Source organism: Promicromonospora soli, assembly GCF_014653785.1.
In the GTDB taxonomy this organism is placed as follows: Bacteria; Actinomycetota; Actinomycetes; order Actinomycetales; family Cellulomonadaceae; genus Promicromonospora; species Promicromonospora soli.
This window is the reverse complement of record NZ_BNAS01000001.1, coordinates 1,057,217-1,112,614: the sequence shown is the minus strand read 5'-3', so window position 1 is coordinate 1,112,614 and position 55,398 is coordinate 1,057,217. Positions and strand designations below refer to the sequence as shown.

Sequence of the window (55,398 nt, the reverse complement as noted above, 5' to 3'; positions counted from 1 at the left end):
CCGCGACGGCCACGGCCCAGATGCACGCCAGGTGGACGCGCTTGCTCAGCCGGTCCCAGCCGAAGATCCACAGGCCGAGGAAGGTGGACTCCACGAAGAACGCGGCGAGGGCCTCCATGGCGAGCGGTGCGCCGAACACGTCGCCGACGAACCGGGAGTACTCGCTCCAGTTCATCCCGAACTGGAACTCCTGCACGATGCCTGTGACCACGCCGAGCGCGAAGTTGATCAGGAAGAGCTTCCCGAAGAACTTGGTCAGCTTCAGCCACCGCTCGTTCCCCGTGCGGACCCAGGCGGTCTGCATGATGGCGACAAGTGGCGCCAGCCCGATCGTGAGCGGCACGAAGATGAAGTGATAGACGGTGGTGATGCCGAACTGCCAGCGTGCCAGGTCGAGAGCTTCCACTCCGGGCTCCTGTGATGTCTCCGAACGGCTCTGTCCCTCGGGACGCTAGGCCTGATCCAGCAGGTCCGCGCGTTGCCGCGGGGTGAATCCGTCGCTTGTGAATGTCTTCACAAGCCACTGTACACGCAGTTGGACCGCAGACGGGCGGCCCCAGACTCCTGTGCGATACTGGACGAACCCGCGCGGGCCCACATCCCTGCGTGGCCTGCAGAGTCCATCACTGCCCGCGATCCGCACGCGGTGCCGCAGTCACGACAGATCGTGGCCGCAGGCGTCCGCGAAGATCGTGGGAACAGGGCCGCAGCCGAGACTTCCGCCCGGATGTGTCGCTTCGCCGCGATGCATCGCCGGACGACCGACCGCCTGGCGGTCCGCGTGGTGTGGAGCGGACGCCGGCTACAGGAGCACCTCACGTGACGCCTTCCAGCACCACCGGTTCGACCCTCGGGTCACAGGATGATTACGACGCACCTGAGGCAAACGCCCAGGTCACCACTGGTGGGGAGGCTCCGGCGGACACCACGCCGACCAAGCGCCCGCGTCGCAGGGCCACTCGGTCCGTCGTCTCGACGGCAAACGTCGAGCCCATCGTCGTCGGCTCGTCCGGCGCCCCCACGGCCCCGGCCGAGGCCCAGCCTGTGACCACCGGCGGTACCGCCGCCGTGGCCACCTCGGGCTCCGCGCCCGGTGAGACCACCACCAAGCGCCCGCGTCGCCGGGCCACACGTGGCGTCTCTTCCCCCACGGCGCCCGAGCAGGTCATCGCCGAGCCGACGGCGGCCGAACCGTTCGCCGGCGAGCCCGTGCAGGCGGAGGCGGTCGCCTCGACTGAGACCGAAATCACTGCCGACACGGTCGAGCCCGAGGCTGACGCGGTCGAGCCCGAGGCTCCGCTCGTCGAGCCTGAAGCCGCCGCCGAGCCCGAGGCCGCCGCCGAGGAGACCGCCCAGCTCGATCTGGAGCTCCCGGAGCCCGTCGCGCCCGCTGAGGCCCCGGCCCGCGGCGTCGCAAGCCTGGACGACATCGTTCTCCCTGGCGGCCCGGAGGCAGAGCCCGCCGCGCAGGCCGAGAGCGCCGCGCCGAAGCGTCGCACCCGCAAGAAGGCCGAGCCGACGGCGGAGGCCGACACGGTCGAGCCCGCCGCCGAGCCCGCCGCCGAGCCCGCTCCCAAGCGTGCCCGGTCGCGGCGCAAGCCCGCCTCGGCCGAGCCGGTCGTGGAGGGGGCCGCCGAGCCGGCGCCGGTCGAGGAGGCCCCAGCGGCCTCCGCCGTTCAGGCGCCCACCGATGACGTCGCGGCCGAGCCCGCACCCAGGGCCCGCGCGCGTCGCGGCCGTCGTCCGGCGGCGGAGCCGACCGAGGCGCCCGCGGCCGAGACTCCCGCCGCGGCACCCGCTCAGTCCGCTTCGTCGCCCGCCGCGACGACCTCGGGTACGCGTGTCCCGCGCCTCGCCACCACGGCGCTGCTGTTCCAGGCGCCGGACGACTCAGCGGCACGCCGCGCGCGGCGTGCGCAGGCCCCCGCCGGGCCGCCGCGCGCGAAGGACCTCACGCCGCAGTTCGCGCGGCCGGTCGCTCGCCCGGTCGAGCCCGCCCCCGAGTCCCTCGTGTCCCGCGCCGCAGAGCCGGTTGCCGAGGCGCCCGCGGAGCCAAGGACCGAGGCACGCGCCGAGGCCCGCACCGATGCTCGGTCGGAGACCGCCGCAGAGCCCCGGGCCCGGAAGTCCGGGTCGCGCCGGGCCGTGCGCCGCACGGGCCCCAGCACCGAACCGGCCGCTCGGCCCACCGCCGAGGACGCGACGCCGAGCGCCACGCCGACCGACACCGCCGTCGAGCCCACGGGCGACACCGCGGCCGAGGCGCCCGCCCGCGAGGTGACCGTCCCGACCGTCCCGCAGTTCGTCGAGGCGGAGCTGAGCGAGGACGACCTGGCGGCTGTGGACGAGGTCGGTGCGATCGAGGAGGAGCTGGCCGCGGAGGGCGTCGCGCTCGAAGAGCTCGCCCCGGAGGACTTCGAGGAGTACGACGACGAGGAGGTGCGCCCGTCGCGCCGCCGTCGTCGTCGGGGCGGACGGGGTCGCCGTGGCGGCCGCGCCAACCGCTCGGACGACGCGGACGACTCGGCGGACGAGGACCAGGACGAGGACGCCGAGGAGGACGCGCAGGCGTCCGACGACGACGAGACCGCCGAGGACTCGATCCAGGAGACCGGTGAGGACGAGGGCGAGGGCGGCAGCCGCCGTCGCCGCCGTCGCCGCCGGGGGACGCGCGGCGAGCGCGCCGAAGCCGCCGCGGTCCGTTCGAGCCGTACCGACGAGGTCACCGCGCTCAAGGGTTCCACGCGCCTCGAGGCGAAGCGTCAGCGTCGCCGCGAGGGCCGGGACCACGGCCGCCGCCGCCAGATCATCACCGAGGCCGAGTTCCTGGCCCGCCGCGAGTCGGTGCAGCGGTCGATGATCGTGCGCGAGAAGGACGGCCGCACGCAGATCGCGGTGCTGGAGGACGGCGTGCTCGTGGAGCACTACGTCTCGCAGCAGTCGCAGGCGTCGATGGCCGGCAACGTGTACCTGGGCCGGGTCCAGAACGTGCTGCCTTCCATGGAGGCCGCGTTCGTCGACGTCGGCAAGGGCCGCAACGCCGTGCTGTACGCAGGCGAGGTCAACTGGGACGCGGCGGGCCTCGAGGGCCAGCCGCGCCGGATCGAGCAGGCGCTGAAGTCGGGCGACCCCGTCCTCGTGCAGGTCACCAAGGACCCGATCGGCCACAAGGGCGCCCGGCTCACCAGCCAGGTCACGCTCGCCGGCCGGTACCTGGTGTTCGTGCCGGGTGGCGGCATGACCGGCATCAGCCGCAAGCTGCCCGACACCGAGCGTTCGCGGCTCAAGAAGATCCTCCGCGAGGTCGTCCCGGAGGGGGCGGGCGTCATCGTGCGCACCGCCGCCGAGGGTGCCAGCGAGGACGAGCTGCGCGCCGACGTCGAGCGCCTGCAGGGCCAGTGGGACGCCATCCAGGCCAAGGCCAAGAAGGCGTCCGCACCTGCCCTGCTCCAGGGCGAGCCCGACATGGCCATCCGCGTGGTCCGCGACATCTTCAACGACGACTTCTCGTCGCTCGTGGTGGAGGGCGAAGGCGCGTGGGACGAGATCGCGCACTACGTCGAGGAGCTCGCTCCCGACCTGCGCGAGCGGGTGTCCAAGTGGGTCGAGAACACCGACGTGTTCTCGGTGCACCGCGTGGACGAGCAGCTCGCCAAGGGCATGGACCGCAAGGTGTGGCTGCCCTCGGGCGGCTCGCTGGTCATCGACCGCACCGAGGCCATGACCGTCGTGGACGTCAACACCGGCAAGTTCACCGGTGCGGGCGGCACGCTCGAGGAGACCGTCACACGGAACAACCTCGAGGCGGCCGAGGAGATCGTGCGGCAGCTGCGCCTGCGCGACATCGGCGGCATCATCGTCATCGACTTCATCGACATGGTGCTCGAGTCCAACCGCGACCTGGTGCTGCGTCGTCTGGTCGAGTGCCTCGGCCGGGACCGCACCAAGCACCAGGTGGCGGAGGTGACGTCGCTCGGCCTGGTCCAGATGACGCGCAAGCGTGTGGGCCAGGGCCTCGTCGAGGCGTTCTCCGAGACCTGCGAGCACTGCAAGGGCCGCGGGTTCATCGTGCACGAGGAGCCGATCGAGAAGTCGGGCAACGGCGTGGCCTCCGGCGGCGTTCCCGTGCCGTCGTCCGAGGACGGCGCGCGCTCGGCGCGTTCGCGCCGCAAGCGTGGCAAGGAGGTCAAGGACAAGGTGGCCCCCATGCTGGAGCCGGTCGTGCCGGTCGCCAGCCTGCCCGAGGAGCGGTCCGAGGCTCGCGAGGCCGTCAAGGCCACGCTCGCCACGATCGCGGCCGCTGCGCAGCACGCGCACGAGACCCACGAGACGAAGGACTCCTCGGAGGACGGTCCCGCCACCCTGGACGAGATCCAGCTGCCCACCGCAGGATCGGCCGACGCCGGCTCTTCGGGCTCCGCCGCCTCGGCGGCATCCGCAGCTTCTTCGCCCGAGTCACCCGACTCTGCCGACATGCCGGCAGACGCCGCGCCGTCGGCGAGCGATGCGCCGGAGGGGGGCTCCGGCACTGGGCAGCCGGAACCGCCCAAAGGAGCCGGCGACGAGGTCGCCTAAGCAGAAGGGATTCTGGGCGCGGCTCCTGGGCCGCTGACCTGATCCGGACGAGGGTCGCCACCGCGAGGTGGCGGCCCTCGTTTTTTGCGCCCCCGACGAGTTCTCTCACATTGCTTGCTAGTCCCGCCGGTCCTATGGTTCATTAGTCAAGTAATGAACCAACGATGGTGGGAGACCGAGATGACAACGACTGCCGCGAGGCCGACGACCACCCGACTTGGGTATGTCGACAACCTGCGGATCCTGCTGACCGTGCTGGTCCTGGCGCACCACAGCGCCCTGACCTACGGCGCACTTCCGCTCTGGTACTGGACCGAGCCGAGCACGAGCGCCTCGGGCGTCGCCCTGATGCTGCTGGTGATCGTGAACCAGTTCTATTTCATGGGCTTCTTCTTCCTGCTCTCCGGCCTCTTCGTCCTCGGGTCGGTGGACCGCAAGGGGCCGGGTGCGTTCGCCCGGGACCGGCTGCTCCGGCTGGGGGTGCCGCTGGCGGCGTACTGGCTCGTCGCGCGGCCGGTCCTGCACCTGCGCGAATGGCCGGCGCGCAGCGCGGAGGGGGAGTCGTTCCTGCGCTTCTGGTTCACCGTGGGCGACGCCGGACCGCTGTGGTTCGTCGAGGTGCTCCTGGTGATGTCGCTCGCGTACGCCGCCTTCCGCGCGCTTCGCGCCCGGTCGAGCGCCGCGTCGGGTCTGCCGGAGGCCGGGTCTGGCGTGGCCGACGCCGGGGCGCGCGCCGTCGCCGACGCCGAACCCCGCCCGGTCGGCTTCCGGGCGATCGCCGGGCTCGTGGCGCTGCTGACGGTCGTGTCGTTCCTGTGGCGGCTCGTGGTGCCGACCGGAACCTACTGGGAGCTCGGCGGGCTGCCTTCGCCGGCGTACCTGCCGCAGTACGTGATCCTCTTCGTGGTCGGCCTGCTGGCGACGCGACATGGGTGGCTCGCCCCCCTCACCGTCCGGCAGGGGCGGGTGGCGGTGGTGATGGCGATCGTCAGCGTGGGAGTCGCGCTCGGCACGACCGCCCTGGCGGCGACGCCCGGCGCGGGAGCCCTCGCGCTGCTGGGGGCCGTCCTCGCTGAGAACGTCTTCGCTGTGAGCACGATCGTGGCGCTGCTGGTGCTGTTCCGGGAGAAGTTCTCGGGGCAGCCCGCGTGGGCCAGGTTCGCAGCGCGGAACACGTTCGCGGTGTACGTCATCCACCCGCTGGTGCTGGTCGGCGTCGCGATGCTCCTTGCGCAGCTGGTCGCCCCGGCAGGCGTGAAGTTCCTGATCCTGCTCGTCCTCGCGGTGCCGCTGTGCTGGGGCTTCGCCCACCTGCTGCGCCGGATCCCTGGAGTGGCACGGGTGCTGTAGCGGCGGCCGGTCCGACCGGGCGCCAGAGGTCCGCTTCCAGAACGTGGTTGGGCATGCTCTCGGGGCCTCGAGCATGCCCAACTGTGTGCTGGAAAAGGACTCCGTCTTGGGCCGGGGCTGGGGGATGATCGGACGGTGACACCAGAGACCTATGCCCGTGGTGCGACTGCCGCCGGAACGACAGTGGTCCTCCGCGGCTGGACCGGCCCAGATCTCGACTGCTTCCGCGCCTGGCTGCGGCCGGAGCATGACTGGCACCGCTGGGACGGCCCGTACTACCCGGTTCCGACCGAAGAGCAGGCAGATGCGCACGTCGCGACGCTCGCGCAGGAGCACGGCCTTGCCTGGCCGACGTCGAGCACGCCTACGTCGAGCATGCCGACGCCAGCGCCCCCGCCGTCGGGCCCCGAAGGGCTGCCGCCGCGCCGACTGGTTGTCGACGTCGACGGCGAGCTTGTCGGAACCGTTGCCTGGTACTGGGAGTCGCGCGAGACGGAGTGGGCCCGCCTGGGCATCACTGTTTACGACCCGGCGGTGCGCGGCCGGGGGATCGGGCGCTCGGCGTTGGCCCTGTGGACGTCATTCCTGTTCGCGGGCACGCCGTGGGTCCGGCTGGACTTCGCGACGTGGTCCGGCAACCGGGCGATGCTCGGCGTGGGGAAGTCGCTGGGCTTCGTGGAGGAGGCTCGGTTCCGGCAGGCCCGGGTGGTCGACGGCGTCCGCCACGACTCTGTGGTCATGGGCGTCCTCCGTGGCGAGTGGCGTGAGCCGCCGGGCATTCAGCTGTCCGTGGACAGCCGGGCGTAGAACTCCGCGATCGTCCGCGAGAAGAGCTCCGGCTCCTGCTGGTTCCACGGGTGACCGACCCGGGGGACGATGCGCAGCTCGGCGTGCGGGATCGTCGCTGCGAGCTCTCGCGCGGGCGCGATGCTCGCGAAGTCGCGGCTGCCGCACAGGACCAGGGTCGGCGCCTGGATGCTCGCCAGCCGCTCGCGGAAGTTGAGGTCCGCGACCACCCGGAGCGCACCGAGCCACTGCGCCTTGGTCATGGACATGCCCACGGCGGTGCTCTCCGGGAGCAGCCGGATGATCTGGCGCTGGATCAGCATCAGGGCGGGATGCGGGCGTACCTGGCTGCCCGAGAGCACGAGGGAGGCGACCCGCTCGGGAAAGTCGAGCGCGAGCTGGGTGGCCGTCATCGCCCCGAGCGACAGGCCGCAGACGTGGGCCCGTTCGACGCCGTGCTCGTCGAGCAGGTCCCGCAGGGCGCGGGCCGCACCCGCGAACGTGAACGCGCCGGGCGTGGCCGCCTGGTCGAGCCCGGGAATGTCCGGGGACAGGCCCACGAATCCGTCGGGCAGCGCGCTCAGCTGCGCGTCCCAGAAGCCGACGCCGGCGCCCAGCCCGGGCAGGAACAAAACGGTCTCGACGTCGGCGGCCATGCCCACCAACATAGCCGAGTGCTTGACTGGCACCCATGAAAGACGGTCTGGGCGCCGGGCGCCTCGAAGTGATCGCCGGCCCGATGTTCGCGGGCAAGTCGGAGGAGCTGCTGCGCCGGGTGCGCCGCGCCCAGATCGCGCGGCGCGGCGTCCTGGTGGTGAGCCATGCGCTGGACGCCCGGCGGGGCGTCGGCCGGGTGAGCTCGCACTCGGGGCTGGGCGTGCCGTCGCACTCGGTGTCGGACGCTGCGGAGATCGCGGCCCTGCTCGAGACCGGCACCGGCACCGCCGACGGAGAGGCCGGCTCCGAGACCGAGCTCGTCGCCATCGACGAGGCTCAGTTCTTCGGCGTCGGCCTGGTGCCCGTGGTCTCGGACCTGGCGGGCGGCGGGCTCGTGGTGGTCGTCGCCGGACTGTCGGTCACGTTCGACGGGCAGCCCTTCGCGCCCCTGCCCGAGCTCATGGCGCTTGCCGAGTCCGTGGAGAAGCTCACCGCCGTGTGCTCCGTCTGCGGTGCGGACGCCGCGTTCCACGTCCGGGTGCCGGGAGCGCCGCCGGTGCCCGACGCCGGCTCTGCCGAGCCAGGCGGCGCGCTCGTGCCGGTCGCGGCGCACGTCGGCGGGTCGGAGTCGTACGAGGCGCGCTGCCGGAAACACACAGGTGCGTGATCGGTAGGACGTCAGGTGACCGGCAGATTGGAATGCCGATCACCTGACGTCCTACCGATCACGCGCTTCGCCAGGTCGACCGCTGCCCCGTAGGTCAGACCTTGCGGAGCTGGCGGTACTGCGGGCAGTCGAACGGGTCGCGCGCCGCGAGCCCCACCCGGTTCAGGTAGGCGACGACGATCATGTACGACTGCGCCAGGCTGGTCTCGGTGTACGGGATGCCGAGGGTCGCACAGTGCTCCCGGACGATCTCGGCGGTCCTGATGAGGTGCGGGCGCGGCATGCTCGGGAACAGGTGGTGCTCGATCTGGAAGTTGAGCCCGCCCATGAGGATGTTCATGAACCAGCCGCCGCGGATGTTTCGCGAGGTCAGGACCTGCTTGGACAGGAAGTCCATCTTGCTGTCGGCGGGGATGATCGCCATGCCCTTGTGGTTCGGCGCGAACGACGCACCCATGTAGACGCCGAACACGGCCATCTGCACGCCGAGGAACGCGAAGGCCATACCAGGCGGCAGTGCCCAGAACAGGATCGCGACGTAGGCGGCGAGGCGGGCCGAGATGGTGACGAGCTCACCGATGCGGGACCGCAGGGTCTCGGGCGGCCCCTGGAACAGCGAGCGGATCGAGGTGACGTGGAGGTTCAGGCCCTCGAGCGTCAGCAGGGGGAAGAACAGCCAGCCCTGGTACCGGTTGATCCACCGCTTGAGCCCGCGGTGCTGCCGGGCGCCGTCCTCGGTGAACGCGATCGTGTCGTTCGCGATGTCCGGGTCCTTGTCCACCCTGTTCGGGTTGGCGTGGTGCCGGGTGTGCTTGTTCATCCACCAGGAGTAGCTGATGCCGACGACGGCGTTGGCGAGCAACCGCCCCACGCGGTCGTTACGGCGCCCGGACTCGAAGACCTGGCGGTGCGACGCCTCGTGTGCCACGAAGGCGAACTGCGTCAGCACCAGGCCGAGCGCTCCCGCCATCAGGAGCTGCAGCCACGAGTCGCCCAGCAGCACGAACCCGGTGATGATCCCGCCGAGCGCAACGGTGAGCGAGGCGAGGGTCCAGGCGTAGTAGCGGTGTGCCCGGTGGAGCAGTCCGGCGTCGCGCACGGTGCGAGCCAGCGACGAGTACGTGCTGGTCACCGGCTGAGCATCGGGGTCGCGCGGTTTCGTCGGGCGGAAGCCGTCGCGGACGATGGGGGCAGCTTGGGCCATGTGGTCCTCACATGCTCGGTTTCGACTTCCCAGCCGTGGAGTTGGACGGTTTCGCCCATCATGCAGATGGCCCAGAGCCTACGGGACCGTAGGTTACTGTCGCGAGGGGCAGATGTGGATGCCTGGCGAAGGGTTTTAGACGGTGTGTTGACCTGCCCTTGTCATTTGTTTCCTTAACCGTCCATAAAGTCCCGATTTAGCCCGACTTGCGGCTCTGCTCGGAGCGCTCGACGGGCTGGTCCTGGATGAGCGGTACGAACCGATACCCGCCGTGGTCGGTCGCGCGGATGCGCCCATCGGGGAGGCGCTCGATGAGCAGCAGCGACGTCCGGATCGGGATCACCATGCGGCCGCCGATCCCGACCTGGTCCACCAGGGCGCGCGGCAGCGCCGCTGCCGACGCCGACACCAGGATCCGGTCCCAGCCGTTCGGCCGCGGATGGCCGAGCACGCCGGGCGTCGCCGGTTCGACCGTCGCCCAGTCCATCCCGGTGCGCTCGACGTTGGCGGCACCCCATTCGGCGAGCCGGCTGTCGCGTTCGACGCCGAGCACCGAGCCCGAAGGGCCGGTCAGGTAGGCGAGCAGCGCAGTGGTCCAGCCGGAGCCCGCTCCGACGTCGAGCACGCGCGCACCCAGGGGGACGCGCAGCAGGCGCAGCATGGCGGCGACAGTGGTGGGTTGCGAGGACGTCTGCCCGCGCCCGATCGGCAGCGGCGCGTCGTGGTCCGCGAACGGCCGCTGGGACCGCGGCAGGAAGTCGCGGCGGGGGACTGCACGCATCGCCCGCGTGATGTCGTCGTGCTCGGTAGCCTTCACCGTTGGCTCAAAAACCATCAGGATCACCCGAACCCAGCGTAGGCACAGCCGCGTCCCGGTCGCCAAAGGCGTCAAGGGGCCAAGGCTCATGGCGTCCGATCAGCGGCGAGGCGGCCCGGCGAGGGTGGGCAAGGCCACGTGGCCACCGGTTTGAACCCGCGGAAGGCATCGCGTAACCTGGTGCTTCGGTGTGCTGTCTGCGCACCCGTCCTGCGTGCCCATGGCGCATCGCACTCGACCGCCGCGGCGGAGCGAGTCACAGCAAAGCCGGTGGATACCGTCGTGCGCGCACGCCAAGACTAGAGAGATGAGTTGAACGTGGTTTACGCGATCGTCAAGGCCGGTGGCCGTCAGGAGAAGGTGTCCGTCGGGAGCATCGTCGTCATGGACCGTGTCCAGGCGAGCCCCGGTGAGACCCTTGAGCTCCCGGCCCTCCTGCTCGTGGACGGGGAGAAGGTGACCACCGACGCGAAGAAGCTGGCGAAGGTCAAGGTCACCGCTGAGGTCGTGCGGGACGAGAAGGGTCCCAAGATCACGATCCTCAAGTACAAGAACAAGACCGGTTACCGCAAGCGCCAGGGCCACCGTCAGTCGCTGACCCGCCTCAAGGTCACCGGCATCAAGTGACTTCCGCTGCGGGCCTCCTCTGACGAGTGAGCCCGCGCGAGATCAAACTTCTTCTTCTACTTCGTCCCGAAAGACAGGTCCTGAGATGGCACACAAGAAGGGCGCGAGCTCCTCGCGCAACGGTCGCGACTCCAATGCCCAGCGCCTCGGCGTGAAGCGCTTCGGTGGCCAGGTCGTCAAGGCCGGCGAGATCATCGTCCGCCAGCGCGGCACCCACTTCCACCCGGGCGTCAACGTGGGTCGCGGCAAGGACGACACCCTGTTCGCCCTTACTCCCGGCGCCGTGCAGTTCGGCAGCCGCCGTGGCCGCAAGGTCATCGACATCGTCACCGCCGAGGCCTGAGCTTCGGAATCCGCGTAAGGGGGCGCACCGGTGACGGTGCGCCCCCTTCGCCTTTTCCAGAGCGGCTCGGCCGAGCGGCTCTACTGAGCAGTACTTGAGAGGATCGAGACATGGCCAGCTTCGTGGACCGGGTGGTGCTTCACGCCGCCGGGGGTAACGGCGGGAACGGCTGCGCCTCGATCCGTCGCGAGAAGTTCAAGCCCCTGGCGGGACCTGACGGCGGTAACGGCGGCGACGGCGGTTCCGTCAAGCTCGTCGTCGACGCGAACACCACCACCCTGCTCGAGTACCACCACTCGCCGCACCGGCGGGCGACGTCGGGCACCCAGGGGATGGGTGACGACAAGGACGGCGCCAAGGGCGGCGACCTGATCCTGAAGGTGCCGGACGGCACCGTCGTGAAGGACCTGGACGGCAACGTCCTGGCCGACCTCGTTGGGGAGGGCGCCGAGTATGTCGTCGCCGCCGGCGGCAAGGGCGGCCTGGGCAACCGGGCGCTGTCGTCGCCGAAGCGCAAGGCACCCGGCTTCGCGCTGCTCGGCGAGGAGGGCGAGGCCGCCGACATCGAGCTCGAGGTCAAGACGATCGCCGACGTCGCGCTCGTGGGCTTCCCGAGCGCCGGCAAGTCGTCGCTGATCGCCGCCATCTCCGCCGCCCGGCCCAAGATCGCGGACTACCCGTTCACGACCCTGGTGCCGAACCTCGGCGTGGTGCAGGCCGAACAGTCGCGGTTCACCGTCGCCGACGTGCCGGGCCTGATCCCGGGCGCGAGCGAGGGCAAGGGCCTGGGCCTGGAGTTCCTGCGGCACATCGAGCGGACGGCGATGATCGTGCACGTGCTCGACTGCGCCACGCTGGAGCCCGGCCGCGACCCGATCAGCGACCTCGACGTGATCGAGGCCGAGCTCGCCAGCTACTCCGGGGACCTCGGCATCGCGGGTGGCCGCGTGCCGCTGAACGAGCGCCCCCGCCTCGTCGTGCTCAACAAGATCGACGTGCCCGAAGCCCGCGAGCTCGCGGACTTCGTGAAGGGCGACCTCGAGGCGCGCGGGCTGCGCGTCTTCGAGATCTCTACCGCGTCCCACGAGGGCCTGCGCGAGCTGAAGTTCGCCCTGGCCGAGGTCGTGGAGAAGGCCCGCGCCGCGGCACCCGCGCCGGAGCCGGCACCGATCGTGCTGCGCCCGCGCGCCGTGAACGAGGCCAGGTTCACCGTGCGCCGGCTGGGCGGCGAGACCGACTACTGGTTCGAGGTGCGCGGCACCAAGCCGGAGCGGTGGGTTCGCCAGACCGACTTCAACAACGACGAGGCCGTCGGCTTCCTCGCGGACCGGCTGGCGAAGATCGGCGTCGAGGACGGGCTGTTCAAGGCCGGCGCCGTCGCCGGGGACGAGGTGCGGATCGGCGACCCGAACAACGCCGTCGTCTTCGACTGGGAGCCCACCCTGCAGACCGGTCCGGAGCTGCTCGGCGGCCGCGGCACCGACCTGCGGCTCGACCAGAACGAGCGGCCCACCCGCGGCGACAAGCGCCGCGAGTTCACCGAGCGCATGGACGCCAAGACCGAGGCCCGCCGTGAGCTGTGGACGGAGCGCGAGGCAGGCCACTGGACGGACCCGGACGCCGACTGACCAACCCGCCCTATCTCGCTGCAGGTCTACTTCGGCAGTGCGGGTCCCGGCCCGTGAAATGACCGCGCGCCCCGGGCGGCCCTCCGGGGAGGATGAGGACGTGAACTCCCTCGAACCCTCCGGCAGACCCCAGGACGCCAAGGATCTTCAGCGCGTCCGGTCCGTGATCGCCAACGCCCGGCGCGTCGTGGTCAAGATCGGTTCGTCGTCCCTGACCGGCCCGGACGGGCACCTCGACGTCGAGGCGCTGCGCGGGGTGGTCGAGGTCCTCGCCGCGCGGCAGGCCGCCGGCGCCCAGGTCGTGCTCGTGACGTCGGGTGCCGTGTCGGCCGGCATCGGACCGCTCGGGCTCGCTGCCAGGCCGCGCGACCTCGCCACGATGCAGGCCGCCGCCTCGGTGGGCCAGGGGCAGCTCGTGGGCCGGTACCAGGAGGAGTTCGCGGCGTTCGGCATCCAGATCGGGCAGATCCTGCTCACCGCGGAGGACACCGTTCGGCGGGCCCGCTACCGCAACGCGCAGCGGGCGCTCGAGCGGCTGCTCGCCCTCGGCGTCGTGCCCGTAATCAACGAGAACGACGCCGTGACCACCGACGAGCTGAAGTTCGGCGACAACGACCGCCTCGCGGCGCTCGTGTCGCACCTGGTGCGCGCGGACGCCCTGCTGCTCCTGACCGACGTCGACGGCCTGCACGACGCGCCGCCGTCGCGCCCCGGCGCCCGCCGCATCCCGCTGGTCAACGACCTCGCCGAGGTCGCGGCCGTCGAGGTCACCGCACGCGGCAGCGCCGTCGGCACGGGCGGCATGGTCACCAAGCTGGAGTCGGTGCGGATCGCGACGGGCGCAGGCGTCCCCGCCGTCCTCACCCTCACGGCCAACGCCGCCGCCGCGCTCGCGGGCGACGACGTCGGCACCTTCTTCGCCGCGACCGGACGCCGCACGTCGGCGCGCCGGCTCTGGATCGCGCACGCTGCCCGCACGCAGGGCCGCCTCCACCTGGACGACGGCGCCGCGCGTGCCGTCCTCGGCGGCCGCGCCTCGCTGCTGCCGGCCGGGATCACCAAGGCCGAGGGCCAGTTCGACGCGGGCGACCCCGTCGAGCTCGTCGCGCCCGACGGCACCGTGGTCGCCCGGGGGCTCGTGGCCTTCGACGCGAGCGACCTCCCCGCACTGCTGGGGCGCTCCACCTACGCGCTCCGCGAAGAGCTGGGCGAGGGGTACGACCGGGAGGTCGTGCACCGGGACGACCTGGTGCTGGACCGGCCGACGAGTTCCCAGGGGCGAACGCGCCGGACTCGGTGAAGCGTCCGGGGGAGCGTCCGCAGAGCGGATTCTCGCTCGGTTTTCGCACCTGCCCGACGTACTCTCGACGCATGACGATAGTGAGCCAGGACGAGGCGACACCTGCCGGAGGCGAGACCGCCGGAGGAGCCACCCCGGCGCCGCCCGGCACAGCGGACGTCACCACCGCGGTGCACGACGTCGCCCGGCGTGCCAAGGTCGCCTCGCGCACCCTGGCCCTGGCGAACCGGATGACGAAGGACGCCGCTCTCGACGCCATCGCCGACGCCCTGGTAGCAGCCGCGGACCGGATAGTGGCCGCGAACGCCGAGGACCTGGAGCGCGGACGCGCCAACGGGATGTCCGACGGCCTGCTGGACCGGCTGGCCCTCACCCCGGAGCGGATCGCGCAGATCGCGGACGCGCTGCGCGACGTCTCCGGGCTGCCCGACCCGGTCGGCGAGGTGGTGCGCGGGCAGACCCTGCCGAACGGCCTGCGCCTGCGCCAGCTCCGCGTCCCGATGGGCGTGGTCGGCATGATCTACGAGGCGCGCCCCAACGTGACGGTCGACGCCGCCGGCCTGGCCCTGAAGTCCGGCAACGCGGTGATCCTGCGCGGGGGGAGCGCGGCGGCGTCGTCGAACGCGGTGATCGTGGCGGTGATGCAGGGTGCGCTGGAGGCGCAGGGCCTGCCCGCCGGCCTGGTCCAGTCGATCGACGCCTACGGCCGTGCGGGCGGTGTGGCGCTCATGCGTGCCCGCGGCCTCGTGGACGTCCTGGTCCCGCGCGGCGGTGCCGACCTCATCCAGACGGTCGTGCGTGAGTCCCTCGTGCCCGTCATCGAGACGGGCGTGGGCAACGTGCACGTCTACGTGGACGCGACGGCCGACGTCGACATGGCCGTGGCGATCGTGATGAACGCCAAGACCCAGCGGGTGGGCGTCTGCAACGCGGCCGAGACGCTGCTCGTGCACGAGGACGCCGCCGCGGCCTTCCTTCCGGCGGCGCTCGCCGCGCTGGCCGGCGCAGGCGTGGTGCTGCACGGGGATCCCGCCGCCATGTCCTTTGCCCCCGACGGTGCCGACATGGTTCCCGCCACGGACGAGGACTGGGCAACGGAGTACCTGGCGCTGGAGCTCGGTGTGCGGGTCGTGCCGTCGCTGGACGCCGCGATCGAGCACATCCACACGTGGTCCTCCGGGCACACGGAGGCGATCGTGACGCGGGACATCGCGGCGGCGGAGCGGTTCGTCGCGGAGGTGGACTCCGCGGCAGTGATGGTGAACGCGTCGACCCGGTTCACCGACGGCGGCGAGCTCGGCCTGGGTGCCGAGATAGGCATCTCGACGCAAAAGCTGCATGCGCGTGGCCCCATGGGCCTGACTGAGCTCACCACTACCAAATGGGTCGTTACGGGCGACGGCCACATCAGGCCGTGAGCGCCCGTCGGCGTCCTGGAGACCTCCCCAGGATCTCCTTGCGACCCAGTGTCGGCGTGTACTCGCCGCAATTCGTCCGTGAGAGACTAAAGCCCACGTGAGCACGTCCGACCGGGAGGAAGTACCCGTGCCCTATATCGCCGTTCTGGCCGCCGAGGCTGCCTCGGAGCACGCCAACGAGCCGATCGCTCCGATCGTGCTCGGTCTGATCGCCTTCGGCTCGCTCGTTGCCGGCCTGTTCGTCACGTACGCGTTCCGCAACGTCGGCAACCGGCACTGATCCGCCAGACGGGAGCCTGACGACCAGATGAGCGCACCCACCGTATGAGTGCCCCCACTGGGACCAGGCCGCGCATCGGAGTGATGGGCGGCACGTTCGATCCCATCCACCACGGCCACCTGGTGGCCGCGAGCGAGGCGGTGGCCCACCTGGGGCTGGACGAGGTTGTCTTCGTCCCCACGGGCCGGCCGGGTTTCAAGCAGCAGCAGCGGGTCACCCCGGCTGAGCACCGCTATCTGATGACGGTGATCGCCACGGCGTCGAACCCGCGGTTCAAGGTGAGCCGCGTCGACATCGACCGGGCGGGCCTCACCTACACGGTGGACACCCTCCGCGACCTGCGCGCCCAGCGCCCGGAGGCGGACCTGTACTTCATCTCCGGGGCGGACGCCATCCAGCAGATTCTTCGGTGGAAGGATGCCGAGAAGCTCTGGGACATGGCACACTTCGTCGCTGTCACACGGCCAGGGCACATGCTCACCGTGGACGGGCTTCCTCGGGACGGTGTGACGACGCTCGAGGTTCCTGCACTTGCTATCTCTTCGACCGACTGTCGTCGTCGGGCCGAGGAGGGGTTGCCGGTCTGGTATCTGGTGCCTGACGGCGTGGTCCAGTACATCGCCAAGCACGGACTGTATCGAGGTCTTCACGATGAGTGACAACAAGGGTCGTCCCATGACGCGCCGCGAGATCCGCGAACGTGAGGCTGCCGCTGCGGCCGCCGCCGGTGGTGCTTACCCACCGCCGGCCGGGCAGCAGCAGCCTCCGCACCGTGGCGCGCCCGCGCCCGAGGGCGGCTGGTCGCCGAACCCGCCGGTCGCACGGCCTCCGCAGGCGACGGGCGGCTCGCGCGGCGTGGACTCCACCGGTCGGCTCACGCCGGTGCAGCAGCCTGGCGGCAACCCGCCGCCGTACGCACCGGGTGGTCCCGGTCAGGGCCGGCCGGGCGCTCCGTCCGGCCCGGGCAGCCACGGCGGACCGCCGCCCGGTCCTGGTGGCCGCGGCGCCCCTGGGGGCCCCGGTCAGGGCGGGCAGAGCGGACCGCCCAGCCCGTTCGGCTCCCGCTCGTCCGGCGCTCCCGTTCCGCCCGGCCCCCAGCAGGGCCGGTCCGGGCGGTTCGGCCCGCCGAGCGCGCCCCAGGGTCCTGGCGGCCCCGGCAGGCCCGGCGACCCCGGTCAGACGTCGCAGTGGGGGGCACCCGTGCCCGGCCCGACCCAGCCGCCGTCGCCGTTCGGCACTCGCGGCGGTGCGCCGGGTGGTCCCGGCGCGCCCGGCGGCCTGGGTCAGCAGCGCCCGGGGAGTCCCGGCCGCCCGGCCGGCGGTCCGCCCGGTGGCTCGATGTCGGCCGCCGCACCCGCCCTCCCATGGGAGGCCGGCGCGGCGGCGGCTCCGCAGTCCATGCCGTCGGGCGGCGCGCCCGCGGCTCCTGGTTCCCCCTTCCCCGGACGCCCCGGTGCGGGAGGCCCCGCTGGCCCCGGTTCGGGTCCGGTCGGCGCCCCCGGTCAGCAGCGCCCCGGCGTCCCCGGACAGTTCGACGTCACCCCGGGTGTCCAGTCCCGTGCCTCCCGCCGCGGAGCGGAGGAGGAGTGGGACGAGGAGGAGGACGAGGGCCCGCAGTACACGTGGCTGCACTACATCATCCTGGTGGTCGTCGCCTTCGTGCTGGGCCTCCTGATCTGGAAGCTCGTGCTCGAGGGAGACAACCCCGGGTTCGGGACGGACCAGGCGGCGGCCATGCTTGGCACTCTGCCGGGTCAGCTACCCGGCCTCATGAGAGGTGGTACCGCATGACGGCGACCGAGCGGGCCACAGAGCTCGCGATCCTCGCTGCGCGGGCAGCGAGCGACATCAAGGCGCAGGAGATCATCGCGCTCGACGTGAGCGAGCAGCTGGTCCTGACCGACGTCTTCCTCATCGCGTCCGGTGCCAGCGAGCGGCAGGTGTCCGCGATCGTCGACGCCGTCGAGGAGGCGCTCTTCAAGGCGGGCGTCAAGCCGATCCGGCGCGAGGGCAAGTCCGAGGCACGCTGGGTGCTGATCGACTTCGGCGACATCGTCGTGCACGTCCAGCACGCCGAGGACCGCACGTACTACGCGCTCGAGCGCCTGTGGAAGGACTGCCCGCCCATCCCGCTGCCCGAGGACGCGCGCGGCGGCGGTGACGCGACCGAGTACAGCGATCCCGACGACGGCGGCGCGATCCACCTCGCCGGGGACGCGCGCCGGTGACGGCGGGAACCGTCGTCCTGCTGCGCCACGCGCGCACGGCATACAACGCCGGCCTGCGGCTGCAGGGCCAGATCGACATCCCCCTCGACGAGGTGGGCCGCTGGCAGGCGGAGCAGGGCGCAACGGCGCTCGCGGCGTCGCACAAGGCGTCCCTCGTGGTGTCCAGCGACCTGCTGCGTGCACGGGACACGGCCGCCGCGTACGCGCGGCACGTGGGCGTGGACGTCGTGACCGACGCCGGTCTGCGCGAGCGTTCGTTCGGTGTCTGGGAGGGTTTCACCGACGCGGAGATCGCCGAGCGCTGGCCGGAGGAGCACGCGATCTGGCGCGGCGGCGGGGAGCCGTCGGCGGCGGGCGTCGAGTCCAAGGCCGCCGTCGCCCGGCGCATGGAGGAGGCGGTGCTGCGGCACGCCGATTCCCTGGGCGCGGGGGAGACGCTCGTGGTGGTCTCGCACGGGTCGGCGATCACTCAGGCGATCACTCGCATGCTGGGTCTTGACGCCGTGGCGTGGCGCGGGCTGCACGGCCTGCACAACGTGCACTGGTCGCACCTGCGCGCTTCCGGGCCGGAGGCGACGCCGCCGTGGCGGCTGGTGGCGCACAACGTAGGCGCCGGGTACCCGCTCGACACGTGGCAGGCCGGGCCGGAGTCCAGGCCGTGACGGAACGCACGCGGGTTTTGATTTGGTCCCTGGCGTCGGTCTGCATAGACTAACGACGCTCGCCCGGCCGGATGGCTGGGGGAGACCAATTCGGGGCTGTGGCGCAGCTGGTAGCGCACCTGCATGGCATGCAGGGGGTCGGGGGTTCGAGTCCCCCCAGCTCCACCGAAATACAGACGCCCAGGTCACTCACGTGACCTGGGCGTCTGACGTTGACGGGCTCGATCAGCCGACGGCGTACGCCCGGACGACCGTCTTGGTCACCGACCCACCGGCCTCGTCCCACGCCTCGACCTTGAGCGAGACGTGCTCGGTGCCGGCCGGCGCCCTGACCGTCGCGACGTAGCCGCCGTCATCGGTCCTCGTCACCGTGGCCCGGTGCCAGGTGCCGCCGTCGTCGGACGACCACCACAGGCGGGCGCCCTCCACCAGCGACGTGTCGTACGCGCCGTCCTGGTGGCTCACGCCGACCCGCACCCGGGTGGTCGCGGGCGCGGTGCCCGAGGGGTCGAGCCCGCGCACGTCCCACGTGGTGTCGAGCAGCGGCGGCACGGCGTCGTCGCCGACGTCGGACCGCGCGTGGAACGTCCACTCGCCGGTCACGTTGGTGGCGAGCCGGTACGCGGGATCGCCGGGCGTGCTCTCCAGCAGCATCCGGTAGTCGGCCCCGCCCTCGGGCACGGTGGGGAAGGAGTAAGGCTCCGGAACGTCCTCGATCAGCTCGCCGTCCTGCCAGACGCGCAGCCGCTCCCCGACGTCCGAGCCCCACAGCACGCCGCCGTCGTCGTCGGCGCGGCTCGTCGGGGCGAGCGAGAGGTCGCCGCCCCACTGCGTGACCGGCGTGATCGACGAGACGGCCGGTGCCAGCGCACCCGCTGCGAGCCCCTGCCGGGCGCGGCCCGGCTCGCTCCAGACGTGTCGCTCGGCCTCGGTGAGCACCACGCCCACGCCGTCCTCCTGGATCTCGGACCCGAGGTACCACCTGCCCGGCAGGGCCGTCAGGTACTCGGTGCGCCGCGTTCCGACGGGAACCGGCTCGATGGCTCCGCCGGCGATGATGGTGCCCGGCTCCCAGTACAGGCGCCGCGCGAGGTGGGTGTCACCGACCGACGCGCCGTAGGTGGTGTCGACGGCGACGGTCGTGCGGCGGTCGCCCCGCAGCGCCGGGACCTCCAGGCCCTCGCTGTGGTGGGCGAGGTCGTAGCGGTAGGGCGCGGCTGCGTCACCCCTGTCGTCGCCCGAGGTGGGCGCCAGCAGCGTCGCCTGGATGATGGTGTCGTAGTCGCCGTGCGTCGCCGCAGGCACCGGGGTCAGGGCGAGGTCCGTCCCCGGCCCGTACATCACGTTGACCCCCGCGGAGGCGAACTCCGCAGAGTCCTCGGTCTCCACGGACAGACCCAGGCTCGCCAGCTCGGCCGGACGGTGCGTGGAGGTGGTGACCTCCCGCGCCGTCGTGCCATCCAGGAGGACCTCCGCGTCGGCGGTGGCGTCGACCTCACCGCTCGACAGGAACAGCGCGTCGGTCACTGCGCCGTCCTCGCCCAGCGTCTCGATAAACGCCACCGGGCTGTATACGCCCGGGATGACGCGCGCCGTGGCGACGCCGTCCTCGAAAAAGAGGTTGGTGCCGAAGATGCCGCCGTTCTCGGGATCCAGCTTGATCGCGGCACCCCAGGTGTCGGCGGTGACAGGCTCCCCCGCCCGGTCGACGGCGCGCACCGTGAGGTTCACGTACTCGCGCTCCTTGGCCCAGCCGACCGGCGTGCGCACCTTGGTGCCGTCCGTCCCGGTCGCGACGAGCGTCCCGCCGATGGCGCCGATCGCGCCCGGGCCGTCGGCCGCGGTCAGGTCGACCGTCGCGGCACCGCCCGCCGGCACGACGACGGAGTCCGCCGACAGGCTGAGCGCGGCAGCCACGTCGGTGCCCGCCGAGTCCGCGACGCCGGCCGCCAGGGCGAGCGTGACGTCGTCGGACCCCGCGTTGGTGTAGGTCACGGTGCGGGTGGCCGACTCGCCGTCGTGCGGCCAGGCGAAGGTGCCGAACGAGACCGACGGCGTGGCCGTGACCTGCTGCGCGATGGCGCCAGGGACGGTGATCCGCCCCGCACCCTCGGCCCAGACGTCCGCGCCCGTCGGCTCGGCCGAGCCCATCAGCGCGGACTTGAGCGCCGTCGTGTCGAGGTCCGGCCGGGCCTGCTTGAGCACTGCCGCGGCGCCCGCCACGTGCGGGGCGGCCATGGAGGTGCCGCTCAGCGCGACGTGCAGGTCGTCGACGACGTCGCCCGCGGTTGTGCCCGCGGCCCGTGCGGCGACGATCCCGTCACCCGGGGCGACGACGTCCGGCTTGAGCAGCCCCGCGTCGGAGCCGCCGCGGCTGGAGTAGACCGTGACGTCGTCGGCGTCGTCGACGGCGCCCACCGTGAGGGCCTTCGCCGCGATGCCGGGCGAGCCCACGCTGCCCTGGCCGAGCTCCCCGTAGTTGCCCGCGGAGATGACGAACAGCGTGCCGTACTGCTCGGTCAGCTCGTCCACCGCGACGGCGTCCGGGGACGGGACGTCGAAGAACAGGCTGCCCAGCGACAGGTTCACGACGTCGGCACCCTCGGCGGCCGCCCACTCCATGCCCTCGATGACGCCCGACAGCTCGCCGAAGCCGTCGTCGTCGAGCACCTTGCCGACCAGCAGGTCGGCGTCGGGAGCCACGCCGCGGTTCACGCCGTCGGACGCGTCGCCCGAACCGGCCACGATCGAGGCGACGTGCGTGCCGTGGCCATCGCCGTCGACCACGTTGCCCTTGCCGGTGAAGTCGCGCTCGCCGACCACCGCCTCGTCGAGGTCGGGGTGCGTCGCGTCGATGCCGGAGTCGAGCACGGCGACGGTGACACCCTCGCCCGTGAACCCGGCCTGCCATGCTTCGGGGGCGCCGATCTGCGGTGTCGAATCGGCGTCGGAGGCCCGGACGGGCTGGTCCAGCCAGACGTGGCCGATGCTGCCGGGTGCGGTCCGCTTGGTCGAGGCGCCGCCCGGTGCCTCGGCCGGTGCGAGGGCGTCGAGCAGCTTCGCTGCCCGTCCCTTCGGCAGGACGTCGGCCACCGCGCCCACCGATTCCAGCTTCCGGTCGGGCGTGATGCCCGACGCCGCCCAGCTCGGCTTGCCCTGTGCCTTGGTTCGGGCGCTGTCGTCCGGGGAACCGGCCGTATCCGGGTCGGTCGCGGCCGCCGCGGCTGCCTCGGTGGCCTCGGCCGTCTGGACAATGACCGGCAGCGAGTCGCGCGAGGCGTCGTCGTACCCGGCCTTGATGAGGCCTGTCACGTCGAAGAGCGCGCGGTCCAGGCGACTGGGCACGAGCTGCGCGACGTCGCGCGGGATGACGTAGAGATGCTCTCCCTCACGCTGCTGGAAGAAGGCCATGTGTTCGCGACCCGCGCCGGGCCGCACTGTCGCCGTGACCGAGCCGTCGGGCGCGGTCCGCACCGTGACTTCGTCGCCGGTCAGCAGTGTGACGGCCGCGGGACGACCCTGCGCCGCGGCAGTCGAAGGCTCCTGCTCGTGATGCGGTGCCGGTGTGTCCTGCGGGACGGCCGCGGTCGCCCACGTCCCCCCGCCCAGTGCGATCGCCATCGCGACCGCTGCTGCACTTGCTCTCTTACGCATCGGGTTTCTCCCGTCCGGGTCGAGCGCGCCGCCTGTGCGACGCCACGTCAACCAGACGCGCGGGACCCGGCGATGGGTTGCTTGACCTGCGGAATCAGTCCGGACTTGGAAGCGCGGGCGCGGGTGGGGGCGGCCGCCCCGGAACTGTGGTGACGATCACCGTCTGGCACTCCCGAGGTCCGTTGACCTCAACCGCGGTTGGGGTTCTAGCGTCGGAGCCATTCGACGAGAGGACGAGGAAAATGCCCGTCTACACCCTGCCGGACCTGCCCTACGACTACGCGGCGCTCGAGCCGCACATCAGCGGGCGGATCATGGAGCTGCACCACGACAAGCACCACGCCGCGTACGTGGCCGGCGCCAACGCCGCGCTCGACGCGCTGGCCCAGGCCCGGGAGAACGGCGACCTCGCCGCCGTGAACCTGCACGAGAAGAACCTCGCGTTCAACCTGGGCGGCCACACCAACCACACCGTGTTCTGGCACAACCTCTCGCCCGACGGCGGCGGTGAGCCGGACGGCGAGCTCGCGGCGGCGATCGTCGACCAGTTCGGCACGTTCGCGGCGTTCAAGGCGCACTTCGCCGCGGTGGCGACCGGGATCCAGGGCTCCGGGTGGGCGGTGCTCGGCTGGGACAGCATCGGCGAGCGGCTGCTGGTGTTCCAGCTGTTCGACCAGCAGGCGAACGTGCCGCTGGGCATCACCCCGCTGCTGATGCTCGACATGTGGGAGCACGCGTTCTACCTGGACTACCTCAACGTCAAGGCCGACTACGTCAAGGCGTTCTGGAACCTCGCGAGCTGGTCCGACGTCGCCGGCCGGCTCGACCGGGCGCGCGCTGCCACGGGGAGCCTCATCACGGCGTGATCCGGTGCGGGTTCGCCCTGGTGGGCGGCGTCGGGCGGTGGTTGCCCGCTTTGGTCCCAGCGGCCGAATCGGTCTATGCTGGCGGCGCTCGTCCTCACCAGGGCGAACACCCACGGGGCTGTGGCGCAGCTGGTAGCGCACCTGCATGGCATGCAGGGGGTCGGGGGTTCGAGTCCCCCCAGCTCCACCGAAACACCTGGTCAGAGGCCATTCCGGAATCCTGTTACAAGGAGGAAGGGATGGCCTCTCGCCATAGGATCCCGGATACGGCCTCAACCTTCGACGGTCTCGGCGCGTGGGTAGGAGCATGGAGACACTTTCGGGGAAACGGGTCGAGGTCCGCGTGGGCGGCCGGTCGCGGGACGAGGAGTTCGTCGCGTTCGTTGAGGCGGACGGTCCGTACCTGTTTCGGACGGCGTTCTTGCTGGTCGGCGAGCGTGCCCTGGCCGAGGACCTGGTCCAGAGCACCTTCGAGCGCGTCTACCGACGCTGGGACACAGCTCGGGCCGCCGGGGCACCTCGCGCGTACGCGCGGAAGGTGCTGGTCAATCTCAGGACTGATGCGTGGCGTCGGACGCGGTTGACGGATGTCCCGGGTGACGACAACGTTCCGGTCGCTCACGCGGACGATCACGCCGCACAGATCGCGCTCCGGGACGAGCTCGCCCGGGCGCTGGGGAGTCTCTCGCCGCAGCAGCGACGGGTCGTGGTGCTGCGGCACGTCCTTGATCTGCCGGAGGCACAGGTTGCCCGTGAGATCGGGCGATCGGTCGGCACCGTCAAGGCCGCGAGCTCCCGGGGTCTCGAGCGGCTTCGCTCGCTCCTGACCGGCGCTGCCCCGGAGACCACGGACGACCCGGTCTTCGACGGTCGCGAGACGTTGACCCGCAGCAAGGCCGCGGCGGCACGTCAGGTCCGCCGCAGCGCTGCGCTCAGCGTCACCGCAGTCGCGGTGAGCGCGTTCATCGCCCTGATCGTGCATGGTCCGGTCGGTGTACCGGTGCTGGACACGACCACAGGTCCGGCACACCGCTGGCTGGTGGAGACCTTCCACCTGCCCTCGGTCGACACCAGTCGTGATGACGGCCCGGTCCGGGACGAGGATGCGGTGACCAGGCAGGACGACGCCGTCGGGCTGGGCGACCTCGACATCCCCGAGATGGCGGCCCTCGCCGCCCCATGCGCTGGGAACGATCTCCCGACGCCGGACGCGACCAGGACCATCCCGGTCCCCGCGGACGCCCCGACCGGGGACTACACCATCGTCCAGGCACTCGACGCCGGAGACGCTCGCCCGGCGGTCGAGTGCGTCGACTACATCCCCGAGCACAGGGTGAGCCTTGGCAGCCCTCCGGAAGTCATGGTCGGGTCCGGGATCGGGTCCGACCCCAACGTTCCGTTCACGGTCCGTCGCGACGGGACGCTGATCGCCGCAGCGGCCCGACCCGACGTCGGACCCGGCTCCGAACCGATCACCGCACTGGCGCGGCCCACAGCCACCGGGCCGGCCGGCGAGTCCGCACTGGAGCACTGGCAGCTCTCAGCTGCCTCGCCCGACTCCGACAGCGAGCATCGCAGCTACGCCGTCAGCAGCCCGGTCCTCACCGACACGCACGTCGCCTGGACCGAGGGGTTCTCCGAGAGCGAGCCGGTCGTGGTCAAGGCGCAAGGACCGGACGGCGAGGTCCGTACCATCACGAGCTACCAGCCGGATCCCGCTCGGCATGTCTGGAAGATCGCAGCGGGAGGGCGAACCCTGGCGATCTTGCACCTCACGGACGGGAATCTCGCCGACCCGGACCGGTGCGCGGGGCGCATCGACCTGGTCGACCTGGGCGCACCCGACACCGACATCGTCCGCGACGTGGTCACGGACGTCTGCGCCATCTCCGACAGTGACGACGGTGTCGTCGTGTCACGCAATCCTGCTGAGGGTCCCAGCACGATCGGACTGCTCTCGGCAGGCTCCGGCCTGCGCGACCTCGTGCGGCTCGACCAGAGCACGGCGTGGAACCACTACGCGTACCTGAACGGAGACACGCTGTTGTTCGAGTCGGGCGGGTGGATCGTGGCGCTCGACACGGACTCGCGCGACGCCACAGTCGTCCGTCAGGATGCCTCGTGGCCGGTCAGCGCGTTCGACGACGGCATCCTCTGGGCCGACGGCGAGAGCATCTACTTCCTGCGGCTGGAACCACGGGACGGAGTCGCCGTGCCCGCCCTGACCACGCTCGGGCCCGGGCCGGACGAGGACGGGACCGCGTGGCTGGACGTCGCCGGCGCTGCGAACCGTGTCGTCTGGACCGAGCACGCCAGCGCCGAGCTGGAACGCCTCCAGAATCAGGACCGCTGGAGCTACGGCGACCTGCGACAGACGGTGGTGTACGCACGGACGTCGTGGTGATGCCGACAGCGCGCCCGTAGTCGCTGGTCAGAGGGCCATCCCGGAATCCCGTCGCAAGGAGGAAGGGATGGCCCTTCGCCATGAGCTCAGCAGATCCGTCCACTAGAGTGAAATGACGGGTCACGACGAGCGCGCTGCGGCCTGAACCACCGCCTCCAGACGACCCAGGCCGTTTCGTGCACCCGTGGCCGCCTTTCCTGGCGAACGGGAGGCGCACGATGATCTTCAACGACCGTACCGACGCCGGCCGGCAGCTGGCCGAGCGCCTGCAGCCCTTGCGCGGCGAGAACGTAGTGGTCCTCGGGCTGCCGCGCGGTGGTGTTCCGGTCGCCTTCGAGGTCGCGAGGGCACTGGATGCCCCGCTCGATGTGATCGTCGTACGCAAGCTCGGTGTGCCGTATCAGCCCGAGCTCGCCCTGGGGGCGATCGGCGAAGGCGACGTCCGGGTGCTCGATGAGCGGATCACGGGCCAGGTGCGCCTGCCGACCGAGGAGCTCGCCGAGGTCGAGCGCGCCGAGCGGGCCGAGCTGCTGCGCCGCGTCGAGAAGTTCCGCGCCGGTCAGGACCGGACAGCGCTCGTGGGCCGGACCGCGCTGATCGTCGACGACGGGCTGGCGACCGGGTCCACCGCCCGTGCGGCGTGCCAGGTCGCACGAGCGCAGGGCGCGGCCCGCGTGATCCTGGCGGTGCCTGTGGGCGCGGCCGATGCGGTCCGCTTGCTGCAGCGCGATGCCGACGACGTGGTGTGCCTGGAGACGCCGGCCCGGTTCATGGCCGTCGGCCAGTGGTACAGCAACTTCCGGCAGACCACGGATCGCGAGGTCGCAGGCCTGCTCGACCGTGCCGCACGCCGCACCGCACAGCAGTCACCGGAGCGAGCTGCCGTGGCCGCCGACGACCCGCCGCTGTGCGACGAGGACGTCGAGGTGCTCACAGACCCGGTACAGCTCTCGGGACACCTCACGATCCCCGGGAACCCGATCGGCGTCGTGGCGTTCGCCCACGGGAGCGGGAGCAGCAGGCACAGCCCGCGCAACCGGTACGTCGCCGCGGAGCTCAACCAGGCCGGGCTGGGGAGCCTCCTGTTCGACCTGCTCACTCCACAGGAAGAGCTCGACCGTACGAAGGTGTTCGACGTCGAGCTGCTCGCCCAGAGGCTCGTCGAGGTCACCCTCTGGCTGGGCGCCCGGGCGGACGCAGGCTCCCTTCCTGTCGGGTACTTCGGGGCCAGCACCGGCGCCGGTGCGGCGCTGTGGGCGGCGGCCGACCCGCGGGTCGATGTCCGGGCGGTCGTGTCACGCGGCGGCAGGCCGGACCTGGCCGGGCCGCGCCTGGCCGACGTCGACGCCCCGACGCTGCTGATCGTGGGCGGCCGCGACGAGACCGTCCTGGCGCTCAACCGGAGCGCCCAGGCAGCCGTGGGCCGCGGCTGTCAGCTCATCGTCGTGCCGGACGCGACCCACCTGTTCGAGGAGCCGGGAGCGCTGGGCCGGGTCGCCGCACTCGCGCGAGACTGGTTCGTCCAGCACCTCACGCGCGCCGCGGCGACCACGCTCTGACGGTTAGCGTGTAAGTCCCCCGGAGGCAGAGAGGTCATGGCTCGCCGGCCGAGTCCAGGTGTCCGATGTCAGACAAGACTGATTTCAAGAAGAGCCTCGACGCGTACCAGGCGAAGCTGGGCCGGCTCCGGATCGTCGACGTCCCTGACCTGCAGTACCTCATGATCGACGGTCACGGTGACCCCAACACCTCGCCGAGGTTCGCCGAAGCGGTCGAAGCGCTCTACCCGCTGGCCTACACGCTGAAGTTCGCCAGCAAGCGAGGCCTCGACCGCGACTTCGTCGTGATGCCGCTGGAGGGCCAGTGGTGGGCCGACGACATGGACTCCTTCACGGCTGCGCGGGACAAGTCGCGATGGGACTGGACCCTGATGCTCATGCAGCCGGACTGGATCGACCGGGACATGTTCGACGCGGCCGTCGAGCGGGTCCGGGCCAAGGGCCGTCCGGCTCGCCTCGACGACGTCCGACTCGAGCCGCTGTCCGAGGGGCGGTGCGTGCAGACGCTGCACGTCGGCTCGTTCGACGCGGAGGCGGACCTGCTCAAGCGGATGCACGAGGAGTTCATCCCGGACAACGGGCTCCGCATGGTCGGCAAGCACCACGAGATCTACCTCAGCGACTTTCGCAGGGTCGCACCCGAGAAGCAGAGGACGATCCTCCGCCAGCCGGTCAGCGGCTCCGGCGCCTCGGGCGGATAGCCGTACCCGGTCGCCTGCCTCAGGAGGCTGCGCCCACGGCGTCGGCCAGTGCGAGCACGGCCGCTCGTGCCGGGGCGTGGACCCGTACCTCTGTCCGGTGCACGAGCCGGGGAGCCCTGAGCGGCACGATCGCGAGGCCCGCGGGCGGCGCGTAGCCGGTAGCCGGTGCCGCGTGCAGCCCGTGGCCCGCGCGGACCAGTGACGTGACGGCGTCCGTCGAGGTCCCGGTGTAGGTGGTGCCGCGCCGCAGGCGGAGCCGGGCGGCGGAGGCGAGGTCCGACGTCGAGCAGCTCGTACCGGTCGTGTCGAGCCATCGCGCGTCGGTGAGGGTCGTCAGATCGATTGCGTCCCGTCCCGCCAGCGGGTGGCTTGCCGGGAGGAGCACCCCGATCGGCGCCTCTGTCACCACCCTGACAACGAGGTCGGGGCCGGAGCCGGGCAGCGGGTCGCCCGGCGCGGCGATGCCGTCGACGACGGCCACGTCGGCGCGCCCGGAGCTGAGCGCGGCGGCCGCCCCGGCGGCGTCGTCCACGACGACGGCGGCGAGCAGGCCGGCCACCGGGACGAGGTGCTCCGTGCCCGGCGTGACGGCCATGGACACCGGTGTGTCCTCGTCGCGCCCGGTCACCCGGGCGACCGCGGCTCGCGCGGCCTGCTCGTGCGCCAAGATCTGCCGGGCGTGCCGGAGGAACTCCCGGCCGGCCGGGGTCGGAGCGACCGTCGGACGCCGGGTGAGCAGCGGGGTACCCGCCGTCCGCTCGAGGCCGGCGACGTGCTGGGAGACCGCGGACTGGGTGAAGCCCAGGGCGCTGGCAGCGCGGGAGAACGAGCCGGTCTCGGCGACGGTGGCCAGGCTGAGCAGCGCGCGGGTGTCCACGGGAGCCAGTATCTCCCGGCGCGGACCCTGGGTATAAGCAATCCCGATCAAGGCATCGGCATTCATCGTTGGACGTGATGCAGGGCCGCGCCTCAGCATGGGCGCATGAATCCCACACGCATAGCGCTGGTCGGGGACCGCTCGACGGCGGTCCGCGCCCACGAACGGATCCCGCAGATCGCCTCCGGGTACGACGACGTCGACCTGCACTGGCTCCCGACCGCGGACCTCGTGCCCGCCGAAGCGACGGCGTTCGACGGCGTCTGGGTGGTACCCGGCTCCCCGTACGCCGACGAGGACCGGGTCGTGGACACAATCCGCGCCGCCCGGTCGGGCGGGACGCCGCTGCTCGGCACGTGCGGCGGGTACCAGCACATGGTCCTGGAGTTCGCGCGCAACGTGGTCGGGGTCGCGGCGCGGCACGCCGAGAGCCCGGTCGCGGGTGGCGGGGGCGACGCTCCGGCGTCGACGGCGCTCATCACCGAGCTCGCGTGCTCCCTCAAGGGCCGCAGCGGGCAGGTCGACGTCGTGCCCGGCAGCCGGGCGGCCGCGGCGCTCGGCGAGCAGAGCTTCGAGCGCTTCCACTGCTCCTTCGGGCTCACGGCCGACGACGCCGCACCCCTGGTCGCGGCGGGGCTGGTGCTGTCCGGGACGAGCCCCGACGGCGAGCCTCGCGTGGTCGAGCTGCCTGGGGACGCGTTCTGGCTGGGTACCGCCTTCCAGCCCGAGCTCGCCGACGCGCAGCCCCACCCCGTCGTCGACGCGTTCGTGACGGCGGCCCGCGAACGGGCGCGGCGGCGCCTCGCCGAGGGCCTTGACGTGATGGCCGGCCGTTGAGGTACGTGACCGTGCCGGGGTACGGCGGCTCCGGGGCCGACCACTGGCAGACGCACTGGGAGCGCGACCTGCCGGCCACACGGTTCCGGCCCGGGTCCTGGGCCGAGCCCGAGTCCCGGGACTGGGCCGACGCGCTGACTCGCGCCGTGCGGGGCGGCGCCGGGCATGCTGGCGCCGGGTATGACGGGGAGGGGCCGGCGGTCCTCGTGGCGCACAGCCTCGGCTGCCTGGCCGCCGCCTCGTGGCTTGCGGAGCACGCGCCGGGCGAGGTGGTCGGCGCCCTGCTCGTGGCAGTCCCCGACCCCTCGGGGCCGGCGTTCCCGGCTGCGGCCACGGCGGGTGGCTTCCGGGCCGTCCGACGACGGCTGCCGGTCCCGGTCACCGTCGTCGTCTCGGACGACGACCCGTATGCGTCCGCGAACTGGGCCCGGGAACTGGCCGCGGTGTGGGGAGCCGAGGTGGTCGGGATCGGCCCGGCCGGTCACGTGAACGACGCGAGCGGCCTCGGTGCCTGGCCCGCAGGGCGGGGGATCCTTCATCGGCTCGGTTAGCGCCGTCGCGGCTGTCGGGTCCTCGCCCGAGCGCGGTGCTTCCTCGACCAAGGGGTCGTGCCGAACTAGGGTGAACAACTCAAACCGACCGCCATGACCCATGCCTTCTCGGAGGAGCCGCTGTGCGACGCACCTCGCTCGCTACGAGCGCCCTGAACGTCCTGCTGCGACCGGCGACCGCCGGGATGCGGGCGCCCGACCGCACGTTCGACGCGCTCGTCACGAAGGCCGAGCGGAAGGCGAGGTCCGATGCAGCGGAGGTCCCGGAGTTCGTCGACGACCTCCGATTCCTGTTGCATTCCTTCGCCTCGTGCCCGGGGCTGAGCCCGATGGGCTGGCAGAGCGTCGTCTCCGACGTCGGCACCCGCCTCGAGAACCGGCTCCGGATAGCTCGGCTGATCCGCCAGATCCCCGAGATCGAGGACGAGCCGATCGAGAACCCGGTGATCATCGTCGGCCTGCCGCGAACGGCGACGACGTTGGCGCACAACATCATCGCCCGTTCGGAAGGGCATCGAGGCCCGGCCCTGTGGGAGCTTCTGTTCACCGACATCGACCGTGGCGAGGGTGCCCAGCGGGCCCACGTCGAGGACGCCCGGAAGATGGCACGCACCTTCATGCGGCTCGCTCCGGCGTTCCAGGTGATCCACCCGCTGGACGCCGAGAAGCCGGACGAGTGCAACTACCTGCTGCCCCACGGGAGCTCGCACCTGGCCCGGGCGGACATGCCCGACTACAACCGCTGGCAGCGTGACCGGAACTACTTGCCGGACTACGGCTATCTCAAGCAGGCGATCCAGGTGCTTCAGCACGGTCGCGAGCGCCGCCGGTGGGTCCTCAAGTCGCCCATGCACCTCGGGCACCTCCCGGAGCTCCTGACGGTGTTCCCCGGCGCGACGATCGTGTGGACCCACCGCGACCCGGCCACGGCTATCGGGTCGGTGTGCTCCATGGTGGAGGTCACCCAGGCGCTGCACGTCCGGCGCCCCGACCTGTACGCCATCGGACGGACGTGGCTCGAGCTCCTTGCCTCGGCGGTCGAGCAGGCGCAGGTGGCCCGGGCCGAGGCTCCGGCGGCGTCGTTCGTGGACGTGCCCTATGCCTGGCTGACCGCGGAACCGCATGCACGCATGCCCGAGGTCTACGAACGGATCGGCGCGTCCTGGACCGACCGTGACGCGGGAACCCTCGACGCCGTCTTGGCGCGTCCCCGTCCGGGGCGCTCGCACAAGTACGAGCTGTCCCGGTACGGGCTGACGCCGGCTGCCGTCGAGGCCGCGTTCGGCGGCTACGCGGCGACGTACTGCGCGGCCTGAGCGGCGCCTGCTTGGAGATGGGCGTGGGCAGGCCGGCGGTGAGCCTGTCGACGGCGGTACGGCGGTCTCGTCATCCCGCCGTCTCAAAGCCGAGCTCGTCGCCGGCCTTGCCGGAGCGTCTCCGGTTGTCCACAGATTCGGATACGGGCACGCGATGCGTATGGTTGTTCGATACGATGATGGCATGACGCGGATCGCGGGTGTACCAGCTGAGGATGAGGCGGCCGCCTCAGCGGTGTTGCCCGACGGCGGCCGGCCGGTGCTGGACGCCGGCGTCGTGGCGCAGCTGCGCGAGGTGCTTGCCGAGGGGGCTCTGCCCGGGGCCACCGACACAGCGGCGGTGCCGAAGGAGACGCTGACGGCGTGGGTAGACCTGCTTGGCGAGGTGGAGAAGGTAAAGCACACGGTGGCTGCGGTTCAGGCGCGGGTTGCGGTGGCACTGGACGAGGCGACCAGGGCGTCGGAGGAGAAGCAGGGGATCCGTAAGGAGCGTCGCGGGCGTGGTGTGCCGTCGCAGGTCGGGGCGGTGATGGGGCTCTCACCGAACGCCGCCGCCTCATTCCTGGGCGACGCCCGGGTGTGGGTCCAGCAGATGCCGTGCACGTTCGAGGCGCTGCGCGTCGGGGCGTTGAGCGAGTGGCGGGCCAGGATCATGGTCCGGGAGACCTCGCACCTGAGTGCGGAGCACCGCAGGATGATCGACGAGCTGGTGTGCGGTGACCTGCGGGCGCTGGCGGGGCTGGGCGGCAAGCGGCTGACCGCAAGGGTCAACGAGCTGGCGGCTCGGCTGGATGTGCATGCGTGCGTGAAGCGTCTCGCGAAGGCTGAGAGCGAGCGGTGCGTCAGTGTTCGTCCGGCGCCGGACCTCATGGTGTACCTGACCGCGCTGGTCCCGATGAAGCAGGGCATCCAGGCCTATGCCCAGCTCAAGGCCCACGCGGATGCCGTTAAGGGCACAGGCGACGAGCGGTCCGGCGGGCAGATCATGGCCGACACCCTCATCGAGCGGGTCACCGGCCGGAACAAGGCCGACCAGGTCCCCGTGACCGTGAATCTGCTGGTCTCTGACGAGACCCTGCTTGCGGGTGGACAGGCGCCGGGTGTGCTGCTGGAGGGTTCGGCGGCCGGGGTCGGTGCGGTGCCGGCGCAGGTCGCACGGGAACTGGTCGCGGCCGGTGTGGACGCGGACGCGGCCTGGTTGCGGGCGATCTACGCGGACCCTCAGGGCCGGCTGCTGGCGACCACCTCGGTCGGCCGGTTCTTCCCGGACGGCATCATGAGCCTGCTGCGCGCCAGGCAGCACGGGGTCTGCGCCAGCCCGTACTGCGACGCCCCGATCCGGCATGCCGACCACGTCGTTCCGCACGGTGACGGCGGGGCCACCAGCCTCGGTAACGGGCAGGGGCTGTGCGTGCGTTGCAATCACGCCAAGCAAGCGCCCGGATGGTCGCAGTCTGTGCTGCCCCCGGATGATCCGGAGGCGCGCGGCCGGCACGCCGTGGAGACGGTCACCCCGACCGGGCACCGGTACCTGTCGGTCGCGCCCGAACCGCCTCGCCCGGTCAGGAGCAGCCCGGTCCATCGAGGCCGACATCCGCGGAGTGACCGCGGCTCCCTGAGCTGTGCGAGTGCGCCCGGACCCATCTCCCGCCCTCGACGCCGGCTACGCCGCCGTCGGGCAGGAAGGGGTGTGGATCTCGCTTGGGCGCTACCGCCTGACCGCAAGCCCTGACCGCCACGGCATACCCGCCGTGGCGGCCACGGGCGTGCCCCCTCAGGCGGCGCGCCGGAGCGACAGGAATGTCGCCGCAAGCGCGGCGGCCAGGAGAGGAGGGTGCCGTGCGGAGCCTCCGGGCTGGTAGTGGGAACGGGGCGGCCGTCCTAGGCAGGGAACACGCAGAACTCGTTGCCCTCGGGGTCTGCCATGACCACCCAGTCCTCGTGCCGGCCGACCTCGCTCGCGCCCGCCCCGATCAGCCGCGCCACCTCGGCCTCCCGGTCGGCAGCGCGCAGGTCGAGATGCACGCGGTTCTTGACCGTCTTGGGCTCGGGCACTCGGTGGAAGAACAGTCGAGGGAGGCCACCGTCCAGCGCCTCCACCAGTACGGAGGGGTCGTCCTCGGGGTCGTCGACGCCGATCGCGCGCAGCCGCGCGAGCTCTTCCTCGTCGTAGGGCGCGACGTCGTAGCCGTCCAGGGCCGTTGCCCAGAACCGCGCTACGGAGGCAGGGTGGCGGCAGTCGAACACCACATCCTTTAGGGTCGCCATGCCGGCAACGCTAGACCGCGGCCGACGCTTCACACAGCACTTTCGGGGAGGGTCAGCCCCGGAGCTCCTCCACGGCGGCGCCCGGCTGTTCCGTGAGCTCCGCGGCGTCCTGCAGCCCGGACTCCCGGCTTGCGAGCCCTAGCCTGCTGGAGACACCACACCAAAAGAGGCGCCGCCGCACTGCTGGCGTCGGGTATGGCGCTTACGCTCGTCGGGACGGCCTGGCTGAGCCGACTCGACGCCGGCGACGCCCACCCTGCGGCGGGAGACACATCATGACTGGCTGGACAGAGGAAGAGCTGAGCAGCGTCGGAGCCGCGCGCGAGCTCAAGGTCGCCTCGGAGCGTTCCGACGGAACACTGCGCCCGTACGTCATCATCTGGCAGGTCCGGGTGGACGACGCGATCTACATCCGCTCCGCGCACGGCCCCGAGAACAGCTGGTTCCGGCATGCCAAGGCGGCAGGCGCCGGGCGGATCAGCTCGGCCGGGGTCGAGCGGGACGTGCGCTTCGAGCCCGCGGAACCCGACCGGGCTGCCGACATCGACGCGACCTACCACGCGAAGTACGACCGGTTCGGCCCCGGCCCCGTCGGGGCGGTCACCGGGCCGGAGGTGCACGAGACGACGCTGCGAGTGGTGCCGCGAGACTGAAGGGCTCAGGCCTCCGGAATCTTGAATCCGGCGGCCTGGAGTGTCAGGGAGGCGGGCTCCGGCCCGCGGCGCACGGCCTGGTCGAGCGCGTCGACGGCGCTCAGCTCGGCATCCGAGAGCTCGAAGTCGAAGACGTCGAGGTTCTCCTCGATGCGGTGCGGCGTGACCGACTTGGGGATGGCCGACCGTCCCTCCTGCAGGTGCCAGCGGAGCATCACCTGGGCCGCCGTCTTGCCGTGGGCCTTGGCGATGCCAGCGATCGTGGAGTCGTCGAGCGTGCTGCCGCCCCCGTTCGGGCCCTCGCGGTAGAAGGTGATGCCGCCGATCGGGGACCAGGCCTGCGAGAGGATGCCGTGCTCGGCGTCGGCGGCCAGCGTGAGGGAGTGATTGGCAGTACCGGTCACGGCAGGGCGTGCCTGTGGCGCCGGTCTGTGCCTAACGTCGATCCATGGACATCGACCCCCGAACCCCGACGATCAAGAACCCGCCCGAGCGCTTCACGGGCGACGTATGGCTCGATCCGATTGCGGCCCCGCGCACCGCGGGCCAGCGCATGATCGTTGCCAGGGTCCGGTTCGCGCCCGGTGCCCGCACCGCGTGGCACTCGCACGCGCTCGGTCAGACGCTCCACATCACCCAGGGCGTCGCCTGGGTGCAGGCACGCGGGGGCGACCGGGTCGAGCTGCACGCCGGCCAGACCGCCTACTGCCCGCCGGGCGAGGAGCACTGGCACGGCGCGGCATCGGACAGCTTCATGGAGCACCTCGCCATGCTCGACAACGCCGACGACCCGGACAAGACCACGATCTGGCTGGAGCACGTCACCGACGAGGAGTACCGCGCGGCCGACGGCCCGGTGAGCTGACCGCGTCCGCGACGGCGCATCGCCTGGGTGCACGACGGCCACCTCGATGTCCACCCTGGGACGTACGAGCTGTCCGCCCTGGGCTCGATGCGGGGGGCGACGCCGGTCCGTAGATTTTCCGCCATGACCACGGCCACTCAGACCCCGTCCGCCCGTGTGGGCATCTCGCACCCAGTGGTGCGGATCGCGCTCGTCGTGATCCTGAGCTTCGTGCTGGGCGGCCTGACGTCGTACGCGCAGGGGTTCCTGCCGGACGAGATCGTCTCCTTCGCGAACTCCTCCAGCGGCTGGACGGTCCTCACCGCGCTGCTCGTGTACTGGTCCAGGGCGCGCACCGTGCCCGCAGCCGTGCTGGGAGCGACGAGCTTCGTGCTGCTCGTCCTCGGGTACACGGTGGCGTCCCAGGTGCGGGGCTACTTCTACGACCCGCTGTTCTTCTCCGTCGTGGGTGTGGTGGCCGGCCCGTTCGTCGGAGTCGCGGCGTCCTGGATGCGCGCCACGGGCGTCCGCGCGGCGCTCGGCACGGCGCTGCTCGCGGGCATCGGCGTCGGGGAGTCCGTCTACGGCCTGACGATCGTCCACGAGAGCACGAGCCCCGTGTACTGGACGGCGATCGGCGTGGCCGGCCTGGTGCTGCTGGCCGGTGTGCTCGTCCGCCGCATCCGCGGCGCGCTGCCCGTCGCCCTGGCGATCGGCGGCACGGCAGTCGTCGCGACGGCGTTCTTCGTCGCGTACACGAGCCTGTAGCCGCGCCTCCCTGAGGCTCGGCAACTTGAGAATCGTTCTCATATCCGGCTACTCTCCGTCGGTAACGAGAATGATTGTCATTCCAGAAGGAAGGAGCGGGCGGCCCGGACCGAGCCGCCCGACCAACGATGCGAAATCACACCACCCGCGCGGCCGCAGGCCTCGGCGTCGCGCTGTCCCTCGTCCTGCTGAGCGCATGCGCCGCCGAGGGCGGTTCGGCGTCCGGCGCGGCCTCGGAGTCTGCGTCCGCCGGGACCGGCGAGCAGGAGGCGCCCGATGCCACCGAGGTGCAGTCGCGCACGCCGCGCATCGCCGTCACCTACGACGGCGGTGTCCTGGTGCTCGACGCGATGAGCCTCGAGCCCGTCGGCGACATCGCGCTGGAGGGCTTCAACCGGCTGAACCCCGCCGGCGACGAGCGTCACCTGCTGGTCTCGACCGGTGGCAAGTTCCAGGCGCTCGACCTGGGCACCTGGGCCGAGGCGCACGGCGACCACTCCCACTACTGGACCGCGGAGCCCACGCTCACCGACGTGGCCTACGACGCCGTCGAGCCCGGTCACGTCGTGGTCCACGAGGGCCGCACCGCGCTGTTCGACGACGGCACGGGCCAGGTGCGCGTGCTCGACTCGGAGCATGTGGCCGACGCCGACTCCGCGGCCCGGGAGTACACGACGCCGTCGGCCCATCACGGCGTCGCGGTCGAGCTGACCGACGACACGCTGGTGGTCTCCGAGGGCACCGAGGAGGCGCGCACCGGCATCCGGGCGCTCGACGGCGACGGCGAGGAGATCGCCGCCTCCGACGACTGCCCCGGCGTGCATGGTGAGTCCGTGGCGGCCGACGAGGCGGTGCTGATCGGCTGCGAGGACGGCGCCGTGCTCTACAAGGACGGCAAGATCACCAAGGTGGACGCGCCGGACAAGTACGGCCGCATCGGCAACCAGGCCGGCACCGAGGTGTCGCCGTTCGTGCTGGGCGACTACAAGACGGACAAGGACGCCGAGCTGGAGCGGCCCACACGGGTCTCGCTGATCGACACGCGTGACGGAGGGCTCGAGCTGGTCGACCTGCCGTCGTCGTACACCTTCCGGTCGCTCGCGCGGGGCGACGAGGGCGAGGCCCTCGTGCTCGGCACGGACGGCCAGGTGCACGTGATCGACCCGGAGACTGCGAAGCTCACGAAGTCGATCCCGGTGATCGACGAGTGGGAGGAGCCGATCGAGTGGCAGGACCCGCGCCCCGCGATCCTCTCCCTGGACGGTTCCGTGTACGTGACCGACCCGGCGAACGACTCGATCCACGCGGTCGACGTCGAGACGGGTGAGGTCTGGAAGTCGGCTGAGCTCGGCGTCACGCCGAACGAGCTGAACGGCGTGCTGGGCACCGAGGCGCACAGCCACTGACGCCGGCACCTCGGAGCCTCCGTCCTCGCTGGTCGAGCTTGTCGAGATCCAGGTCTCGACAAGCTCGACCAGCGGGGCTGGAGGCTTGACCGCGCGAGTCCTGCGCGCTCAGGCCTCGGCGAAGAACGTCCGCAGGTCCTCGACCACGAGCTCCGGTACCTCCATGGCCGCGAAGTGGCCGCCCTTCGGGTACTCGGCCCAGTGCTCGATGCGGGCGTTGTCCCGCTCGGCGAGCGACCGGATGGTCTGGAAGTCGTCCGCGAAGACCGCGACGCCGATCCGGCCCGTGCTCACCACGGGCTCCGCGCCGGAGCGCTGCTCGGTGTAGTGGTAGCGCACCGCCGTCGCCGCCGTGTTGGTCAGCCAGTAGAGGCTGACCTGGGCCAGCACCTGGTCGAGGGACACCAGGCTGGTGCCGTTGCCGAAGTTCTCGAACAGCTCGCTGTAGGCGAGCTGCGCGACGGGCGAGTCACTGAGCCCGGCGGCGATGGTCTGGGGGCGGGAGGCGTTCATCGCGTTGTACCCGCCCACGCTCTGGAACCACTGCATGTGCGCCAGCGCGGCGAACTCCTTGGGGCCGAACCCGTCCATCTCGCCCTCCGCGCCGGACGGGAAGGAGAAGAGCTGCAGCAGGTGGGCGCCCAGGAAGCCCTCGGGGTCCATGACCGCGAGCTCGCGGCCGATCATGGTGCCGGCGTCGCTGCCGTGGGTGCCGTACGACTCGTAGCCGAGCCGGCGCATCAGGGCGTCCCAGGTGCGGGCGACGCGGGCCATGGTCCAGCTCCCGCCGTCGGACGGCTCGCTGAGCGGGGTGCTGAAGCCGAAGCCGGGGATCGAGGGGACGACGACGTGGAAGGCGTCCTCCGCGCGGCCGCCGTGCGCGACCGGGTCGGTGAGCGGGCCGATCATGTCGAGGAAGTCGAGGAACGACCCCGGGTAGGTGTGGGTCAGGACCAGGGCCCGTGCGCTCGGCTCGGCCGAACGGACGTGCAGGAAGTGCACCGTCTGCCCGTCGATCTCGGTCAGGTACTGCGGGAACGCGTTGGCGCGCTCCTCGACCGCACGCCAGTCGAACGCGGTGCGCCAGTGATCGACCGACGCGCGGAGGTAGGCCTCCGGGGTCCCGTAGTCCCAGGAGTCGCCCGGCGCGGCCGGCGCGAAGCGGGTGCGGGCGAGGCGGTCCTGCAGGTCGTCGAGGTCGGCCTGCGGGATCTCGATGCGGAAGGGGCGGATCTCTGTGGTGTTGCTCTTGGTCTCCATGTCTCCGACTCTATGGGCGATTCAGGAACGTTTCTTTCCTCTATCCTGGACAGGGTTCGAGCAATTTCCGGAGAGTCGTGAGGAGCCGCGATGAGTACGACGGCGGGGCGGCTGCTCGCCCTCCTGGGCCTGCTGCAGTCCCGTGCCGAGTGGACCGGACCGGAGCTCGCGGCCCGGCTGGACGTCACCGACCGCACGGTGCGCAACGACATGGCCCGGCTGCGGGACCTTGGGTACCCGGTCGACGGCGTCCGCGGGCCGGGCGGCCGGTACCGGCTGGGCGTGGGCGGCAAGCTGCCCCCGCTGCTGCTCGACGACGAGGAGGCGGTGGCCATCGCGGTCGGGCTGCGGGCCGCGACCGTCGTGACGGGCATCGAGGAGAGCAGCGCCCGGGCGCTCGGCAAGCTGGAGCAGGTGCTGCCCGACCGGCTGCGCCGCCAGGTCGCCGCGCTGCGCTCCGCCACCAGCGCCGGTCCGGTGAACACGGACAGCAACGTGGAGGACCCCGCCGTCGACCCAGGCCTGCTCACCGAGCTGGCCGCCGCTATCCGCGACCACCAGGGGCTGCGTTGCTGGTACCGCGAGGAGCCGCACGAGGTGGAGCCGATCCGGCTCGTGGCCTGGCAGCGCCGGTGGTACCTCGTCGGGCGGGACGTCTCGTCGGGGGAGTGGCAGCCGTTCCGCGTGGACTGGCTGGAGCTGCGTACGCCGGGCGGACGGCGGTTCGTGCCCGCCGATCCTCCGTTCGACCTGACCGAGTTCGTGGTGCGCGAGGTCGCGCGTACGGGGTGGGCCGTACACGCCCGGATCCTGGTGCATGCGCCGGCGGACGAGGTGCTCGCCCGCATCAACCCGGCCGTCGGGACCGTCGAGCCGGCGGAGGACGGGACGAGTGTGCTCGTCACAGGCGGGGACAGCATCGAGACGGTAGCGGTGTGGATCGGCATGCTCGGGCTCGACTTCACGGTTCGGGAGCCGCAAGGCCTGGTCGACCACCTGGCGGAGCTGTCCCGGCGGTACGCGGCGGCGGTGCACGGGTGAAAACTTGACCGATTCCAGAAGGACCGACAGGGTGTGACCGTGGTTACGGCTTCGGAGGCGCAGCAGATGCTGCGGGGTGTGGGTCTGCGGGTGACGCGCCCCAGCGTGGCCGTTACCGACGCGACCGACACGTCCGGAAGGAACCCATGTCCGAGAACCAGGGAAACGTCTACCAGGCGAACGAAGAGGCTCCGGCCGGCGGCGGCTGCCCGGTCGTGCACGGTGCAGGCGCACGTGCGCCGCACCCGACCGCGGGCGGCGGAAACCGCCAGTGGTGGCCGAACCGGCTCAACGTCAAGATCCTCGCCAAGAACCCCGCTGTGGCGAACCCGCTGGGTGCGGAGTTCGACTACGCCGAGGAGTTCGGGAGCCTCGACCTGGCCGCGGTGAAGCAGGACATCGCCGATGTCCTCACGACGTCGCAGGACTGGTGGCCGGCGGACTTCGGGCACTACGGCCCCCTCATCATCCGAATGGCCTGGCACAGTGCGGGCACCTACCGCACGCACGACGGCCGCGGCGGCGGTGGTGCGGGTCAGCAGCGGTTCGCCCCGCTGAACAGTTGGCCGGACAACGCAAACCTCGACAAGGCGCGGCGTCTGCTGTGGCCGGTGAAGAAGAAGTACGGCCAGAAGATCTCCTGGGCCGACCTGATGATCCTGTCCGGGAACGTCGCGCTGGAGTCGATGGGCTTCAAGACCTTCGGCTTCGCCGGCGGTCGCGAGGACGTCTGGGAGCCGGACGAGGACGTGTACTGGGGCCCCGAGACCGGGTGGCTCGACGACGAGCGGTACAGCGGTGACCGCGAGCTGGAGAACCCGCTGGCAGCCGTGCAGATGGGCCTCATCTACGTGAACCCGGAGGGGCCGAACGGTAACCCGGACCCGCTGCTGGCCGCCCGCGACATCCGGGAGACATTCCGCCGCATGGCGATGAACGACGAGGAGACCGTCGCGCTGATCGCCGGTGGGCACAGCTTCGGCAAGACCCACGGCGCCGCGCCCGACCACCACGTGGGCCCGGAGCCCGAGGCGGGGGGCCTCCACGAGCAGGGCCTCGGCTGGAAGAACGCCTACGGCACCGGCCACGGCAGCCACACCATCACGAGCGGGCTCGAGGTCACCTGGACCAGCACGCCGACCCAGTGGGGCAACGGGTTCTTCCACAACCTGTTCGAGTACGAGTACGAGCTCACGCAGAGCCCGGCCGGCGCGAACCAGTGGGTCGCCAACGGCGGCGACGGAACCATCCCCGACGCGCACGACCCCTCGAAGAGCCACGCCCCGACGATGCTCACCACGGACCTGGCGCTGAAGCTGGACCCGGTCTACGAGCAGATCTCGCGGCGCTTCTACGAGAACCCTGACGAGCTCGCGGACGCGTTCGCGCGCGCCTGGTACAAGCTGACCCACCGCGACATGGGCCCCAAGGCCCGTTACCTCGGCCCGGAGGTGCCCGAGGAGACCCTGATCTGGCAGGACCCGCTGCCCGCGGCACCGGCCGAGGCGATCGGTGCCGCGGAGATCTCGACGCTGAAGGGCCTCATCGCCGGCTCCGGCCTGACCGTCTCGCAGCTCGTGTCCACGGCGTGGGCGTCGGCGGCGTCGTTCCGCGGCAGCGACAAGCGCGGCGGCGCGAACGGCGCGCGCATCCGGCTGGAGCCGCAGAAGGGCTGGGCGGTCAACAACCCCGACGAGCTCGCGCCCGTGCTGCGCACGCTGGAGGGCGTCCAGGAGAGCTTCAACGCATCCTCGGGGGTCCCGGTCTCGCTGGCGGACGTGATCGTGCTGGCGGGCGGCGTCGGCCTCGAACAGGCCGCGCAGGCGGGAGGCCTCGACATCGAGGTGCCGTTCACGCCCGGGCGCGTCGACGCCACCCAGGAGCAGACCGACGTGGAGTCGTTCGCCTGGCTCGAGCCGGCCGCGGACGGGTTCCGGAACTACGTCGGCAAGTCCAACGGCCTCCCCACCGAGTACCTGCTCCTCGACCGGGCGAACCTGCTGAACCTGAGCGCGCCGGAGATGACGGTGCTGGTCGGCGGTCTGCGCGTGCTGGGGGCAAACTTCGACGGGTCGTCGCTGGGCGTCCTCACGGAGAACCCCGGCTCGCTGACCAACGACTTCTTCGTCAACCTCCTCGACCTGGGCACCACCTGGACTGCCGCGTCCCCGGACCAGGAGATCTTCGAGGCGCGCGACGAGACCGGAGCGGCTCGGTGGACCGGTAGTCGGGCCGACCTGGTGTTCGGCTCGAACTCCGAGCTGCGCGCGCTCGCCGAGGTGTACGCGAGCGACGACGCGAAGGAGAAGTTCGTGACCGACTTCGTCCAGGCGTGGGCGAAGGTCATGGACCTTGACCGGTTCGACGTCGCCTGACGGCTGAGCTCAACGGCTTGGTCACCTCTGGCGTCGGCTACGGCCGGCGCCAGAGGCCTTTCAGCTCAGACCGCGACGACCTCGACGAGTTCTTCCAGGCCGACGAAGTCGTCAGGGTTGCGAGTGACGACAGCAAGATCCTCGGCGATCGCGACCGAGGCGATCAGTAGATCGGCCAGGCGACGGCGCGGCTTGCGCCCCTGGGCCACAACGGCGGCGTAAACCCTGGCGTAGCTACGTGCCGCCTCGAGATCGAATGGGATCGGGTCGAAGGCGGCCTCGGTCCTCTGCAGCCTGTCCTGGCGGCGCGCGCGCTCCGCTGCGTCCTTGGCAGCGGCCGGAGCTGCGGCCAGCTCTGCCAGCGTGATGGCGCAGATCGCGACCTCGACCGGTAGATCCTCGGCAGGGATGGTCTCAAGGTCGATCACGACGGACGTATCGAGCAGCCCGTTCGGGAGGCGCTCAGCCACGGGGCTCGATGTCCTGGTCCACGTACTCGTCGATGTCGTCCCGGACGGCGCTCCAGTCGAGGCTCGGTGCGTGCCGGAAAATCTCCACAGCCGCTTGCGCGGCAATGAATCGCTGGCGCCGCAGCGGACGCAGCTCGCCGACGGGGTGCCCGTTGCGGCTCACGATGAAGGTGCGGCCCTCATCGAGGGCACGCATGATGCGCCCGCTGTCGTTGCGCAGCTCTCGCTGGCTGATCTGTTCCGTCATGCATTCACCGTAGCATCGCGTGCTACACCAGGCCAGGAGTTGCGAACTCACGCGGAACACCCGCGCTGGCAACCGGGTGAACCCCCTCGCATTCCCGCCAATCCGCACCAGAACGTCCCTACACTCCGAGGGTGACCGCCGCGCTGCTTCTCACCGCCCTGCTCGCGCTGCTGGCGATCTTTCAGCTCGCGCTGGTCTTCGGCGCGCCGATCGGGCACTTCGCCTGGGGTGGGCAGCATCGGATCCTGCCGCGCCGGCTCAGGATCGGCAGCGCGGTGGCGATCCTCATCTACGCCGTCATCGCGTTTATCGCCCTCGACCGCGCTGGAACCGTCGAGGCGTTTCCCGGCGGATTCTCTATCGTGGGTATGTGGGTCGTGTTCGCCTACTTTGTGCTCGGCATCGGGCTGAACGCGATCTCACGGAGCAAGCCGGAGCGCTTCACGATGGTGCCGGTGACAGTAGTCCTGGCAGCACTGAGCCTCCCCATCGCACTGGGATAACCGGATAGGACCAGGCAAGACCCGAGGGTCGGAGGGTCATCGTGTCGAACGAGAGCAAGTCAGTCGAACGCAGGCCGGCTGAGGACAAGCCGGTGCGAGTGCCGCCGCGCTGGTTCGTCCGCACGGTGTGGGGGCTCCATCGCCGCCTGTACCGCTTCACCGGAGGCCGGCTCGGCCTCAAGCGTCCGAAGGCGAACAGCTGGGGAACGCTCCGACTGACCACCACCGGACGCCGCACCGGGTGCGAGCACAGCGTGATCCTCGCCTACATCGAGGACGGCCCGGACCTGATCTCGCTGGCGATGAACGGCTGGGTCGACGGAGAGCCGGCCTGGTGGCTCAACCTCCAGGCGCATGCCGAGGCCACGGTTGATCTCGTCGACGAGTCCCGCACCGTGCGGGGGCGGGCCGCACGGGGCGACGAGCGGACGCGCCTGTGGGCCAGATGGCACGAGGTCGACCACCACCTGGACGCCTACGCCGCGCTCCGGTCGACCGAGACCGCGGTAGTGGTCCTGGAGCCATGGACCGAGCCCCACGGCTTCGAAGACCACCGACTCCGAGCCAACGTCATAGCGTCGCCGTCGCGAGCGCCTCGTCCTCCCCGTCGAACCTGATCTCGATCCGGTCCATGTCTGTCAGCGGCACGGCCGACGAGGCGTCCAGATTCGGCTCCACACCACCCGACCAGGACCAGGTCGCCGCGACCGTGCGCCCGCCGTCCTGGCCCACCAGGACCAGCTCGTACTCGATCGGCTCCGGCGGCACGTACCCGCTGTCGGTCTGCTCCCCGGGCTTGCGCGGGTAGTGGCAGCGCCACTCGAGCTTCGTCCCGTAGTCGGTGGGAGTTGCGGTCACCTCGGCGCGCATGTCCGCCCCGTTCACGGGGCGCAGCTCGATGGTCCGGGCATCGGCCAAGGTGGCCGACGGCGGCGTCGTGCCCCCGACGTCCGGCGACCCGAACGGGCCACGGTCGGCGAAGACCGAACCACCGACCGCCCCCGCGACCACCAGGGCGCTCGCGGCCACGGCGCCCAGCGTCCGGCGTCGGAAGCGGGACCTGCGCGCCGCGCGAGCGAGGCTTGCGAGCGGGATCACCGGCGCCAGGTCACCCGGGCCGACGCCGGACCGGGCGGGCGCGTCGCCGTCACGCAGCTCGGCCGTCTCGGGCGGGTCCGCGACCAGCGCCTCCGCATGTGCGGCCGTGAGCGTGCTGAGCAGGCCGGGCATGCCGGCGAGCTCGGCCACGGCGGCGCGGCACGCGGGGCACTCGGCCAGGTGCCGCTCGTACGTGCGACGGTCGCTCGGGCTCAGGGCGCCGAGCACGTACGCCGCGTCCCACTCGGCGTACTGGTCGACACCGTGTCCATCTGCTGCCGGGTTCATGCCGTGACTCCTTTCTCCTGCAGCGCCAGGCGCAGCGCGCGGAGGCCGTAGTGCAGGCGCGACTTCACCGTCCCGGGCGCGATGCCCAGCTCGGTCGCGAGCTCGGCCACCGAGCGGCCGCCGTAGTAAGCGCCTACGACGACCGCCCGGTGCGCCGGCGAGAGCGAGACCAGCGCGTCGGCGACGAGCCACGAGTCGAGCACGGCCTGGGTCGTGTCGCGCTCCTCGCGGTCGGGCACGTGGCCGGTGACGCGCTCGCGGGTGCGCCGGGCGCTGCGGAGGTGGTCGACCGTGAGGTTCCGCGCGACCGTGAACAGCCAGGCGCGCACGGAATCCTCGGAGCGCTCGAGCACCTCGGGGTGGCGCCACGCGCGCAGGAGGGTCTCCTGCACGACGTCGCGCGCCTCCTCCTCGTCGCCCGTGCGGCGCACGACGTACCGGTACAGCGCACCGGCGTGCGTGTCGTGCACCGCCTCGAGGAGCTCATCCTCGGCGCCCACGAGCGGCTCCTCTCCTGGTCAACGTGCCGTCCTGCGGTCTTTACTGCTCGGGCTGCAGCTGCAGCGAGAACTCGATGCTGCCCTCATCCTCCACCGTCACGAAACCCAGCGACGGCGCTTCGACGCCGAAGTCGGCGAACGTGATCGGCACGCTGCCGATGACCTGCACGACGTCGCCGTTGGCCGCGTCTCCCGCGACCTCGGCGTCGACGGTGGCCGGCTGGGTGACACCGTGGACCGTGAGGTCGCCGGTCAGCTCGACCGTCGTGGCGCCCTCCTCGATCGTCGCCGGCTCCGTGAGCTCGAAGGTGGCGGTCGGGAACTCGCCGGCCTGCATCGCCTGGTCCCGGAAGTATGCGTCGCGGGCCGCCTCGTCGGTCGCCACGCTAGCGACGTCGACCTCGATGTTTGCCTCGCTGATGGTGCTGTCCGCGACCGTGACCGAGCCGGTGACGTCCTCGGTCCGGCCGGTGACCGTCACGTCCTGGCCCTGCAGCACCTCCTCGACGCGGTACCCCGCGAACGATCCCTCGCTCACGGTCCACGTGCCGGCGGCCGCCTCGGCGTCGTCCAGCGGAACTGCCGACTGCTCGAGGGCGGGTGCGTCCGCAGCCGCCTCGTTCGCCCAGTCCGCGTACAGGCCCGGCCCGAAGATCCCCGCCGCCGCACCGACCACGACCACCGCCGCACCGACGCCTACCGCCACCTTGGTCCCTCTGCGCACGTTCCGCCCCTCTCGTTCGCAGGCCGATCCGATGTCGGCCACTGTCCCTTACTACGGGTGAAGAGGGGAGTCGGTTCAATCGGGTCCGGGATTGGGTTGGGGAATGGGGGCGGGCTCGGTGAGTTCGGTCGGGTGGTGGGCCTGGCCGAGGGCGACGTCGTCGTGGCGGGCCACAGTGAACGTGCCCTCCGGGTAGCGGAGCCCCGAGAAGTACATGTTCGTGTGGGCGACGATCTGCTCGCCCGTGATTTTCACGCCGTCCCACTCGGTGTCAGTGGTGGTGTGGCCGTCGCTCACGAGCGTCACGTCGTAGCCGAGCGAGGCGGCGCGCTGGGTGGTGGTCCGGACGCAGAAGTCGGACTGCGCGCCGACGACCACCAGCCGCGTGGCGCCCAGCGAGTCGAGCACCTCGCGGAGCCCGGTCTCGGCGAACGCGTCGCGATACGCCTTGTGGACGAGCGGTTCGTCCGGCCGCGGCGTCAGGCCGTCGGCGAGGCCCCAGCCCGGAGTGCCCCGTTCGAGGTCTGGCGCGTGGTGCTGCACCCAGACAACGGGGGTTCCGGTGCTGCGGGCACGCTCGACGAGGGCGGCGGACCGGGCCACGACGCCATCGGCGTCGAAGCATCCGCGGACGACGCCGACCTGCAGGTCGATGACGAGGGCAACGGTGGTCATGGGCAGGGAACCTCTCTGAACTGGTTGGCTGGGCGGACCATGATGGGGCCAAGACCGATAAAATGGGCGGATGCGGATCGGGAGCATCAACGAGCTGTTCGACGAGCTGGACCGGGTGGTGGCGGAAAGCCGCCGGGGTGACGTGACGAGAGACGCGGCCGACTACTGGACTGCCATGCTCACGCGTGAGGGGCATCCGCTCAATTCCCGCCTCCCGGACGAGCCGCTCGTGGACTGGTACGACCGCGGCCTGCTCGGCGACCTGGATGGCGCCCGGGTGCTCGACGTCGGATGCGGCAACGGCCGCAACGGTGCCTGGCTGGCAGAGTGGGGCGCCGACGTCGTCGGCGTGGACCTGGCCGCTCCGCTGCTCGACGCCGTCCGACACGAGCTCCCGGAATCGATGAGCGTGACCGCGCTCGACGTGCTGCGCGACCCGCTGCCCGCCGGGCCGTTCGACCTCATCTACGACTCCGGCTGCTTCCACCACCTGGCGCCGCATCGGCGGATCACCTACCGGGAGCGGGTACTGCCGCTGCTCGCGCCGGGCGGGAAGTACGCGGTCGTCGCGTTCTCCCAGGAGCGCCAGCCGAGCCCGTCCGACGGCGAAGTGCTCACCAGCGGCGATCTGGGCGGAGGGATGTCGTTCCTGCTCGATGACCTGGAGCGGATCTTCGCACCGCTGCGTCCCCTCGACGTGCGGCCTGTGCGCGACGACGTCGCGGGCACGTTCGGTGCCGACTTCCTGAACGCCGGCCTCTTTACGGCTTGACGCCGGTCCGGCTCCAGGTTGAGGCGGAGGGCAGCCGTAGAGTCTGCGCATGTTCCGAACCCGAACGGTAGTCAGGGGAGTGGTCGCGCTCGCGGTGGTCGCAGCAGTGGGCCTATCGCTGCCCCTGCTGTCGCTGGCGACCGACGAGGCCGCCATGCCACCGGCGTCGTCCCTTCCTGCGCTGCCCGACGGCGCGCGGGTGACCGCCGAGGGCAAGGGCTGCGGTTCCGGGGGCTGCTGGCGGGAGCTGACGGTCGACGCTCCGGCTGGGATGTCTGGCGAGGAACTGGCGGCCGAGGTGCTGCCCGACGGCAGGGTGTGTGCCTTCCGGGGAGTGCTGGATCTGCGGCGCGTGTGCACTTGGGTGACAGATCACGTGCCGGGTGATGAGACCAGGTCGGCACGGTTCTCCATGCAGTACGAGCGGTGGCTGGACTCGTAACGGCCTAACAGGAGCGGGGCTCGTCACCACCGAAGGTGCCGGGTACGCCTGTCGATCGCGCTCCGGCCACGCGCCGAGGCCGCGGAGGTCCGAGGTCCTGGCGCGCCTCTTGACGGCGCCGGCCGGTGGTTACTGGCCTCTACGCGGCCAGCTCTGCCAGCAGACATTCCCGGAGCCGCACGAGCTCCTCGGCCGACATTTCGGGGCTGATCCCCTCAGTGAAGACGGTGGCGGCGGCGACCTCGCCGGCCAGCGGGTCTGCCACCCATTCGGCGATCCAGTCGTGGCCCTCGATGATCCAGTCCTTGCCCCTGCTCGCGATCGCGCGCTCACGCAGCACAGCAACGGAACGTTCAGGGTCGGGGCTGGGGAGCAGGTGGATGACGTCGGGGATCGGCGCCAGCGCCCGACGCACCTGATCGGCGCAGGCAGGGCTGGTGAAGCTGGTGTAGCCGGCGCCGAAGGCGATGACCGCGTCCGGGTGGTCTGCGACGGCTCGCTGCACGGCGTGCGCGCGGGCCGGTTCCCACTCGCGTTCCGCGGCGGCCCAGCCGACCGCCTGGTCGCGCTCGAGGAGCCGGTCCAGGCTCCAGCCGACCTCGGCGCAGTAGGACCAGGCGATGTCATCGATATCGACGAACGGGTGCCCGAGCCGCTCGGCGACAAGCGCACCGAGCGTCGACTTCCCGGCCGCGAGCGGGCCAACCAGAATCATGGACAGTGCTCCCGTCGGAGTGGGCGAAATGTCCGACAGTATCGCGCCGGCGGGTGTCAATCACACCGGCGTGGCGGCGTCCCGCGCCCGCGAACTGATCCTGGCGATGACGTCGTCGACCACCGGCGTGGCGATGCCGTGCGCCGCCGCCCGCCGGCTTACCGCCCCGCCGATGGCGTCGAGCTCGCCCGGCCTGCCTGCCTCGACGTCGGCCTGCAGCGAGGAACGCATCGGCGCAGGGAAGCCGCCCAGGATGCCGGCCAGGTCCTCACCTGTGGTCGGCACGCCCTCGGCGGTCGCGGTCGCCGCGATCTCGGCGAGCAGACCGCTCGTCAGCCGTGGATCGCGGGTCAGCGCGTCCCCGATGCCGGTCTCCCAGGTGGTCGTCAGCAGTGCGAGTGGCGCGAGGAAGCGGAGCTTCTTCCACAGCACCTCGGCGTCGGTCCCGCCGGTGTCAACCTCGATCGGCGTGCTTCGCAGTGCGGCGACGACGCCGAGCTCCGCGGCGTCGTCGGGCACGACCATCCGCAGGAGGTTTCCACGGTGGCGGACCAGGGCCGGGCCGAAGCCGCCCGCACCGGTGCGTAGCGTCTCGCCGGCAATGGTGGCGCCGACGACGCGCACGCCGGGCTGCGCAGCCCGCAGCACGTCGAGGTGGTCCAGGCCGTTGAGCAGGGACAACACCTCGGTGGGCGCGGCATCGGCGAGCAGCTTGGCGGCGTCCGCGACGCCCTCCGCCTTGACCGCCACGACGACCCGTGCACCGCGCGGGACCTCTGTCGCCGCGGCGAGCGGCGCGTGCCAGGTGCCGAACGCGTCGGTCTGCACGTCCAGGCCGTGCTCCGTGACCTGCCGGGCGGTCTTCTGCCGGGCGACCACGACGACGTCGTGCCCCGCCTGCTGGAGCATGGCGGCGACGAGGCCCCCGATCGCCCCGGGGCCGATGACTGCGATGAGGTTGTCAGACATGGGCCAATAGTAGGGAGCGGCCCAGCCTCAGGCGCGGGCCGTCCGCGCAACCTCCAGCAGGACGTCGACGAGCCGTTCGGCGGCGTCCGGACGTCCGTGCTCCCGGGCGGCGTGGGCCATGCGCGCGCGCCGCCCGTCGTCGGCCAGCAGCGGGCCGACAGCCTCCCGGAGGTCCGCCTCGGCGACGTCGCCCTCCAGGGTGACGGCCGCTCCCAGGTCCTGGAGCCGGCGAGCGTTGTGCGCCTGCTCGTTCCCTGCCGACGATGACAGCGGGAGCAGGATGGAGGGCTTGCCCAGCGCGGTCAGCTCGGCGATCGTCCCGGCACCGCTACGGGAGACGACGACGTCGGCCAGGGCGAGCACGTCCGGCAGCTCAGCGCCGAGGAACCCGAGCAACCGGTACCGAGCGGCGAGGTCCGCCGGGAGGGTGGCGGTCCGGTCGAACATCTCCTGCAGGTTGTTCGGCCCGCACTGGTGGATCACGTTCGCCCGCTGCAGCAGCCACGGCAGCGACTCGGCGATCAGCGTGTTGATCTGGACCGACCCCTGCGCCCCGCCCGTCACGTAGATGACCGGAAGGTTCGGGTCGAACGAGTCGAGGCCGAGCGCGTCGACGGCCTTGATCGCCTCCCCGGACATGACCTCGGCGCGAACCGGGTTTCCGGTCACCACGGCCCGCCCGACCAGGGAGGCCGGCAGCAGGTCCAGGGTCGAGGGGGAGGACACCGCGATGCGGGTCGCGCTGCGGGCGAGGGCACGGTTGGCCAGCCCCAGCCGCACGGTCTGCTCGTGCACCACGAGCGGGCGCCGCAGCAGGCCGGCGGCGAGCCCGATCGGGACGGCGACGTAGCCGCCGGTCGACAGGATCACGTCCGGCCGGAACTCGGCAACGATCGACCTGGCCTGCGCGACGCCGAGCGGCACGCGCGCCATGTCCTTCATGTTGGTGGCCGTGAGCATGCCCAGCGGGTTGCTCGCCCGGCGGAGCTTGCCTGTGGCGACCGGGGTGAACCGGATGCCTTCGGAGGCTGCGATCCGGGACTCCAGGCCGTCGGCGGTTCCTGCCCACAGGGCCCCTACCGGGGTGCCGGCATCGGCGAGCCTGGCCTGGAGCGTGCGAAGCGTGGTGAGCGCCGGGTAGGTGTGGCCCCCGGTCCCGCCGCCGGTGACGAGTAGACGGAACTCGCGCGGGTGTGAACTCACGAAGACATCTCCCTGGACGACGGGGGTGCGGGCGCGGGCCAACTGTAGAGGATCGATCGGGAGGTGGGGCCTCGCTGTTGTGGGCTGGTACGAGACGGCCCTTAACCGACATTTCACCCAAAGGCGCTATCGTCCGCGCTGTGAGGGAGAACCCGAGGCCAACACGCCACCTTGAGCACATCGAACCGGCACGGGTAGGCGCCCGTTTGCCGGGTTCAGTTCTGGTGTCGGCGGGGGACCTTGTGACGCCGTCCGGTTCGCCCGCCGACGGCGAGGCCGCATCGTCGTCGGCGGACACCAGCGTGGCCGGTCCGGTCCCTGACCAGGCGCGCTCGCGGCGCCGGGCCGTAGTGGCCGCCGGTGTGACGCTCGCCGTCGTCGCGCTGAGCATAGGAGGGGTGATCGCGCTGCGGGGCGACCACCCGAGCGACGTCGACGGCGGGCCGGCCGTGGCGGGAGCCCTGGATGTGCAGGTTGTCGTCCCAGGCGCTCAGTTGCTGGGCGGTGCCGCCGAGCTGGACCGGCGCGTCGCCGAGGCACGAACCCGTCTTGCGGACGCGGTCGAGGCCGGCAAGACCATCCATGCTCAGGCTGCCGCTCGGAGTGCGGCGTCCCCTGCGGCGCTGCGGAGCCTGCGCGGTGCGCTCGACGCCGGGCTGGCTGCTCTTGCGGTCCGGCCGCCGGGGGGCGACAGTCCTGAGCGCACAGTCGCTTACGTCGAGCGCCTGGACGCGTGTCGTTCGGCCATTCTCGACGCAGCGTCGACCATCGGGGACGTCCGGAGCGTCCTGGCCGACCAGGCCGCACAGCGGACTTCGGACAACGGGTCCGGAGGTACGACGGCGGGCTCCGAGACGTGGCCTGACCAGGGCGGCGCAGGGACCGCCGGGTCGGGCGGCGGCGAGACCACCGACGTCGGCTCCGATGGTGGCAGCACCGGCCCCACCAGCGGCAGCGGTTCGGCCGGCGGTGGCACGGCGACGCCGACAGCGACCGCGCCGGCCCCGACCGTCGAGCCGACGCCGCGGCCGAGCGCCGAGCCCACACCCGAGCCGACCCCTGACCCGACGCCGGACCCCACTCCTTCTCCCACGACCACGCCCGAGCCGACCGGCGCCCCGTAGCCGTCCTGAGCACCCGGATGCGCGTCCGGACGTGCCGGGACCCGGGTGAGCTGCCGGGCCAGCCGTGGTCCATGCGGGCGCCAGAGATCCAGCGCATGATGGCCGTATGACTCCCGGCGAGGTCCTGGGGGCGCGGTACGAGCTGCGGCAGACGCTCGCTCATGGCGGCATGGGCGAGGTGTGGGTCGGCTACGACCGGGTACTTGGCCGCGAGGTGGCGGTCAAGGTGCTCGACATCGGGGCGGCGGCAGATGATCGAGCGGCGGAGCGGTTCCGCCATGAGGCAACCGCGGCGGCTGCGCTGTCCCATCCCAACGTGGTTTCGGTCTACGACGCCGGTATCGAGGAGGGCCTCGCGTTCCTCGTCATGGAGCTGCTGTCAGGACCGACGGTGGCTGAGCTCATCCAGGAGCGGGGGCCGCTCTCGGTCACGTTCGCCCTGGATCTGGCCCGGCAGGCGGCAGAGGGGCTTGATGCCGTTCACATGGTCGGTGTGGTTCACCGCGACGTGAAGCCGGGCAATCTGATGCTCGATCAGCACGGACAGCTGAAGGTGTTGGACTTCGGGATCGCGCGACTCGCCGAGGCGACGGCGCCTCAGCTGACTGCCGGCGGAACCGTCTTCGGCAGTGCCGCCTTCCTCTCACCGGAACAAGCTCGGGGTGAGGCTGCGACCGCTGCCAGTGACCACTACGCCTTGGGCTGCGTGCTGATGGCGATGCTGACCGGGCAGCCACCGTTCGCGGCCGAGCACCCCATGGGGCTGCTACGGCAGCATCTTGACGCGCGGCCGCCGCGGGTTCGCGCCCGGCGCCCCGACGTACCGGCCTGGGTGGACAAGGTCGTCGATGACCTGCTCGCGAAAGACCCCCAACGACGAGCGGGCGCTGTCGCGGCCCTGCGCCGGAACCGGACGGCGGCGCCGGGATCCGGGCAGGGCATGACCGCGGTCCTCCCGGCCGCGGCGGTGCCGTTACCGCCACCGCTGGCACCGACACCGCCACCACCGCCCCCGCTGGCGCCCACCCCGCTGGCGCCGACCCCGCCGACCCCGCCCCCGTCGGGGAGCCCGACGGTCGTCCTACCGACCGTGGACGCCTCGCAACCGGACCCTCACGCGCGCACTGGACTCCCGCCCCGTGTGTTGCTCGCGCTGGGCGGCGCGGGGCTCATCGCCCTGCTCGCCGTCACAGGACTGGTCTGGGTGCTTGCGGGCGACGAAGACCCGACGAACCAGAGCCCGGTCGGCACGGTTCTCGACGATGGCACGGCGGGACCCTCCGTGAGCCCAGCCCCCTCGAGCCGGGCTCCTTCGACGCCGGGTCCTTCGACTCCGGCTCCTTCGACGCGGGGTCCTTCGACTCCGGCTCCTTCAACGCGGGGTCCTTCGACTCCGGCTCCTTCAACGCGGGGTCCTTCGACTCCGGCTCCTTCGACGCCGGCTCCTTCGACGCCGGCTCCTTCGACGCCGGCCCCTTCGACGCCGGCTCCTTCGACCCCGGCCCCCTCGAACCCGGCCCCTTCGACCCCGGAAGAGTCGGGCCCGAAGGAGAAAGATCCGAAAGAGAAAGGTCCTAAAGAGACAGACTCGAAAGGGTCCGGCTCGAAAGGGTCCGGCTCGAAAGGGCAGGGCTAGAAGAGTCGAGCCTGGCGGCGGATGGGACGGCCAGCTCGACCGCTGCCGCCGTCTCTACGGCAGCCAGATAATTGGAGTCCTCTTCCCGATGGCGCACGATCTCAGGCTCGCTCAGCGATCTCCTTGACGCTCTTTACGAGGCTCTCCCACATCGCCTTCGAGTGCTCGGCCTCCTCAGGGGTGGCGTTGTTGTCCTGAGACAGTGTCAGCTGTGTCTTTCCGGCTTCCGACTCGTCGAGCGTCCAGGTGAGCGTGTGGTAGTTCTCGGGCTTGTCGTCCTGGCCGCTGAGCCCGCTGAAGTGGGTGTGCACGAACCGCTGTCCGGGTTCGAGCTCGAGGATCGTGCCCCTGTCCTGGTACTCCCTGCCCTCCCACATGCCGCGCCAGATGATCGGCCCGCCGACGATCCAGTCGGTGGATACCTCGGTGCCGAACATGAACTCCTTGATCGCATCCCGGTCCGTGAGCACCGACCACACGTGACTTGGCGCCGCGTCGATGGTGATCGTCGCCGTCGCGACGTACGTCTCGGTCATGTCTCTCGCTCCTTGATGACTCGCCCCAGCCCGCGGTCACTTCCAGGGTGCCCCACTCGTGGTGGTGTGCGCGCTGGCCGTCGTTAGTTCGGGTCGACCGGACCAGCTGTCACTACACCTTCGCGACCGCGGCCAGCTCCCGCTCCGGGTACACGGCGCCGTCCATCAGGGTCCGGTCGCCGAGCGGCTCGTCCAGCTCGATGGTGAACGGCGTCGGCGGGTTGGACTGGCAGGTCTGTGCGTCCCCCGGCGGGGCTTCGACGCCGATCACGAGCTCCACCCGGTCCTCGAGCTCGACCAGGCGCTCCAGCGTGAGTCGGCCGTCGGCAGGCTCGCCGCCCGCGCACGCGATCTCCGTGACGAGCAGGTGCACCTCGGAGGACACGGGGTCCGGCGGGTTGTCGGGGTCGAGCGCCACTATCGCGTCGCCGAGCCCGCCCAGGTCGTAGCGCAGGGCACAGTCGCCGTGCCGCCAGAGCTGCCAGCCCTCGCCGCCCTCCTCAGTCTGGTCGGTCCACTCGATGCCCAGGAGCTCGTGCGTGCGCCGCTCGCCGTCGTCGGCGTCGCGCGGCTCGGGCAGCTCTCGGATCAGGTAGACCTGTGTGCTGATCTCCGTCAGCACGCGCCACCGCTCCGGCTCGATGCCGGGGACGCTCGCCCCGTCCAGCGCCGCGGCGGCCTCGTCGCCGAGCTGGTCGGCGGTGGTGGCGCCGTCGGTCAGCACCGCCGCCGGGACCCGCGTGCCTTGGCAGAGGTATTCCCCCGCGTCACCGGACGCACTGCCTGCTGCCCCGGTCTGGGCGCAACCACCGACCAGCGCCACCAGGGCAACCACCCAGCCCCGCATCAACCTGCTCCGTCGCATCTTGGCTCCCCGGGCATGCGCCGCGTCGCTCGCGGCGTCTGCCCGGAATGTGTCCCGCACCGGTTCGCCCTTGCACGCCCGCCGCGAGCATGAGGCAGCCGATCAGCACCAGACTGGGGAGTAGGCCCACCAGGGGTTCGAGAGGACACCTTGCTCAGGCTGGGTCTTGCTCGTTCGTCGTGTCTGTCCGGTCGGGCAGGAAGATCTCCTCGATGGTCTGGTCGAACACGTCGGCGATGGTGAACGCCAGCGGCAAGCTGGGGTCATACCGCTCGGTCTCGATGGCGTTGATGGCCTGTCGGGAGACCTGGCACCGGGCGGCCAGGTCCGCCTGGCTCCATCGGCGGGCTGCTCGCAGTTCGCGCAGTCGGTTCCTCATGGGCGCGCCGCAGTCACCGGTGAAAGCGGGTACGCAGGTCCGCGGTCACGAGCCAGATCGCCAGCCCGCCGATGACGATCAGCTGCGTGAGCTGATGGAGCGGGACGACGCCGGCGGAGTCGAGCACGGTGGCCACCTGCAGTCCCACGAGGACGGCCGCGAACGCGACGGCCATGCTCTCCAGCTGGATCTTGCGCAGGTACTCGTCCGCACGCCGGAACGCCCGCAGCAGGACCCAGGCCACGGCGAGCGCGAACACCGCAGTAGCCGCGATCCACAGAGCCTTCTGGGTGGTGCTCTGGTCGGGGCTGCTGCCCAGCGCCAGGGCGA

56 protein-coding genes, 2 tRNA genes and 1 pseudogene (2 of these 59 only partly in view) are annotated in these 55,398 nt (G+C 71.5%); 37 read left to right on the top strand and 22 right to left on the bottom strand.

Annotated features, from left to right (window positions below; translation table 11 throughout):
- Nucleotides 1-406, bottom strand: the beginning of a protein-coding gene (locus IE250_RS05070; protein ID WP_189668120.1) for a cytochrome ubiquinol oxidase subunit I. 1,091 nt of this gene lie to the left of the window's left edge; only the first 406 of its 1,497 coding nucleotides appear in the window; the start codon lies at nt 404-406; the stop codon falls past the left edge of the window.
- Nucleotides 407-819: 413 nt separating this feature from the next.
- Between IE250_RS05070 and IE250_RS05065 the strand changes: the two genes are divergently transcribed.
- The 3 genes from IE250_RS05065 (at nt 820) to IE250_RS05055 (ending at nt 6,732) form a co-directional block, all read left to right on the top strand.
- Nucleotides 820-4,575, top strand: a complete 3,756-nt coding sequence (locus IE250_RS05065) for an Rne/Rng family ribonuclease (RefSeq protein ID WP_229872131.1) — start codon at nt 820-822, stop codon at nt 4,573-4,575.
- Nucleotides 4,576-4,755: 180 nt separating this feature from the next.
- The gene (locus IE250_RS05060) at nt 4,756-5,925 is read left to right on the top strand and encodes an acyltransferase family protein (protein ID WP_189668119.1); all 1,170 of its coding nucleotides are present in this window, start codon (nt 4,756-4,758) and stop codon (nt 5,923-5,925) included.
- Between the two features lie 135 nt (nt 5,926-6,060).
- Complete coding sequence (locus tag IE250_RS05055; protein WP_229872130.1) at nt 6,061-6,732, top strand: GNAT family N-acetyltransferase; 672 nt, start codon at nt 6,061-6,063, stop codon at nt 6,730-6,732.
- On the opposite strand, the gene IE250_RS05050 is transcribed toward IE250_RS05055, so the two are convergent.
- Nucleotides 6,705-7,367 (bottom strand): alpha/beta fold hydrolase, encoded by a 663-nt coding sequence (locus IE250_RS05050; RefSeq protein WP_189668118.1) that lies wholly within the window; start codon nt 7,365-7,367, stop codon nt 6,705-6,707. The two genes, IE250_RS05055 and IE250_RS05050, sit on opposite strands and share 28 nt — an antisense overlap.
- Before the next feature lie 35 nt (nt 7,368-7,402).
- Here IE250_RS05050 and IE250_RS05045 point away from each other — a divergent pair, with 35 nt between their 5' ends.
- On the top strand, nt 7,403-8,035 hold the full coding sequence (locus IE250_RS05045; protein ID WP_189668117.1) for a thymidine kinase: 633 nt from the start codon (nt 7,403-7,405) through the stop codon (nt 8,033-8,035).
- Between the two features lie 94 nt (nt 8,036-8,129).
- On the opposite strand, the gene IE250_RS05040 is transcribed toward IE250_RS05045, so the two are convergent.
- Together IE250_RS05040 and IE250_RS05035 are read right to left on the bottom strand one after the other, a co-directional pair.
- On the bottom strand, nt 8,130-9,239 hold the full coding sequence (locus IE250_RS05040) for a fatty acid desaturase family protein (RefSeq protein ID WP_189668116.1): 1,110 nt from the start codon (nt 9,237-9,239) through the stop codon (nt 8,130-8,132).
- Nucleotides 9,240-9,435: 196 nt separating this feature from the next.
- A complete protein-coding gene (locus IE250_RS05035) occupies nt 9,436-10,074 on the bottom strand; it encodes a protein-L-isoaspartate O-methyltransferase family protein (RefSeq protein WP_189668115.1) in 639 nt (212 codons plus the stop codon).
- A gap of 300 nt (nt 10,075-10,374) precedes the next feature.
- Here IE250_RS05035 and rplU point away from each other — a divergent pair, with 300 nt between their 5' ends.
- The 11 genes from rplU (at nt 10,375) to IE250_RS04980 (ending at nt 18,707) form a co-directional block, all read left to right on the top strand.
- Nucleotides 10,375-10,683, top strand: coding sequence for a 50S ribosomal protein L21 (rplU, locus tag IE250_RS05030; RefSeq protein WP_189668114.1), 309 nt, complete (start codon nt 10,375-10,377; stop codon nt 10,681-10,683).
- An 85-nt stretch (nt 10,684-10,768) separates the two neighbouring features.
- Nucleotides 10,769-11,026: a 50S ribosomal protein L27 gene (rpmA, locus tag IE250_RS05025; RefSeq protein ID WP_189668113.1), complete on the top strand. Its 258-nt coding sequence runs from the start codon at nt 10,769-10,771 to the stop codon at nt 11,024-11,026.
- Between the two features lie 110 nt (nt 11,027-11,136).
- A complete protein-coding gene (obgE, locus tag IE250_RS05020; protein WP_189668112.1) occupies nt 11,137-12,654 on the top strand; it encodes a GTPase ObgE in 1,518 nt (505 codons plus the stop codon).
- 100 nt (nt 12,655-12,754) lie between these two features.
- Complete coding sequence (gene proB / locus IE250_RS05015; protein WP_189668111.1) at nt 12,755-13,954, top strand: glutamate 5-kinase; 1,200 nt, start codon at nt 12,755-12,757, stop codon at nt 13,952-13,954.
- A 71-nt stretch (nt 13,955-14,025) separates the two neighbouring features.
- Entirely contained in the window at nt 14,026-15,372 is a 1,347-nt protein-coding gene (locus IE250_RS05010) for a glutamate-5-semialdehyde dehydrogenase (protein WP_229872129.1), read from the top strand.
- A 97-nt stretch (nt 15,373-15,469) separates the two neighbouring features.
- On the top strand, nt 15,470-15,652 hold the full coding sequence (locus tag IE250_RS05005) for a hypothetical protein (RefSeq protein ID WP_189668376.1): 183 nt from the start codon (nt 15,470-15,472) through the stop codon (nt 15,650-15,652).
- 44 nt (nt 15,653-15,696) lie between these two features.
- Nucleotides 15,697-16,311, top strand: a complete 615-nt coding sequence (gene nadD, locus IE250_RS05000) for a nicotinate-nucleotide adenylyltransferase (protein ID WP_189668110.1) — start codon at nt 15,697-15,699, stop codon at nt 16,309-16,311.
- A complete protein-coding gene (locus IE250_RS24815; RefSeq protein ID WP_189668109.1) occupies nt 16,304-17,443 on the top strand; it encodes a hypothetical protein in 1,140 nt (379 codons plus the stop codon). Before nadD ends, IE250_RS24815 begins: the two co-directional genes overlap by 8 nt.
- Nucleotides 17,440-17,880, top strand: a complete 441-nt coding sequence (rsfS, locus tag IE250_RS04990) for a ribosome silencing factor (protein WP_189668108.1) — start codon at nt 17,440-17,442, stop codon at nt 17,878-17,880. Before IE250_RS24815 ends, rsfS begins: the two co-directional genes overlap by 4 nt.
- Nucleotides 17,877-18,542: a histidine phosphatase family protein gene (locus IE250_RS04985; RefSeq protein WP_189668107.1), complete on the top strand. Its 666-nt coding sequence runs from the start codon at nt 17,877-17,879 to the stop codon at nt 18,540-18,542. The genes rsfS and IE250_RS04985 overlap by 4 nt, the downstream gene beginning before the upstream one ends.
- Nucleotides 18,543-18,634: 92 nt before the next feature.
- Nucleotides 18,635-18,707 (top strand) — tRNA-Ala (locus IE250_RS04980).
- A gap of 60 nt (nt 18,708-18,767) precedes the next feature.
- Here IE250_RS04980 and IE250_RS04975 read toward each other — a convergent pair.
- Nucleotides 18,768-22,196, bottom strand: coding sequence for a S8 family serine peptidase (locus tag IE250_RS04975; RefSeq protein ID WP_189668106.1), 3,429 nt, complete (start codon nt 22,194-22,196; stop codon nt 18,768-18,770).
- Nucleotides 22,197-22,438: 242 nt separating this feature from the next.
- Here IE250_RS04975 and IE250_RS04970 point away from each other — a divergent pair, with 242 nt between their 5' ends.
- The 5 genes from IE250_RS04970 (at nt 22,439) to IE250_RS04950 (ending at nt 27,726) form a co-directional block, all read left to right on the top strand.
- Nucleotides 22,439-23,062, top strand: a complete 624-nt coding sequence (locus IE250_RS04970) for a superoxide dismutase (protein WP_189668105.1) — start codon at nt 22,439-22,441, stop codon at nt 23,060-23,062.
- Between the two features lie 114 nt (nt 23,063-23,176).
- A tRNA-Ala gene (locus IE250_RS04965) sits at nt 23,177-23,249 on the top strand.
- Between the two features lie 120 nt (nt 23,250-23,369).
- On the top strand, nt 23,370-25,466 hold the full coding sequence (locus IE250_RS04960) for a SigE family RNA polymerase sigma factor (protein ID WP_189668104.1): 2,097 nt from the start codon (nt 23,370-23,372) through the stop codon (nt 25,464-25,466).
- Nucleotides 25,467-25,684: 218 nt separating this feature from the next.
- On the top strand, nt 25,685-27,025 hold the full coding sequence (locus IE250_RS04955) for a phosphoribosyltransferase family protein (RefSeq protein WP_189668103.1): 1,341 nt from the start codon (nt 25,685-25,687) through the stop codon (nt 27,023-27,025).
- Nucleotides 27,026-27,090: 65 nt separating this feature from the next.
- On the top strand, nt 27,091-27,726 hold the full coding sequence (locus IE250_RS04950; RefSeq protein WP_189668102.1) for a GyrI-like domain-containing protein: 636 nt from the start codon (nt 27,091-27,093) through the stop codon (nt 27,724-27,726).
- Nucleotides 27,727-27,745: 19 nt separating this feature from the next.
- Here the strand turns inward: IE250_RS04950 and IE250_RS04945 are convergent, their stop codons facing one another.
- Nucleotides 27,746-28,603, bottom strand: a complete 858-nt coding sequence (locus IE250_RS04945; protein ID WP_189668101.1) for a LysR family transcriptional regulator — start codon at nt 28,601-28,603, stop codon at nt 27,746-27,748.
- Nucleotides 28,604-28,708: 105 nt separating this feature from the next.
- Between IE250_RS04945 and IE250_RS04940 the strand changes: the two genes are divergently transcribed.
- The 4 genes from IE250_RS04940 (at nt 28,709) to IE250_RS04925 (ending at nt 33,039) form a co-directional block, all read left to right on the top strand.
- Nucleotides 28,709-29,440, top strand: coding sequence for a glutamine amidotransferase-related protein (locus IE250_RS04940; protein ID WP_189668100.1), 732 nt, complete (start codon nt 28,709-28,711; stop codon nt 29,438-29,440).
- A 5-nt stretch (nt 29,441-29,445) separates the two neighbouring features.
- Nucleotides 29,446-29,991, top strand: a complete 546-nt coding sequence (locus tag IE250_RS04935) for an RBBP9/YdeN family alpha/beta hydrolase (protein ID WP_229872184.1) — start codon at nt 29,446-29,448, stop codon at nt 29,989-29,991.
- A 122-nt stretch (nt 29,992-30,113) separates the two neighbouring features.
- Nucleotides 30,114-31,307 carry a sulfotransferase family protein gene (locus tag IE250_RS04930; protein WP_189668098.1) on the top strand — a complete coding sequence of 398 codons (1,194 nt, stop codon included), beginning with the start codon at nt 30,114-30,116 and terminating at the stop codon, nt 31,305-31,307.
- A 184-nt stretch (nt 31,308-31,491) separates the two neighbouring features.
- Nucleotides 31,492-33,039 carry an HNH endonuclease gene (locus IE250_RS04925; RefSeq protein ID WP_189668097.1) on the top strand — a complete coding sequence of 516 codons (1,548 nt, stop codon included), beginning with the start codon at nt 31,492-31,494 and terminating at the stop codon, nt 33,037-33,039.
- Nucleotides 33,040-33,188: 149 nt separating this feature from the next.
- Here the strand turns inward: IE250_RS04925 and IE250_RS04920 are convergent, their stop codons facing one another.
- Nucleotides 33,189-33,575 carry a VOC family protein gene (locus tag IE250_RS04920; protein WP_189668096.1) on the bottom strand — a complete coding sequence of 129 codons (387 nt, stop codon included), beginning with the start codon at nt 33,573-33,575 and terminating at the stop codon, nt 33,189-33,191.
- A 275-nt stretch (nt 33,576-33,850) separates the two neighbouring features.
- Between IE250_RS04920 and IE250_RS04915 the strand changes: the two genes are divergently transcribed.
- The gene (locus tag IE250_RS04915; protein WP_189668095.1) at nt 33,851-34,228 is read left to right on the top strand and encodes a DUF2255 family protein; all 378 of its coding nucleotides are present in this window, start codon (nt 33,851-33,853) and stop codon (nt 34,226-34,228) included.
- Nucleotides 34,229-34,233: 5 nt separating this feature from the next.
- Here IE250_RS04915 and IE250_RS04910 read toward each other — a convergent pair whose 3' ends face one another.
- Complete coding sequence (locus tag IE250_RS04910) at nt 34,234-34,632, bottom strand: aldo/keto reductase (RefSeq protein WP_373301588.1); 399 nt, start codon at nt 34,630-34,632, stop codon at nt 34,234-34,236.
- A gap of 44 nt (nt 34,633-34,676) precedes the next feature.
- Here IE250_RS04910 and IE250_RS04905 point away from each other — a divergent pair, with 44 nt between their 5' ends.
- The 3 genes from IE250_RS04905 to aztD all read left to right on the top strand — a co-directional run bounded on the left by IE250_RS04905 (nt 34,677) and on the right by aztD (nt 37,246).
- The gene (locus IE250_RS04905; RefSeq protein ID WP_189668094.1) at nt 34,677-35,093 is read left to right on the top strand and encodes a (R)-mandelonitrile lyase; all 417 of its coding nucleotides are present in this window, start codon (nt 34,677-34,679) and stop codon (nt 35,091-35,093) included.
- 123 nt (nt 35,094-35,216) lie between these two features.
- Entirely contained in the window at nt 35,217-35,840 is a 624-nt protein-coding gene (locus tag IE250_RS04900) for a DUF6518 family protein (RefSeq protein WP_189668093.1), read from the top strand.
- 128 nt (nt 35,841-35,968) lie between these two features.
- The gene (gene aztD / locus IE250_RS04895) at nt 35,969-37,246 is read left to right on the top strand and encodes a zinc metallochaperone AztD (protein WP_189668092.1); all 1,278 of its coding nucleotides are present in this window, start codon (nt 35,969-35,971) and stop codon (nt 37,244-37,246) included.
- 108 nt (nt 37,247-37,354) lie between these two features.
- Here aztD and IE250_RS04890 read toward each other — a convergent pair whose 3' ends face one another.
- A complete protein-coding gene (locus tag IE250_RS04890) occupies nt 37,355-38,506 on the bottom strand; it encodes an epoxide hydrolase family protein (protein WP_189668091.1) in 1,152 nt (383 codons plus the stop codon).
- Nucleotides 38,507-38,596: 90 nt separating this feature from the next.
- Here IE250_RS04890 and IE250_RS04885 point away from each other — a divergent pair, with 90 nt between their 5' ends.
- Nucleotides 38,597-39,547, top strand: coding sequence for a helix-turn-helix transcriptional regulator (locus IE250_RS04885; protein WP_189668090.1), 951 nt, complete (start codon nt 38,597-38,599; stop codon nt 39,545-39,547).
- A 146-nt stretch (nt 39,548-39,693) separates the two neighbouring features.
- On the top strand, nt 39,694-41,922 hold the full coding sequence (gene katG, locus IE250_RS04880) for a catalase/peroxidase HPI (RefSeq protein WP_189668089.1): 2,229 nt from the start codon (nt 39,694-39,696) through the stop codon (nt 41,920-41,922).
- A gap of 65 nt (nt 41,923-41,987) precedes the next feature.
- Here the strand turns inward: katG and IE250_RS04875 are convergent, their stop codons facing one another.
- Nucleotides 41,988-42,392: a type II toxin-antitoxin system VapC family toxin gene (locus IE250_RS04875; RefSeq protein ID WP_189668088.1), complete on the bottom strand. Its 405-nt coding sequence runs from the start codon at nt 42,390-42,392 to the stop codon at nt 41,988-41,990.
- Nucleotides 42,385-42,639 (bottom strand): type II toxin-antitoxin system Phd/YefM family antitoxin, encoded by a 255-nt coding sequence (locus tag IE250_RS04870; protein ID WP_189668087.1) that lies wholly within the window; start codon nt 42,637-42,639, stop codon nt 42,385-42,387. Before IE250_RS04870 ends, IE250_RS04875 begins: the two co-directional genes overlap by 8 nt.
- Before the next feature lie 131 nt (nt 42,640-42,770).
- Here IE250_RS04870 and IE250_RS04865 point away from each other — a divergent pair, with 131 nt between their 5' ends.
- Both IE250_RS04865 and IE250_RS04860 read left to right on the top strand, forming a co-directional pair.
- Nucleotides 42,771-43,142, top strand: coding sequence for a hypothetical protein (locus IE250_RS04865; RefSeq protein ID WP_189668086.1), 372 nt, complete (start codon nt 42,771-42,773; stop codon nt 43,140-43,142).
- Between the two features lie 41 nt (nt 43,143-43,183).
- Nucleotides 43,184-43,759 carry a nitroreductase/quinone reductase family protein gene (locus tag IE250_RS04860; protein WP_229872128.1) on the top strand — a complete coding sequence of 192 codons (576 nt, stop codon included), beginning with the start codon at nt 43,184-43,186 and terminating at the stop codon, nt 43,757-43,759.
- Here the strand turns inward: IE250_RS04860 and IE250_RS04855 are convergent.
- From IE250_RS04855 to IE250_RS04840, 4 genes are all read right to left on the bottom strand, one after another.
- Nucleotides 43,713-44,528 (bottom strand): anti-sigma factor family protein, encoded by an 816-nt coding sequence (locus IE250_RS04855; protein WP_189668085.1) that lies wholly within the window; start codon nt 44,526-44,528, stop codon nt 43,713-43,715. The genes IE250_RS04860 and IE250_RS04855 overlap by 47 nt on opposite strands.
- Nucleotides 44,525-45,028 (bottom strand): sigma-70 family RNA polymerase sigma factor, encoded by a 504-nt coding sequence (locus IE250_RS04850; protein WP_189668084.1) that lies wholly within the window; start codon nt 45,026-45,028, stop codon nt 44,525-44,527. Before IE250_RS04850 ends, IE250_RS04855 begins: the two co-directional genes overlap by 4 nt.
- Nucleotides 45,029-45,068: 40 nt before the next feature.
- Nucleotides 45,069-45,752 (bottom strand): YceI family protein, encoded by a 684-nt coding sequence (locus IE250_RS04845; protein ID WP_189668083.1) that lies wholly within the window; start codon nt 45,750-45,752, stop codon nt 45,069-45,071.
- Between the two features lie 75 nt (nt 45,753-45,827).
- The gene (locus tag IE250_RS04840; RefSeq protein WP_189668082.1) at nt 45,828-46,427 is read right to left on the bottom strand and encodes a cysteine hydrolase family protein; all 600 of its coding nucleotides are present in this window, start codon (nt 46,425-46,427) and stop codon (nt 45,828-45,830) included.
- Nucleotides 46,428-46,497: 70 nt separating this feature from the next.
- Between IE250_RS04840 and IE250_RS04835 the strand changes: the two genes are divergently transcribed.
- On the top strand, nt 46,498-47,199 hold the full coding sequence (locus IE250_RS04835) for a class I SAM-dependent methyltransferase (protein ID WP_189668081.1): 702 nt from the start codon (nt 46,498-46,500) through the stop codon (nt 47,197-47,199).
- 49 nt (nt 47,200-47,248) lie between these two features.
- Nucleotides 47,249-47,641, top strand: coding sequence for a hypothetical protein (locus IE250_RS04830; protein ID WP_189668080.1), 393 nt, complete (start codon nt 47,249-47,251; stop codon nt 47,639-47,641).
- Nucleotides 47,642-47,780: 139 nt separating this feature from the next.
- On the opposite strand, the gene IE250_RS04825 is transcribed toward IE250_RS04830, so the two are convergent.
- From IE250_RS04825 to IE250_RS04815, 3 genes are read right to left on the bottom strand one after another with little or no spacing between them, the layout of a single operon-like run.
- Nucleotides 47,781-48,356, bottom strand: a complete 576-nt coding sequence (locus IE250_RS04825; RefSeq protein WP_189668079.1) for a shikimate kinase — start codon at nt 48,354-48,356, stop codon at nt 47,781-47,783.
- A gap of 60 nt (nt 48,357-48,416) precedes the next feature.
- The gene (locus tag IE250_RS04820; protein WP_189668078.1) at nt 48,417-49,325 is read right to left on the bottom strand and encodes a ketopantoate reductase family protein; all 909 of its coding nucleotides are present in this window, start codon (nt 49,323-49,325) and stop codon (nt 48,417-48,419) included.
- A 27-nt stretch (nt 49,326-49,352) separates the two neighbouring features.
- Nucleotides 49,353-50,528 (bottom strand): UDP-N-acetylglucosamine--N-acetylmuramyl-(pentapeptide) pyrophosphoryl-undecaprenol N-acetylglucosamine transferase, encoded by a 1,176-nt coding sequence (locus tag IE250_RS04815; RefSeq protein WP_189668077.1) that lies wholly within the window; start codon nt 50,526-50,528, stop codon nt 49,353-49,355.
- A gap of 206 nt (nt 50,529-50,734) precedes the next feature.
- On the opposite strand from IE250_RS04815, the gene IE250_RS24810 reads away from it, so the two are divergent.
- From IE250_RS24810 to IE250_RS25030, 3 genes and pseudogenes are all read left to right on the top strand, one after another.
- On the top strand, nt 50,735-51,652 hold the full coding sequence (locus IE250_RS24810; RefSeq protein WP_189668076.1) for a hypothetical protein: 918 nt from the start codon (nt 50,735-50,737) through the stop codon (nt 51,650-51,652).
- A gap of 106 nt (nt 51,653-51,758) precedes the next feature.
- A pseudogene (locus IE250_RS25035) lies at nt 51,759-52,544 on the top strand (serine/threonine-protein kinase); the annotation flags it as partial.
- Nucleotides 52,545-52,579: 35 nt separating this feature from the next.
- Nucleotides 52,580-53,230, top strand: a complete 651-nt coding sequence (locus IE250_RS25030) for a pentapeptide repeat-containing protein (RefSeq protein ID WP_373301603.1) — start codon at nt 52,580-52,582, stop codon at nt 53,228-53,230.
- A gap of 159 nt (nt 53,231-53,389) precedes the next feature.
- Here IE250_RS25030 and IE250_RS04800 read toward each other — a convergent pair whose 3' ends face one another.
- From IE250_RS04800 to IE250_RS04785, 4 genes are all read right to left on the bottom strand, one after another.
- Nucleotides 53,390-53,824, bottom strand: coding sequence for an SRPBCC family protein (locus IE250_RS04800; protein ID WP_189668074.1), 435 nt, complete (start codon nt 53,822-53,824; stop codon nt 53,390-53,392).
- 112 nt (nt 53,825-53,936) lie between these two features.
- Entirely contained in the window at nt 53,937-54,671 is a 735-nt protein-coding gene (locus tag IE250_RS04795; RefSeq protein ID WP_189668073.1) for a hypothetical protein, read from the bottom strand.
- Between the two features lie 172 nt (nt 54,672-54,843).
- A complete protein-coding gene (locus IE250_RS04790; protein WP_189668072.1) occupies nt 54,844-55,068 on the bottom strand; it encodes a helix-turn-helix transcriptional regulator in 225 nt (74 codons plus the stop codon).
- Nucleotides 55,069-55,081: 13 nt separating this feature from the next.
- Nucleotides 55,082-55,398 carry the 3' portion of a hypothetical protein gene (locus IE250_RS04785; protein WP_189668071.1) on the bottom strand. 91 nt of this gene lie beyond the right edge of the window, so the window shows 317 of its 408 coding nt (coding positions 92-408); the start codon falls outside the window, past its right edge; it ends in the stop codon at nt 55,082-55,084.

Coding starts and splice junctions, on each gene's coding strand:
- IE250_RS05050 (WP_189668118.1), bottom strand. CDS start 7,367: ATGGCCGCCGACGTCGAGACCGTTTTGTTCCTGCCCGGGCTGGGCGCC.
- IE250_RS04950 (WP_189668102.1), top strand. CDS start 27,091: ATGTCAGACAAGACTGATTTCAAGAAGAGCCTCGACGCGTACCAGGCG.
- IE250_RS04915 (WP_189668095.1), top strand. CDS start 33,851: ATGACTGGCTGGACAGAGGAAGAGCTGAGCAGCGTCGGAGCCGCGCGC.
- IE250_RS24815 (WP_189668109.1), top strand. CDS start 16,304: ATGAGTGACAACAAGGGTCGTCCCATGACGCGCCGCGAGATCCGCGAA.
- rsfS (WP_189668108.1), top strand. CDS start 17,440: ATGACGGCGACCGAGCGGGCCACAGAGCTCGCGATCCTCGCTGCGCGG.
- IE250_RS04790 (WP_189668072.1), bottom strand. CDS start 55,068: ATGAGGAACCGACTGCGCGAACTGCGAGCAGCCCGCCGATGGAGCCAG.
- IE250_RS04970 (WP_189668105.1), top strand. CDS start 22,439: ATGCCCGTCTACACCCTGCCGGACCTGCCCTACGACTACGCGGCGCTC.
- IE250_RS04855 (WP_189668085.1), bottom strand. CDS start 44,528: ATGAACCCGGCAGCAGATGGACACGGTGTCGACCAGTACGCCGAGTGG.
- IE250_RS04890 (WP_189668091.1), bottom strand. CDS start 38,506: ATGGAGACCAAGAGCAACACCACAGAGATCCGCCCCTTCCGCATCGAG.
- IE250_RS04905 (WP_189668094.1), top strand. CDS start 34,677: ATGGACATCGACCCCCGAACCCCGACGATCAAGAACCCGCCCGAGCGC.
- IE250_RS04900 (WP_189668093.1), top strand. CDS start 35,217: ATGACCACGGCCACTCAGACCCCGTCCGCCCGTGTGGGCATCTCGCAC.
- IE250_RS04835 (WP_189668081.1), top strand. CDS start 46,498: ATGCGGATCGGGAGCATCAACGAGCTGTTCGACGAGCTGGACCGGGTG.
- nadD (WP_189668110.1), top strand. CDS start 15,697: ATGAGTGCCCCCACTGGGACCAGGCCGCGCATCGGAGTGATGGGCGGC.
- IE250_RS04940 (WP_189668100.1), top strand. CDS start 28,709: ATGAATCCCACACGCATAGCGCTGGTCGGGGACCGCTCGACGGCGGTC.
- IE250_RS04830 (WP_189668080.1), top strand. CDS start 47,249: ATGTTCCGAACCCGAACGGTAGTCAGGGGAGTGGTCGCGCTCGCGGTG.
- IE250_RS05010 (WP_229872129.1), top strand. CDS start 14,026: ATGACGATAGTGAGCCAGGACGAGGCGACACCTGCCGGAGGCGAGACC.
- IE250_RS05060 (WP_189668119.1), top strand. CDS start 4,756: ATGACAACGACTGCCGCGAGGCCGACGACCACCCGACTTGGGTATGTC.
- obgE (WP_189668112.1), top strand. CDS start 11,137: ATGGCCAGCTTCGTGGACCGGGTGGTGCTTCACGCCGCCGGGGGTAAC.
- IE250_RS05045 (WP_189668117.1), top strand. CDS start 7,403: ATGAAAGACGGTCTGGGCGCCGGGCGCCTCGAAGTGATCGCCGGCCCG.
- IE250_RS04825 (WP_189668079.1), bottom strand. CDS start 48,356: ATGATTCTGGTTGGCCCGCTCGCGGCCGGGAAGTCGACGCTCGGTGCG.
- IE250_RS04960 (WP_189668104.1), top strand. CDS start 23,370: ATGGAGACACTTTCGGGGAAACGGGTCGAGGTCCGCGTGGGCGGCCGG.
- IE250_RS04795 (WP_189668073.1), bottom strand. CDS start 54,671: ATGCGGGGCTGGGTGGTTGCCCTGGTGGCGCTGGTCGGTGGTTGCGCC.
- IE250_RS04975 (WP_189668106.1), bottom strand. CDS start 22,196: ATGCGTAAGAGAGCAAGTGCAGCAGCGGTCGCGATGGCGATCGCACTG.
- IE250_RS04955 (WP_189668103.1), top strand. CDS start 25,685: ATGATCTTCAACGACCGTACCGACGCCGGCCGGCAGCTGGCCGAGCGC.
- IE250_RS04820 (WP_189668078.1), bottom strand. CDS start 49,325: ATGTCTGACAACCTCATCGCAGTCATCGGCCCCGGGGCGATCGGGGGC.
- katG (WP_189668089.1), top strand. CDS start 39,694: ATGTCCGAGAACCAGGGAAACGTCTACCAGGCGAACGAAGAGGCTCCG.
- IE250_RS04840 (WP_189668082.1), bottom strand. CDS start 46,427: ATGACCACCGTTGCCCTCGTCATCGACCTGCAGGTCGGCGTCGTCCGC.
- IE250_RS04925 (WP_189668097.1), top strand. CDS start 31,492: ATGACGCGGATCGCGGGTGTACCAGCTGAGGATGAGGCGGCCGCCTCA.
- IE250_RS04920 (WP_189668096.1), bottom strand. CDS start 33,575: ATGGCGACCCTAAAGGATGTGGTGTTCGACTGCCGCCACCCTGCCTCC.
- IE250_RS04885 (WP_189668090.1), top strand. CDS start 38,597: ATGAGTACGACGGCGGGGCGGCTGCTCGCCCTCCTGGGCCTGCTGCAG.
- IE250_RS05035 (WP_189668115.1), bottom strand. CDS start 10,074: ATGGTTTTTGAGCCAACGGTGAAGGCTACCGAGCACGACGACATCACG.
- IE250_RS04870 (WP_189668087.1), bottom strand. CDS start 42,639: ATGACGGAACAGATCAGCCAGCGAGAGCTGCGCAACGACAGCGGGCGC.
- IE250_RS05040 (WP_189668116.1), bottom strand. CDS start 9,239: ATGGCCCAAGCTGCCCCCATCGTCCGCGACGGCTTCCGCCCGACGAAA.
- IE250_RS04800 (WP_189668074.1), bottom strand. CDS start 53,824: ATGACCGAGACGTACGTCGCGACGGCGACGATCACCATCGACGCGGCG.
- aztD (WP_189668092.1), top strand. CDS start 35,969: ATGCGAAATCACACCACCCGCGCGGCCGCAGGCCTCGGCGTCGCGCTG.
- rpmA (WP_189668113.1), top strand. CDS start 10,769: ATGGCACACAAGAAGGGCGCGAGCTCCTCGCGCAACGGTCGCGACTCC.